The sequence below is a fragment of the Paracoccus denitrificans genome (assembly GCF_900100045.1).
GTDB classification, from domain to species: Bacteria; Pseudomonadota; Alphaproteobacteria; order Rhodobacterales; family Rhodobacteraceae; genus Paracoccus; species Paracoccus denitrificans.
In genome coordinates this window covers 52,904-106,591 of record NZ_FNEA01000018.1, presented here as the reverse complement: position 1 = coordinate 106,591, position 53,688 = coordinate 52,904, and the positions used below count along the sequence as shown (strand labels likewise).

Below are 53,688 nucleotides of genomic sequence, written 5' to 3'. Positions count from 1 at the left end.
GGGCGGGTGGTGCTGCTGACCAACGCGCCGCGGCCGCAGCAATACGTGGCCGCGCAGCTGGACCGCATGGGTGTGCCGCGCGACGCCTGGGACGCCATCGTCAGCTCGGGCGATGCGGCGCAGGACGCGATGTTCGCGGGCGCCGTCGGCCGCCGGGTCTGGGCCATCGCCCAGCCCAAGGACGAGGGCTTCTTCACCGATATCCCCGAGGAGTGGCGCGACGCCCCGCCGATCACCCGCGTGCCGCTGGACGAGGCCGAGGGTATCGTCTGCTGCGGGTTGTTCGACGACCTGACCGAAGTGCCCGAGGACTATCGCGGCCGGCTGATGCTGGCGCGCGAACGCGGGCTCACGCTGCTTTGCGCCAATCCCGACGTGGTGGTGGACATGGGCGAGAAGCGGCTTTACTGCGCCGGCGCCCTGGCCGAGCTTTACGAGGATCTGGGCGGCACCTCGCTTTATTTCGGCAAGCCGCATCCGCCGATCTACGACCTCGCGCGCCGCCGGCTGGGGCTGGACGACAATGCCCGCATCCTGGCCATCGGCGACGGCATCGCCACCGACATAGCCGGCGCGGCGGGCGAGGGGCTGGATGCGCTGTTCATCACCGGCGGCCTTGCCTTCGACCAGTTCGGCCCGGATGTGGAAAACCCCGATCCGGCGCGGCTTGCCGAATGGCTGGCGCTGCGCGCCCAGGATCCGGCCTATAGCATCGGCCGGCTGCGCTGAACGGTTCGGTAACAATCAGTCTCCCCAGCTGGTGATGGCGTTATTTTGTTGCGCGCCCGTGGTTTTGCTGCTATGCAGCATGAAGCCACTCACCGGGAGCATTGAATGATGCTGGACAACCTGCCGCGCGGCACGATCGTCATCGAGGATCTCGAGGTCGGGATGATGCGCTACCTCCAGAAGGTAGTCACCGACGAGGATATCGAGATGTTCGCCAAGGTCTCGACCGACCGCAATCCAGTGCATCTGGACGAGACCTATGCGCAGGACACCATCTTCGAGGGCCGCATCGCCCACGGCATGCTGACCGCCGGGCTGATCTCGGCGGTGATCGGCGAGCAGCTGCCGGGCCATGGCACGGTCTATCTGGGCCAGACGCTGAAATTCATGGCCCCGGTCCGGCCCGGCGACATGGTGCGCGCCGAGGTCACGGTCGAGGCGATCGACCATGCAAAGCGCCGCGTGACCCTTGCAACCCGCTGCCTCGTCGGCGATACGGTCGTCCTGAAAGGTGAGGCCGTCGTTCTGGCGCCAAGCCGTAAATTCGACTGACAGGGCCGGCCTTCGGCCCATCGGGGGCCCGATTGCGCATCCATCACGACTGGAAAGCTCTGCCGCTCGATGCCCGCGGGGCCACCGTCGCCATGGGCAATTTCGACGGCATCCATCTTGGCCATCGTTCGGTGATCGACGCGGCGCGCGCCGCCTGCGACGCGCCCCTGGGCGTCATCACCTTCGAGCCGCATCCGCGCGAATTCTTCGCACCCGACGCGCCCCCCTTCCGGCTGATGAACGTGGAGTCGCGGGCGAACCGGCTGGCCCGGCTAGGGGTGGATCATCTTTACGAACTGCCCTTCGACGCCGTGCTGGCGGGGCTTGCGCCCGAATCCTTTGCGCGCGAGGTGCTGGTCGAGGGCCTGGGCGTGCGCCATGTCACCGTGGGCACCGATTTCTGCTTTGGTCGCAAGCGTTCGGGCGATGCGCAGACGCTGGCCCGGCTGGGGCGCGAGATGGGCTTCGGCGTCACCGTCGCGCCGCTCATCGGCGACGGCGCGGTGCAATACAGCTCGACCGCCATCCGCAAGGCGCTGGCCGAGGGCCGCACCCGCGATGCCGAGCGGATGCTGGGCCATTGGCACCGCATCGACGGCGAGGTGCTGCATGGCGACAAGCGCGGCCGCGACCTGGGCTATCCGACCGCGAACATGGGGGTGGACGGGTTGCACCTGCCGGCGCTTGGCATCTATGCCGTGCTGGTCGACGTGCTGACCGGGCCGGACCGCGGCAGCTACAAGGGCGTGGCCAGCCTTGGCGTGCGCCCGATGTTCGGCGAGAACCGGCCCAACCTGGAAGTGCATATCTTCGATTTCGCGGCCGATCTTTACGGCCAGCACCTGTCGGTCGCGCTGGTCGAATACCTGCGCCCCGAGGCGAAGTTCGACAGCCTCGAGGCACTCGTCTCGCAGATGGACCGCGACAGTGCCCGGGCGCGCGAGATCCTGGCGACCCGCTGATGCGCGAGCGATTCTGGGAACTGCCGCTGGCACGGCTCGACAAGGAGGAATGGGAGGCGCTTTGCGACGGCTGCGGCAAATGTTGCCTCAACAAAATCGAATACGAGGATACCGGCGAGCTGGCCTTTACCCGTGTCGCCTGCCGGTTGCTGGACGGCCAGACCTGCCAATGCTCCAGCTATCATAACCGCCACGATTTCGTCCCCGATTGCGTCGTCCTGACCCCGAAAAAGCTCAAGGAGATCGCCTGGTGGCTGCCCTCGACCTGCGCCTACAGGTTGCGCGCCGAGGGCAAGCCGCTCTACGACTGGCACTATCTGATCTCGGGGGATCGCGAATCGGTGCATCGCGCCGGCGCCTCGGTGCGCGGCTGGACCGTCAGCGAGCTTTCCGTGACCGAGGACGACTGGGACGAGCATATCATCGAGGATCTTTCATGAATTTTGCCTCGGACAATGCGGGCGGCGTGCATCCCCGCATCATGGCGGCGCTGGCGGCCGCGAACGAGGGTCATGTGACCTCTTACGGCGGGGACGCCATCACCCGCGCCGCGCAGGACCGGCTGCGTGAGCTGTTCGACGCCCCCGAGGCGGCGGTGCATTTCGTGGCCTCGGGCACGGCGGCCAATGCGCTGTCGCTGTCGCTGTTGTCGCCCGGCTGGGGCAAGGTCTTCTGCCATGCCGATGCGCATGTGCAGACCAGCGAAACCGGGGCGCCGGAATTCTTTACCGGCGGGGCCAAGCTGGTGCCGATCCCGGGTGCCGGCGGCAAGATCACGCCCGAGGCGCTGGCCGAGGCCCTGCTGGCCAATGGCCGCGATTCGGTCCATGCCGGGCGCAATGCCGCGCTGACGCTGACCAATGCCACCGAATGGGGCACGGTCTACAGTCCCGACGAGGTGGAGCCCCTTGCCGCCATCGCCTGCGATGCGGGGCTGGGCCTGCATATGGACGGCGCGCGCTTTGCCAATGCGCTGGCCGGCCTGGACGTGGCGCCCGCCGATCTGACCTGGCGTGCCGGCGTCGACATCCTGTCTCTGGGCGGCACCAAGAACGGCTGCATGGGCGTCGAGGCGGTGCTGATCTTCGATCCCGCGCGCTCCGAGGAGTTCGAGTTTCGCCGCAAGCGTGCCGGGGCGCTGGTCTCGAAGCATCGCTATCTCTCGGCGCAGATCCTGGCCTGGCTGGAGGGCGATCTGTGGCTGCAACTGGCCCGCCACGCCAATGCCATGGCGCATGAACTGGCGCTGGGTCTGGCGCGGCTGCCCGGCGTGCGCATCGACCAGCGCGTCGAATCGAATGCGGTCTTCGCCACCATCCCGTCCGAGTTGCATCGCCGCGCCTGCGAGGCGGGGATCGGCCATCACCTCTGGCCCCATACCCAGGACGCGGCAGAGGACGAGCCGGTCTCGATCCGGCTGGTCTGCGGCTGGGACACGCGGATCGAGGACGTGACCGGCGCCTTGCAGGCGCTGGCCTAGCGCAGCGCCGCCCTGAGCAGCGCCAGCGCGTGCTCGACGGTGGCGGCGCGGACCTCGGCCCGGCCGCGCGGGCCGAACTCCACCGTCTCGGTCCTGACGCCAAGGGCATTGGCGATGCCGAAGCAGACGCGGCCCTCGGGCTTCCTCTCGGACCCGCCCGGCCCGGCGATGCCGGTCACGGCGACGGCGATGCCCGCCTGCGAACGGGCCAGCGCGCCGGCCGCCATCTCGGCCGCGATTTCCTCGCTGACGGCGCCATGGGCCTCCAGCGTCTCGGGGCGGATGCCCAGCATCTCGACCTTGGCGGCGTTGGAATAGGTGACGAAACCCCGGTCCACCGCATCCGACGAGCCCGGCACATCGGTCAGCCGCCCGACGATCAGCCCGCCGGTGCAGCTTTCGGCGGTGGCGATCATCACCCCGCGCCTGCGGGCGAGTTCCAGGATCTCGGCGGGATCGGTCACGGCAGCATCGGCTCCAGCACGGCATGGTAAAGCCCCGCCAGGATGACCGAGGTAATGCCGGCGAACAACCCGGCCCAGAGGTCGTCCAGCATCACCCCCGTGGCGCCGCCGCGCCGGTCGGCCCGGCCGACCAGCCAGGGTTTCCAGATGTCGAACAGCCGGAACAGCAGGAAGGGCGCGACGAAACCCGGCCAGGCGGCAAGGATCGACACGCCCTTCTGCGCCAGCGGAATGACGGTGAAGCACATGGCCAGCCATTGCCCGGCGACCTCGTCGATGACGATCCAGGACGGATCCTTGTCGGCGCTGCCTTCCAGCACCCGCGGCACCGCCCAGAAGCCCAGCAGCGTCGCCAGCACGAAACCGGCCGGCACCAGCATCGGGTGCAGCCACTCATAGGCCGCTACCCCCAGCGCCACGGCGGCGGCCGAGCCCCAGGTGCCGGGCGCAGGCCGCAGATGGCCGGTGCCGAAGAAGCCCGCGATCAGCTTGTCCATGATTACCCCTTGCTACCCCTTGACCAATGTGGCGGTGGCGATGGAGGCGATGCCTTCCTCGCGCCCGGTAAAGCCCAACCGTTCCGATGTGGTGGCCTTGACGCTGACCCGGTCGGGCTCGACGCCGATGATCTCGGACAGCCGCAGCGCCATGGCGCCGGCATGGGGGCCGACCTTGGGCCGCTCGCAGATCAGCGTCACGTCGGCATTCGAGATCTCATAGCCCATCTGCCGGGCCAGCATCGCGGCATGGCGCAGGAAGATATGGCTTTCCGCGCCCTTCCATTGCGGGTCCGAGGGCGGGAAGTGCCGGCCGATATCGCCCTGCGCCAGCGCGCCGTAGATCGCGTCGGTCAGGGCATGCATGCCGACATCGGCGTCGGAATGGCCCAAGAGTGCCTTGTCATGCGGGATCTTCACCCCGCAAAGCCAGACATGGTCGCCCGTGGTGAAGGCATGCACGTCGAAACCGTTGCCAAGCCGGATGTCCATCGCGTCCCCCAGGATACGCTCGGCCCGGGCGAAGTCGCCGGGCCAGGTCAGTTTCAGATTGTCCTCGTCGCCCGGCGTCACCGTGACCGGCAGGCCGGCGCGGATCGCCAGTTCCACGTCGTCCGCCGCGCCCTCGGGATGGGCGCGATGCGCGGCAAGGATGGCGTCCAGCGCGAAACCCTGCGGGGTCTGGGCGCGAAACAGCCCCTCGCGGCTGGCGGTGGCGGTGACGCACCCGTCCTGGGCCCGCCACAGCGCGTCGGTGACGGGCAGGGCGGGGGCGGCGGCCGGGGCGCCGGATTGCAGCGCCTCGATGACGCCCCCGATCACGCGGCGCGAGACCAGCGGCCGGGCGCCGTCATGGATCAGCACATGGGTCACGCCGCTGCCCTCGAGGCTTTCCAGCGCCGCGCGCACGCTGTCGCTGCGCGTGGCGCCGCCCGCGACCAGCACCACGGGGCCGGAAAGCTCGGCCACGCCGCGCGCCATGTCCTCGGGCGCCAGCGTCACCACGACGCGGGGAAAGCCGGCAAAGGCGGCGATGCTGCGCTCCAGCACGCTTTGCCCGGCAAGGGGGCGCCATTGCTTGGGCGGGCCGTCGCCGGCGCGGGTGCCGCGGCCGGCGGCGGTGATGATGGCGGCATATGTGGCGGGTATCGTCATGGCCGCCAGATTTAGGTCAGCCGCCGCCCCGAGGCAATCGCCGCCGGGCAGGCGTTTCGTCGCGGCCAAAAGACGCAGCCGGCAGTAGCCCATGGCGCGTCTTCTGCGTATAAGGACGCCGAGCCTGCCATTCTGCCAAGGATCCCTGCCATGACCGACCCCGCCATCGCCGACCTTTCCAAGGATGCCGCCGCCCGTGCCGCCGTGGCGCTGGTCGAACCGGGGATGCGGCTGGGCCTGGGCACTGGCTCGACCGCCGCGATCTTCGTGCGCCGCCTCGCACAGCGGGTCAGCGAGGAGGGGTTCGCGCTGCGTTGCGCCGCGACCTCGAAGGCGACGGCCGAGCTTGCGACCTCGCTGGGGCTGGGGGTCGAGGAACTGGACGAGATCGGCTGGCTGGACCTGACCATCGACGGCGCCGACGAGGTTGACCCGGACCTGAACCTGATCAAGGGCGGCGGTGCGGCGCATCTGCGCGAAAAGATCGTCGCCACGGCCTCGGAGCGCATGGTGGTCATCGCCGACCAGGGCAAGGTCGTGGACCGGCTGGGCCAGTTCCACCTGCCGGTCGAGGTGATTCCCTTCGGCTGGCAGGCGACGCGCAAGCTGATCCAGCGCGCGCTGGACCGGCTGGACCTGACCCAGCGCCCGATCCTGCTGCGCAAGCGCGGCGATGCGCCGCTGCGCACCGACGAGGGCAACCTGATCCTGGACCTCGCGCTCGAGGCCATCCCGGATGCCGAGGCGCTGGCGGCCGAGCTGTCTTCGATCGCCGGGGTGGTTGAACATGGGCTGTTCCTGAATATCTGCGAACTTGCGATCATCGGCTGCCCGGACGGCTCGGTGGTCGAGTTGCGGCGCGAGGACATGGCATGAAATTCGACTACGACCTTTTCGTCATCGGCGGCGGCTCGGGCGGGGTGCGCGCGGCGCGGATCGCGGCCAGCGAATACGGCGCCCGCGTCGGCCTGGCCGAGGAAAGCCGGATGGGCGGCACCTGCGTCATCCGCGGCTGCGTGCCCAAGAAGCTGATGATCTTTGCCTCGCAGGCCGGGGCGGCGGCCGCCGAATCGCGCGGCTACGGCTGGCAGGGGGCCGGCGAGGGCCGCTTCGACTGGGCCGAGTTCCACGGCAAACTGGGGCGCGAACTCGACCGGTTGGAGGGTGCCTATACCTCGGGTCTGGTCAATGCCGGGGTCGAGGTCCACATGCAGCGCGCCCGGCTGCACGACGCCCATACGGTCGAGCTGGCGGACGGCCAGCGCCTGACGGCCAAGCATATCCTGATCGCCATCGGCGGGCGGCCGCAGCGGCCCGACATTCCGGGCAAGGAACTGGGGCTGATCTCGGACGACCTGTTCACGCTGGAGAAACTGCCCGGTCGGGTGCTGGTGGTGGGCGGCGGCTTCATCGCCTGCGAATTCGCCACCATCCTGCAGGGGCTGGGCAGCGCCACGGTGCTGGCCTATCGCGGCGACGCGGTGCTGCGCGGCTTCGACGGCGAGATGCGCCGCCATGTCACCGAGCAGTTGCGCGCCATCGGCGTCGACGTGCGGCTGGGCACCAATCCGGCGCGGCTGGACCGCGAGGGTGCGGGGGTCCGCGTCACCTTCGAGGACGACAGCAGCGAGATCTTCGACGCGGTGATGTTCGCCACCGGGCGCGTGCCCTATACCAAGGGGCTGGGGCTCGAGGATGCCGGCGTCAAGCTGGGCCGCAAGGGCGAGATCGTGGTGGACGAATGGTCGCAAAGCTCGGTCCCCTCGATCTTTGCCGTGGGCGACGTGACCGACCGGGTGAACCTGACGCCGGTCGCGATCCGCGAGGGGCACAGCTTCGCCGACACCGTCTTCGGCGCCCGGCCGCGCAAGGTCGATCATCGGCTGGTGGCCAGCGCCGTCTATACCCGCCCGCATGAACTGGCCACCATCGGCCTGACCGAGGAAGAGGCCGATGCCTGCGGTCCCGCCGATGTCTATGTCGCCAGCTTCCGGCCCATGCGCTCGCTTTTCGCCGGCTCGGATGCGCGGGCGGTGATGAAGCTGATCGTGGATGCGCAGACCGACAAGGTGCTGGGTTGCCACATCTTCGGCCCCGAGGCGGGCGAGATGATCCAGATGATCGCCGTGCCCATGGGCATGGGCGCGACCAAGGCCGATTTCGACGCCGCCATCGCCGTGCACCCGACGCTGGCCGAGGAGCTTGTGACCATGCGCAAGCCTTCGCGCCGGGTGGGGGCGGCAAATCTGGACAAACCCGTCGCATCGGCTTGATTTTCCGGCCGAAGGCACCAGTTTCAACCACACAGACGTAAAGCGAGGCACGAGATTTATGGCAGGACAAGGCCCCTGGGGCGGCGGCGGAGATGATGACAAGGGCGGCAGGCAGCCACCGCAGGGCGGCGGCCAGCGCCCCTGGGGCAGCCCGGGGGGCGGCAAGGACGACAAGCCGCAGGGGCCGCGCCGCGGCGACCAGATCCCCGAGATCGAGGAACTGGTGCGCAAGGGCCAGGACCGGCTGCGCGTGCTGATGGGCGGCAAGGGGCCGGGCGGCGGCAACCGCGGCGGCGGCCCGCGCCGGCCGCAGGGTCCGCAATTCCAGATGAGCCGCGGCACCTGGGGCATCGCCATCCTCGCCGTGGTGGCGGTCTGGGCCTTTTCCAGCTTCTATACCGTCAAGCCCGAGGAACGCGCGGTCGAGCTTTTGTTCGGCAAGCCCGTGGGCACGGGCGAGCCGGGCCTGAACTTCGCGCCCTGGCCCGTCGTCACCGCCGAGGTGGTGCAGGTCTCGGGCGAGCGGACAACGGAAATCGGCACCGGCCGCGCCGGGCCGATGGATTCGGGGCTGATGCTGACCCGCGACCAGAACATCGTCGACATGGCTTATCAGGTGGTCTGGAACATCTCGGACCCCGAGAAATTCCTGTTCAACCTGGCCGATCCCGACGACACGATCCGCGCCGTCTCGGAATCCGCCATGCGCGACATCGTGGCGCGCTCCGAACTGGCGCCGATCCTGAACCGCGATCGCGGCGCCATCGCCGACGACCTGAAGCTGGCGGTGCAGAACACGCTGAACGATTACGAGGCGGGGATCAACGTGCTGCGCGTCAACCTCGACCGCGCCGACCCGCCGCGTGAGGTGATCGACAGCTTCCGCGAGGTGCAGGCCGCCCAGCAGGAACGCGACCGGCTGGAGAAAGAGGCCGACGCCTATGCGAACCGCGTGCTGGCCAGCGCCCGGGGCGAGGCCGCCGCCGTGATCGAACGCGCCGAAGCCTATCGCGCCGAGGCCGTGAACACCGCCGAGGGCGAGGCCGCGCGCTTCAACTCGGTCTATGACGAATATGTCAAGGCGCCGGAGGTGACACGCCGCCGGATGTATCTGGAAACCATGGAAAAGGTTCTGGGCGGGGTGAACAAGGTCATCCTCGACGGCGAGGCCGGGCAGGGCGTCGTGCCCTATCTGCCGCTGGATCAGCTGCGCAGCGGGGCTGCGGGCGCTCGCAACACCGAGGGGGGGAACCAGTGATGAACCGTGTAATCTCGCTTCTGGCGCTGCCCTTCCTGGTCGTGGTGGCGGTCCTGGTGGTCTCGGCGCTCTATATCGTCGACGTGCGTGAAAAGGCCCTTGTCCTGCGCTTCGGCGAGGTGGTCGAGGTGCGCGAGGAACCGGGCCTTGGCATCAAGGTGCCCTTCCTCGACAATGTGGTGAAATACGATGCCCGCATTCTCGGCCTGCCGACCCCGCCGATGGAGGTTACGCCGCTGGACGACCGCCGGCTGGTGGTCGACGCCTTTGCGCGCTGGCAGATCACCGATGTGGTGCAGTTCCGTCGCGCGGTGGGCTCGGGCGGCATCGAGTTCGCGCAGCGCCGGCTGGAGCCGATCGTGACCAACGCGATCCGGCAGGTGCTGGGCTCGGTGCCCTCGACCACGGTGCTGTCGGACGACCGGACGCCGCTGATGAACCGCATCCGCGACCTGTCGCGCGACGATGCCCGCGACCTGGGCATTCGCGTCATCGACGTGCGCCTGACCCGCACCGACCTGCCCGAGCAGAACCTGACCGCGACCTATGCGAGGATGCGGGCCGAGCGCGAGCGCGAGGCTGCCGACGAGATCGCCCGCGGCGGCGAGGCCGCGCAGCGTGTCCGTGCTGCCGCCGACCGCACCGTGGTCGAGCTGACCTCCGAGGCGCGCAAGCGGGCCGAGGTGGTGCGCGGCGAAGCCGATGCCCGCCGCAACGCCATCTATGCCGGTGCCTTCGGCCGCGATCCCGAGTTCTTTGCCTTCACCCGCTCGATGACCTCCTACGAGCGGGCGCTGCGGGGCGAGAACAGCTCGCTGGTGATCCAGCCGCAGGGCGAGTTCTTCGACTACCTGCGCAACGACGGGGCCGACCGGGCCAATCCGGTGCCGGTGCCCCAGCCGGCTTCGGACGCCACGCCTTCGGACGACGAGTCCGAGACCCAAGGCGCGCTTGAGCCCGGCGAGGCAGTGGCCCCGGCCGAGACCACGCGCGAGGGCGAGCCGCTGGGCGCCGGTGCCGGCGTGACGCTGACGCCGCTGCCCGAATCCCTGGCCGCGCCGCCGCAGGAAGAGCCTGTGGTGCCCCCGGCGCCGCTTCCGGCGGACTGATCCGGGCGCGGGCCCGGGACGGGAAACCGGCCGGAACAGGAAAGCGCAACAGGAAAGGCGGGACGCATCTGCGCCCCGCCTTTTTTCATGTCTCGGCACTTCACGTTCCGGTGTTGGTCACGCGCCGGTCATTCCAGCCCGATCAGCTTGCTGTCCTGCCGCTGCTCCTCTTCGGAGAGTTCGCGCTGCCATTCCCGCCAGATCGAGACCAGCAGCGCCATCAGCACCGGCCCGACGAACAGCCCGACGATGCCCATGGTCTTGACCCCGCCGATCAGGCCGAAAAAGGTCGGCAGGAAAGGCAGCTTGACCGGGCCGCCGACCAGGACCGGGCGGATGGTCTTGTCCACGACGAACAGCTCGCAAGTGCCCCAGACGAACAGCGCCGCCCCCGCGACGGGCGAGCCGCTGGCCACCAGATAGATCGAAACCAGCGTGAAGCTGAGCGGCGCTCCGCCCGGGATCAGCGCCATGAAGCCGGTGATGACCCCGAAGGTCACCGGCGAGGGCACGCCCGCCAGCCAATAGGCGATGCCCAGGATCACCCCTTCGCCGATGGCGATCAGCGTCATGCCGGTCACGGTCGAGCTGATCGTCGCGGGCACCACGCGCGACAGCCTGCTCCAGCGGTCGGGCAGGATGCGGCGTCCGACCTGGTCGATCTGCGCCACGATCTTGTCGCCGTCGCGATAAAGCACGAACAGCGTGATCAGCATGAACAGCAGCGTCAGCGCCAGGTGGAAGGCCAGCGTTCCCGCCGTCACCGCGCCGCGATAGATCGCCCCGATATTCGAGCCGCTGACCAGTTGCACGATCTCGCTGATGCCGCCGGGGCGGCCGATATAGGTCTGCCAGTTCTCGTCCAGCCAGTCGCCGATCTGCGGCAGGTCGACCATCCAGCCCGGTGTCGCGGCACCCGAGCTGTTGACCAGGATCGCCCAGTTGATCCAGTCGCGCAACTCGCGGAAGGCATAGATCAGCGCCATGGCGATGGGGATCAGCAGGAAGCAGACCAGCACCAGCACCAGTGCCGCCGCCGCCCAGGTGCGGCCCAGGTTCAGCTGATGGGCCGCACGCTCGCGCAGCGGCCAGCTGGCCAGCGCGATCACCATGGCGGCCAGCACGGGCACCAGGAAGCCGTGGAAGAAATAGATCGAGGCCGCCACGATGGCCAGCAGCAGCCAGCGTGCGGCCGAGATATTGGTCAGCAAGGGGGGGCGATGCACGCGCAGCCCGACCTGTTTGGGGCTTTGCCGCGGTGCGGCGGGATCGTTCAGCTCTGTCGCGGTCGTGGGTTTCGGCATTTCGCCTGTCGTCATGGTCCCGATCCTGGCTGGGGGCGGGTCGCGCCCTCCCTGCGGCAACGAGATAACATCTCGCCCCCGGCTGCAAGCCGGAATGCCGCGCCATGGCCGGTTGCCTGCGGATTTCGCGGCTCACGATCTTGTGGGAAGCGCGTGACAGGCGCCGCCGCCCGCGCTAGTCTGGCGCCACCAAGGGGAGCCCCGGCAAGGGGCTGAGAAACCGCTGGCCTCGATCGTCCCGGCGACGGGCGGCGCGGTGACCCTTTGAACCTGACCCGGATCATGCCGGCGGAGGAATGGGACAGATGCACCTGCCTTTTGCCGGCCTCACCGCGAGGCCGCCCGCACCGACGGTCTCGCCCCAAGCCATGAGGGCATGATGACCGAAACCTTCTTCGAGACCCTGCGCGGCGAATGCGCGACCGATTGGTCCGCCGCCGTGAACCATCGCTTCGTGCGAGAGCTTTGCGACGGCAGCATCGCGGATGCGGCGATGGCGCGCTATCTGGTGCAGGACCACCGCTTTCTCGATGCCTTCCTGACGCTTTTGGGTGCGGCCATCGCCTCGGCCGACCGTTTCGAATCGCGGCTGCGTTTCGGGCGCTTCGCCGGCATGGTCTCGGGCGAGGAGAACGACTATTTCCTGCGCGCCTTTGCCGCGCTTGGCGTCAGCGCGGCGGATCGCGCCGCCATTCCCGACAGCGCCCCTACCGCGGGCTTTCAGGCGCTGATGCGCGAGGCGGCGGCGACGCGCGCCTATCCGGCCGTTCTGGCGGTGCTGAACGTGGCCGAGGGGCTTTACCTCGACTGGGCCATGCGCGCGTCCCGGCCGCTGCCGGAGAACTTCGTCCATGCCGAATGGATCACGCTGCACGACAATCCCTTCTTCCGCGATTTCGTGGGCTTCCTGCGGGACGAGTTCGACCGCGTCGGGCCCGAGGCGGCGGATCAGGCGCGGGACTTCTTCAGCCGTGCCGTCCGGCTTGAGCGGGAATTTTTCGATGATGCCTACGCGGGCTAGCGATCAATCCTCGATGATTTCCACATCGGGCGGGCTGCCGGGCGGTCCGCTTTCCCGATAATCCAGTACGATGCGCAAAAGCCCGGCCGGAGCCAGCCGCTCGGATGTGTGGCGCATCTCGGCCAGGCTCCACCAGCGGAATTCGCGGATGGTGGCGGCCTCGGGGGCGTTCTGGATCGCCGGCGTGAAATCCGGGGTCTCGATCAGGAAATAATCCTCGGACTGCCGCCAGCGCTGCTGGTGCAGCGTCATCGCCACGCGTCGCCTCCAGACCAGCGGGCCGATGGCGGGCAGGGCGAAGCCCAGTTCCTCGGCCAGTTCGCGGCGCAGGGTCTGTTCGGGCGTCTCGCCGGGCTCCGCGCCGCCGCCGGGGGTGATCCACCAGTCGCCGCCGCCGTAATCGACCCGCATCAGCAGCACCCGGTCGTCCGGGGTCAGCAGGATGGCGCGCATGGCCTGTCTGTCGATGATCCGCATGCTCGGCCGCCATGAAAAAGGCCCCGGCCGCGCGGGTCGCGCTCCGGGGCCCCAGATTGGTCAGGACGAGGGTTTACTCGTCGTCATTGTCCGGCACGTCGGCGATGTCTTCCAGCGACATGTCGCCATCGTCATCGTCGTCGTCCAGCAGATCGTCGTCCAGATCGCCGGTGTCGGCGTCATCGTCCAGATCGTCGTCATCGACCAGAGCGGTCCGGTCTTCCTCGCGCGAGGCGGCCTTTTCCGAAATCAGCGAGCGCGAGCGGCCGTTGGTCAGGCTTTCCACCGTGAATTCTGCACCGCAGGCCGGGCAGGTCATCGGGTCGTTCGTCAGGTCGTAAAAGCGCGTCGCGCAATGGGGGCAAAGGCGTTTCGTGCCCCATTCCTCTTTGGGCATGGTGTTCTCTTTCTGCCGCGTTCAGCTAAATCCGCTGTCCCCTGCCACAGCCGGGGCAGGCTGTCAAAGCCTTTTCCCCCTTGCAGGCCGGTAGCGGTGCGGGGGAAACATGGGCAGAGGGGCGGCCCTTCGCAAGATGCGGGAAAATATGGACAGGATTCTGGTCGGAGGCGACATTCCGGTGACGCTGCGGCGCTCGGCCCGCGCGCGTCGCATGACCCTGCGCGTGGCGCGCGCGGGCGGCGAGGTGGTGCTGACCCTGCCCAGCCGCGCCAGCCTGTCCGATGGTCGCGCCTTTGCCGAGTCGCGGGCCGAATGGCTGCGCCAGACCCGGGCCGGGATGCCGCCGCTGCGCCTGGTGGATCATGGCGCCCTGCTGCCCGTCGAGGGCCGCCAGCGGCGGATCCTGCCCCATGGCGGGCGCCGGGTGGAACTGGCGGACGAGGCGCTGCTGGTGCCGCAGGGCCGTCCCCCCGGCGTGCTGGTCGAGACCTGGCTGAAGCATCTGGCGCAGGCACGGCTGATTTCGGCCTGCGGCCGCCATGCCGAGGCGCTGGGGCGGGGCTTTCGCGCGCTCGCGCTGCGCGATACCCGCTCGCGCTGGGGCAGCTGCACCCATGACGGGCGGCTGATGTTTTCGTGGCGGTTGGCCATGGCGCCGCCCGAGGTGTTGGACTATGTCGCCGCGCATGAGGTGGCGCATCTGCTGCATATGGATCACTCCGCCGCCTTCTGGGCCGCGACCGGCCGGTTGAGGCCCGATTATGCGCGCCATCGCGACTGGCTGCGCCAGCATGGGCATGAACTGCTGGCCTGGCGCTTCCGCTCCTGACCGGGGCGGCTTGACGGCGGCCGGATTTGTGATCACAGATGGCGCATGACTGTTACGCGTTCCTCGGAAAGTTCGGCCCATGAGCGGCTTTATCGCAACCTGCGCCAGCGCATCATGCTGGGCGAACTGCCGCCGGGGCTGCCCCTGACCCTGCGCGGCATCGCCGCCGAGCATCGCGTCTCGATGACCCCCGCGCGCGAGGCGGTGCGCCGTCTGGTGGCCGAAGGGGCGCTGTCGCTCTCCTCCTCGGGGCGGATCGCCACGCCGGAACTGTCGGTCGAGCGGATCGAGGAACTGGCCGCCCTGCGCGGGCTCATCGAGCCGGAACTGGCCGCTCGCGCCTTGCCGCGCGCCCACCAGGCGCTGATCGAGCGCATGGCCGTCATCAACGCCGCCATCGGCGAGGCGGCCGAGCGTCACGACGCCGTGGGCTACATCCGCACCAATCTGGAGTTCCACCGCCTGCTTTACCTGCGTGCCCAGGCCCCGGCGATGCTGGCCATCGTCGAGACGGTCTGGCTGCAGCTTGGCCCGACCATGCGGGCGCTGTACGGGCGGATGAAGCGCAACGAACCGCCGCGCCATCACCGCATGATCCTGGCCTCGCTGCGGGCCGGGGATGAGCCGGGGCTGCGGCTGGCGGTCCGCGCCGATGTGACGCATGGGCTGCGCCATCTCGGCAGCGCCTGAGGCCCCCGCGCCGACAGCCGGTCTTTCCGTTTTGCAAATACCCGAAAACCCGGCGATGCGGCGGGGCGCCGCCCGTGCCGGCTCAGACCTCTTCGATGCGCAGCTCGACCGGCTCGCCGGCGATGACGCCGGTGCGGGGCAGGGCCTCGATGGCGTGGTCTATGGCCTCGGGCGTAGTCTTGTGGGTGACGATCAGCACCGGCGCCACGCCCTCGCTGCGCGAATGGCCGTATTGGCGCATGCGGTCGATCGAGATGCCGGAATCACCCAGAACGGTCGCCACCTTGGCCAGCGCGCCCGGCTTGTCGGTCAGTTGTAGGCGGATGTAATAGGCCGCCGGAACCGCCGTGCGGGCCGGCTGCGGCGAGGCCAGGGCCGTCGCCGGCTGGCCAAAGCTGGGCATGCGCACGCCGCGCGCGATCTCGACCACGTCGGACATCACCGCGCTGGCGGTCGGGCCTTCGCCGGCACCCGGACCGCGCAGCACGATCTGGCCGACCGAGTCGCCCTCGATCACCACCATGTTGGTGCCGCCCTGCAATTGCCCCAAGGGGCTGTCGGCGGGCACGAGGCAGGGCGACATGCGCTGCTCCAGCCCGCGCCCGGTCATCTGCGCCACGCCCAGAAGCTTGATGCGATAGCCCATGTCGGCGGCGCGGCGGATGTCGTCGATGCTGACGCGCTCGATGCCCTCGATCTCGACCGCGTCGAAACTGGGCCGCGTGCCGAAGGCGATGGCCGCCAGGATCGCCAGCTTGTGGCTGGCATCGATGCCGCCCACGTCCAGCGTCGGGTCGGCCTCCAGGTAGCCAAGCTGGCGGGCCTCCTCGAACACCGTCTCATAGGGCAGGCCGGCACTTTCCATGCGGGTCAGGATATAGTTGCAGGTACCGTTCATCACGCCCATGACGCGGCGGATCTCGTTGCCGGCCAGCGACTCGGTCATGGCCTTGATCACCGGGATGCCGCCCGCCACGGCGGCCTCGAAGCGGATGACCCGGCCATTGGCCTCGGCCAGTTCCGCCAGCTCCTGGCCGTGGATCGCCAGCAGCGCCTTGTTGGCGGTCACCACGTCCTTGCCGGCACGCAGGGCGGCGGTCACCGCCTCGCGGGCGATGCCCTCGTCGCCGCCGATCAGCTCGACGAAGACATCCACGTCCTCGCGCAGCGCGAGCGCACGGGCGTCCTCTTCCCAGCCATAGCCGGACAGGTCCACGTCGCGGTTCTTCATCCGGTCGCGGGCGCTGACGGCGGTGATGGCGATCGGCCTTCCGGCGCGCAGGGCCAGCAGGGCGGCGTGTTTCTGGATGATCTTGACGGTGCCGGTGCCGACCGTCCCGAGGCCAGCGATGCCGAGACGAAGCGGAGAGGCGTTTTGCCCCTGTTTCTGGGCGGACATATGAAACTCTTATCTATGGACCAGGCGGTGTTAGCGGATGGCGCGGCACGTTGCAACGCGCATGGGCTCAGGCCTCGTCGTCGCCCGCCCAATAGCCCTGCACCCCGGTCGCCCGCATCACCCGCAGGACCCGCGTGCCGATCTCGACCGTGTCCGCGCGGACGGCGTCCAGGTCGGCGATGCCCAGCGGCTGGCGCTGCACCTCGCCCTTGGTGTTGACGAAGGCGGGGTGCCAGCGCGCCTTGTCCTCGGTCGGCCGCCAGGAGGCATGGCAAAGCAGGTTGCGCTGCAGGCGGATCTCGGCCAGCCGGTCCGTGATGCGGTTGCGGTCGCGCAGCCCGGGATAGCGGCGCATGGCGGCGTCGAGCTGTTCGATCAGCGTGCCCATGGAGTCGTCGGCGATCGAGACCATGCGGGTCAGCCAGCTTTGCAGCTCTTCCTCGGTCAGGTCGTCGGCCAGCCGCGCGCGGTCCAGCGCATAGATGGTGCGCTTGATGATTTCCTCGAGCCAGCCGAAACTCGCCACGCATTGTCCCAGCGCCGCGGCGAAATCGGCCGGCAAGGTGTAATGCGTCTCGGGCGGCGCGCCTATCCTTGCCATGCTGTCCCGCGGTTGCGGCTCTTGCTCATCCTGTTCCCCGTGTTTTCGGCCTCGTGTTTTCGGCCCCGGTGTTTCCGGGCGCGAGTTTTCCACAGCGCCCGGCGCCAGGCAAGCCGGGGTCAGAGGATCTTTTGCAGCAGCGCCAGGTCCAGCCAGCGGCCGAACTTGCGCCCCGCCTGCGGCAACAGCCCGACCGGCACGTAGCCAATGGCGCGGTGAAAGGCGATGCCGGCCTCGTTCTCGGCCGAGACGGCGGCAATCATGCTGTGCGAGCCGGCGGTGCGGGCATGGTCCTCCAGCGCCGCCATCAGCGCCCGGCCGACCCCGCGCCTGCGCGCGGCGGGCGACAGGATGACGGTATGCTCCATGCAATGGGCATAGCCGTTGCCGCCGCGGAACTGGTCGTAGCTCGCCAGTCCCAGCACCGTGCTCGCCTCTTCGGCGACCAGGAACGCCCGCCCGGCGGCCCGGCGGTCGGCGATCATCCGCGCCAGCCCCTCTGCCGTCCTCTCCTCGCTGGAAAAGGTGATCGTGGTCTCGCGGATCAGCGGGTTCCAGAACGCCAGCATCGCCGGAATATCCCCCTCGGCAACAGGACGCAGCATCATTGCCGGGCCTCCCTCCCCGCGCCGCCCGTCGGGCAGGGGCCGCGCGCTTCTTCGTTCTCCAAATACTCGTGCGGCCGCGATGCCAGGCACCGCGGCCGCAGCCTTGTCACGCCGCCCGCGCCGCGCGGATCAGCGACAGGATGTCGCGCGCGGCCGAGGGGATGTTGGTCCCCGGCCCGAAGATCGCCTTTACCCCGGCCTTCTTGAGGAAATCGTAATCCTGCTGCGGGATCACGCCGCCGCAGATCACGATGATGTCGCCCGCGCCCTGCTCCTTGAGCGCGGCGATCAGCTTGGGCGCCAGCGTCTTGTGGCCGGCCGCCTGCGACGAGATCCCCACGACATGCACGTCGTTGTCGATGGCGTCCTGTGCGGCTTCCTCGGGGGTCTGGAACAGCGGGCCGACATCGACGTCGAAGCCGATATCGGCGAAGGCGGTGGCGATCACCTTGGCGCCGCGGTCATGGCCGTCCTGGCCCATCTTGACCACCAGCATGCGCGGGCGGCGGCCCTCTTCTTCGGCGAAGGTCTCGACGTCGCGCTGGATCTGCGCGAAATCGTCGTCGCCCTCATAGGCCGCGCCATAGACGCCGGCCAGGGTCTTGACCTCGGCGCGGTGGCGGCCGAATTCCTTTTCCATCGCCATGCTGATCTCTCCTACAGAAGCGCGCGCCCGCGCGGCTTCGACCGCGGCTTCCAGCAGGTTGCCGCCTTCCTTCGCCCGGCGCGACAGTTCGGCCAGCGCCGCCTGGCATGTCGCCTCGTTCCGCGTCGTGCGGATTCGGTTCAGCCGCGCGATCTGGGCGTCGCGCACCTTCATGTTGTCGATGTCGAGGATGTCGATCGGGTCCTCTTTCGCCAGGCGATACTTGTTCACGCCGACGATGACCTCTTCGCCGCGGTCGATCTGGGCCTGGCGGCGCGCGGCGGTCTCCTCGATGCGCAGCTTGGGCATGCCCGAGGCCACGGCCTTGGTCATGCCGCCCATGGCCTCGACCTCCTCGATCAGCGCCCAGGCCTTTTCGGCCAGTTGGGCGGTCAGGCTTTCGACGTAATAGCTGCCGGCCAGCGGGTCGACGACATGGGTGATGCCGGTTTCCTCTTGCAGGATCAGCTGGGTGTTCCTTGCGATCCGCGCGCTGAACTCGGTGGGCAGGGCGATGGCCTCGTCCAGCGCGTTGGTGTGCAGCGACTGCGTGCCGCCAAGCGCCGCCGCCATCGCCTCGTAGGCCGTGCGGACCACGTTGTTGTAGGGATCCTGCTCCTGCAGGCTGACGCCCGAGGTCTGGCAATGGGTGCGCAGCATCAGCGAGCCGGGCTTCTTCGGCTCGAACTCCTTCATGATGCGCGTCCACAGCAGCCGCGCCGCGCGCAGCTTGGCCGCCTCCATGAAGAAATTCATGCCGATGGCGAAGAAGAAGGACAGCCGCCCCGCGAACTGGTCCACGTCCATCCCGGCCTTCAGCGCGGCGCGCACATATTCGCGCCCGTCGGCCAGCGTATAGGCCAGCTCCTGCACCAGGTTCGCGCCCGCCTCCTGCATGTGATAGCCGGAGATCGAGATCGAGTTGAACTTGGGCATCTCGTTCGAGGTGTATTCGATGATGTCCGCGATGATCCGCATCGAGGGCTCGGGCGGATAGATATAGGTGTTGCGGACCATGAACTCCTTGAGGATGTCGTTCTGGATCGTGCCCGACAGGACGGCGCGGGAATGGCCCTGTTCCTCGCCGGTGACGATGAAGTTCGCCAGCACCGGGATCACCGCGCCGTTCATGGTCATGGACACGGAAACCTTGTCCAGCGGGATGCCGTCGAACAGGATCTTCATGTCCTCGACGCTGTCGATGGCGACGCCGGCCTTGCCCACGTCGCCCTCGACGCGCGGATGGTCGCTGTCATAGCCGCGATGCGTCGCCAGGTCGAAGGCGACCGAGACGCCCTGCTGCCCGGCCGCCAGCGCCTTGCGATAGAAGGCGTTCGATTCCTCGGCGGTGGAAAAGCCCGCATATTGCCGGATGGTCCAGGGCCGGCCGGCATACATGGTGGCGCGCGGGCCGCGGGTGAAGGGCTCGATGCCGGGCAGGCTGCCCAGATGCGGCAGGTCCTTCACGTCCGTCTCGGTATAAAGCGGCTTGACCTCGATCCCTTCCAGCGTGTGCCAGGTCAGGCTGTCGGGATCGGCGCCTTTCAACTCCTTGCTGGCGAGCCTGCGCCATTCCTCGAGGGCGGCTTTCGTGCTTTCGGTCATCTTGCATCCTTTCCCACGGCCCCTCGGCTCTTATATGAATGAGTAGATGAGGGGATGATGAAACTGAAACGGTTGATTTTTCTGGCTATGGTGCCGCTGGTGGCGGCGATGGGGTCCAGGCCCGAGGGCGAGGCGGACGGCCATCGCCCGTATGTGCGCGGCGAAGTGCCCGCCGCGCGCAGCGAAAGCGATGCCTCCGCGCGCCCTGACAGGCCCGCGAACGAACTGACCGTTCTGCCCGCGGCCGAGGCCGATCCGGCGGAATTCATGTGGCAGGCGCGGCCGGTGGTGATCTTTGCCAATACCGCGGCCGATCCGGCCTTTGTCGAGCAACTGGCGGCCCTGCGGCGCGACCCGGCGCCGCTGATCCTGCGCGACGTGGTGGTGATCACCGATACCGACCCGGCGGCGGCAAGCATCTGGCGCCGGCAATTGCGACCCGAGGGGTTCTCGCTGGTGCTGATGGACAAGGATGGCCAGGTCAAGCAACGCAAGCCCGTGCCCTGGTCGGTGCGCGAGATCACGCGGGCGATCGACAAGTTTCCCTTGCGCTTGCAGGAAATCGGGCGCGCCGGGCTGCCATAGGAAGTTGCGAAAATCGCAACTCCTTCATTGCGACAAGGGGCTTGACGCCTTATCTTGGGGCCAGGGCAGATGGGCTGCCTGCTGCAAAGGAGCTGTGCCATGGCGAAATCGTCCCTGACGCGCGTGACCGACGAGGCCGCTCCGTCCCGGCCGCGCAAGCCGGACCCGGCCATCGAGCAGGTGATCGAGCGGCTGCGCCGCACCCGCAGCGCGAATGAAATCACCAGTGTCATCGGCCTGAAACCCATCAAAGGCCGCTCCGGTCCGAAGATCGCTTATTGAGGCGATCGCGAAGCCCGGCCAATTCGCCGGGCAGGGTGGCGGCGATCAGCCGGCCCGCATCCTCGCGCTGCTTGCGCAGCATGGCCTGGATCTCGGCCTCGCCGCCGCGCAGGCTGGCGGTCAGCACCTCCAGAACGTCCAGCCCGGCCTCGCGCGCTTCCTGGTTCAGCAGAATGTAATCCAGCATCATGTCGGCGGCGCCCTCGGGACGGCTGCGGGCCATGCGGCGAATGGATTCGGCCATGGAATCCATGACCGCGATCAGCCGGTAATAGATGACCACCGGGTCGATCACCGCCCCCGGCAGCAGGTGGATGTCCGGCAGCACGGCGCGAAAGATGCGGTCGTTGCCGCTATGGGCGATGACCAGGCCGGCATTGCCCTCTTCGATCTGCGAAAGCAGCGTGTCAAAGCGCCCGTCCTGCACCTGGCGCTCCAGCGCGACGACATGGGCGCGCACCTCGGCCAGAAGCGCGCGCTGCATGTCGTCGACCCGCTCGGTCCGCAGCTTGGCATCGCGGCGGCGGTTCTGGAAGGCGACGACCCACCAGCCCGTGGCGATGAACAGCCCGGCGATGAACGCCTGCTGTGCCTGGGGGCTGAGATAGTCGTCCAGAATCGGCATGGGTTCCCACCTTGCAGCCGGGCGCCTGCAAGCGCCCGGCGGTTGCCTGTCACTCGAACTCGATGATCACGTCATCGACCTTGAGGCTTTCGCCGGGCGCGGCGTTGACGGATTTCACCACGGCCTTCTTCTCGGCGCGCAGGATGTTTTCCATCTTCATCGCCTCGACCGTGGCCAGCGCCTGGCCCTCCTGCACCTCGTCCCCGGCCTCGACATTGATCCTGACCACCAGTCCCGGCATCGGGCAGAGCAGGAATTTCGAGGTGTCGGGCGGCAGCTTCTCGGGCATCAGCCGTGCCAGTTCAGCCGCGCGCGGGCGGCGGACATAGGTTTTCAGGTCCGCGCCGCGCACCCGCAGCCGGAAGCCCGAGGGCAGGCGGTCCACCTTCATCACCAGCGGCGCGCCATCGACCGAAAGCCGGGCAAGCGACTGCCCCGGCAGCCAGTCGCTTTCGACGCGCAGCTTCCTGCCGTCGATCTCGACCGTCGAGCCCTGCTTGTCGGCGGTGATGCGCACCGGGATCTCCTTGCCGGCGACGAAGACCACCCAATGCTCGCCGACATGGCGTTCGTGATTGTCCAGCCGGCCCGAGATGCGGGTGCGCCGGATTTCCGCGACGCGGTGCATGGCCGCGGCCGAGGCGGCGACGCGGGTGATCTCGGCATCGGGCAGCGTCGCGCCCAGGAAGCCGTCGGGATATTCCTGCGCGATGAAGGCGGTGGAAATATCGCCCGAGACGAATTTCGGATGGTCCATCACCGCCGAAAGGAAGGGCAAGTTGTGGCCGATGCCCTCGACCTCGAACTCGTCCAGCGCCAGCCGCATCTGCTCGATGGCCTCGGCGCGGGTCGGTGCCCAGGTGCAGAGCTTGGCGATCATCGGGTCGTAATACATGCTGATCTCGCCGCCCTCGTAGACGCCGGTATCGTTGCGCACCCCGGTCGCGGCCGCGGGCGGATGGTCGCCGGGATGGGCGGGCACCCAGGTATCGGCGGCCTGCATCGGGCCGGCGGCGGTCTCGGCCGGCGGGCGATAGCGGGTCAGCCGGCCGATCGAGGGCAGGAAGTTGCGATACGGATCCTCGGCATAAAGCCGGCTTTCGATGGCCCAGCCGTTGATCTTCAGGTCCGCTTGCGCGAAGGGCAGCTTCTCGCCGGCCGCGACGCGGATCATCTGCTCGACCAGGTCGATGCCGGTAATCAGCTCCGTCACCGGATGCTCGACCTGCAGGCGGGTGTTCATTTCCAGGAAATAGAAGTTCTTCTGGCCGTCGACGATGAACTCGACCGTGCCGGCCGATGCGTAGCCCACCGCCTTGGCCAGCGCCACAGCCTGCTCGCCCATCGCCTTGCGGGTCGCCTCGTCCAGGAAGGGCGAGGGCGCCTCTTCGATCACCTTCTGGTTGCGACGCTGGATCGAGCATTCCCGCTCATGCACATAGACGCAATTGCCGTGCTTGTCGGCCAGCACCTGGATCTCGATATGCCGGGGCTGGGTCACGAATTTCTCGATGAAGATGCGGTCGTCGCCGAAGCTGTTCGCCGCCTCGTTCTTGGACGACTCGAAGCCTTCGCGCGCCTCCTGATCGTTCCAGGCGATGCGCATGCCCTTGCCGCCGCCGCCGGCCGATGCCTTGATCATCACCGGATAGCCGATCTGGCCCGAGATCTTTACCGCCTCGTCCGCATCGGCGATCAGGCCCATATAGCCGGGAACCGTGCTGACCCCTGCCTCTTGCGCCAGTTTCTTCGAGGTGATCTTGTCGCCCATCGCCTCGATCGCGGGCGAGGGCGGGCCGATGAAGACGACGCCTTCCTTCTCCAGCGCCTCGGCGAATTTCATGTTCTCGGACAAGAAGCCGTAGCCGGGATGCACCGCCTCGGCCCCGGTCTGCCGGATCGCCTCCATGATCTTGTCGATCACGATATAGGACTGATTGGCCGGGGGCGGGCCGATATGGATGGCCTCGTCCGCCATCTTGACATGCAGCGCGTTGCGGTCGGCGTCGGAATAGACGGCGACGGTCTGGATGCCCATCTTCTTGGCGGTCTTGATGACCCGACAGGCGATCTCGCCCCGGTTGGCGATCAGGATTTTCTTGAACATGTTTCTTTCCCTTGGGGCAGATCCCGAACGTGAAAAAGCCGCCCCGGCAGGTTGCCGGGACGGCTGGAAAAAGGCTGGATCGGCGCGCCGAGGCGGGCCGTCAGCGTGGCGAAGGCGTTATTGGCACAGACGCACGTCGTCGCAGAGCGCGCCGGCGACAGCGCCGATCGCCGCGCCCTTGGCGACGTTGTGGCCGCCCACATGGGCAGCGGTCGCGCCGACACCGGCGCCGATGAGGCCGCGATCCATGTCGGTCGGATTGATGCCTTGGGTGCAGCCGGCCAGGCCGAAAAGGCCGAGGCCAAGCGCGAGGACGAGTTTCTTGGACATCTCGTTTGCTCCGGGATGCGGGCGGCGGCGCGGGCGGTCAGCCCTGCGCCATCGGCCCTGTTGAAATCAGTAGCGGCGCTGGCAGACGCCGGCGTCGTCGCACAGCGCACCGCCGGCCGCGCCGATGAGGGCGCCGGTTGCAACGTCACCGTCGATGATCTTTGCCACGGCCGCACCGGCCAACGCGCCGCCAGCCGCGCGCTGCGCGTCGGGGGACAGGGTCGAGCCGCCGCCATAGCCCTGTTCGCAGGCAGCAAGGCCGGCGACCAGCAGGACCGCGCCGGAAAGACGGAGGATGACGGATTTTTGCATAGCTTTTTGCCTGTATTATGGGCCCGCTTCCGGGCCGTTGGTGATAGAGGTGCGCACAATATTGCACGCACTATCCCCGGAAGAAACTGACAACGGTGTGAAAAGGCAACGCTACGCGGCAATCCGCCCATCCCCAGGCCGGCCATCAGAGCTCGTCCTCGCCGTCCCGATCCTCGTCATCCCACTCCTCGTCGTCCCAGTCGAATTCCGGGGCGTCCTCGGCGAAAAGCTCGGGAAAACTGGCCTCGGCGCGCTTCATGTCGACGCGCAGAAACTGGTCGTAATCGGTGGGGTCCAGCTTGCCGACGGCGATCACCTCGCGGCCGAGCAGCCAGGACAGACGCCCGGCGTCGAGATTGCCGCGCTGAAAGGGTTCCTCGCCGAAATGCGCGATCAAGGCTGCCAGAAAGGCGGTGTCGGCGCGGCGGTCGGCCGGCTTGCGGTCGCGGAAACGCTCGCGCCGGGTCAAGGGCGTTGCACCCTTCTTGTTGGCGCGGCGGATGGTGAACTGGAAATCGGTGCCGGGAAGGCGGCCGGGAAAGCCGCGATGCTTCAGCATGTCTTGCCCCCTCTTGGAATTGCGTTGGCGCGCGGGGGGCAGGCGGAACGCGGATCACGCGGGCCGCCTTGCAGCCCGCGCGCGGCCAATGGCTCAGTTGGCGCCGTATTTGCCTTGGAAGACCGGCTCGGGCTGGACCGGAATCGGGGCGACATCGGGCTCTTTCTTGGCGCAGGCCGCTGCGAGGCCGACCAGGACGAGGGCGAGTGCAAGCTTTTTCGACATGTCGTCATGCTCCTGTAATGCGGGACGGCGAGGTCCCGACTGCTCGGTTGAGATTCGGCCGCTTCGTGCGACCGCGGCGCCATGATAGCCAGCACGGGGCAGGGCCGACAGGCGCCCGGCAGGCAGGCGGGCGCGGGTGCGGGCGGCTGTGGCAGGCTTGCATCAGAGGGCAGGGGGAAATGCATCACCACGGCTCCCATTCGCAGGTGTCGCGGTCGGGCGGCAGGCGGAACGCCTCGAATATCTGCACCGCCTCGGGATCGAAGGCGCCGAAGGGCACCTCGCGGTCGGCCAGGCTGATGATGATCTGGCTGGGCCGCGGTGCCGGAGCGGCGATGCGGGGCAGGGCCCAGTTCTCGCATAGCCAGACGATGTCGTCATGCACGGGGTCCTGCGCCAGCACGTCGGGCGCAGCGGGCAGGACCGGGGTGCCGACCAGCGCGTCGGCCGCTTCCTCCTCGGTTTCGGGGGGAATGTCCGCCTCGGCCAGATCCTCCAGCGTCGCGGGGTCGATCAGGCCGTCATCCGGCTCGGCGCCCAGGGTCTCGCCGGTTTCGGTGTCGATCTCGATCGGTTCGCGCGCCTCGTTTTCCACGAAATCCGAGGCCGGGCCGCTGGTCGCCGGCACGCGCTGCGCCAGGTCGGGCATGACGAAGCGAAAGCGATAGGTCAGGCCGAACCCGCCGGCATCGTCGTGGCGCGTCTCTTGCCAGCGCACCACGGCGCCCGAGGGCAGGACGATGTCGGCCTGGGCGCCTTGCGCCAGCGCAGGGCCGGCCATCCCGGCCAGAACGGCCGAGGGCACCAGCGCAAGGCCGATCACCGCAATTCCCGACATGCGTCCTCCCTCCGGTTTCCCGCCGTTACAGCGGGATGTTGTCGTGCTTCTTCCAGGGGTTCGACAGCTTCTTGCCGCGCAGTGAGGCAAAGGCCCTTGCGACGCGGCGGCGGGTCGAATGCGGCTGGATCACCTCGTCGATGAAGCCTTTCTCGGCGGCGACGAAGGGGTTGGCAAAGCGGTCCTCGTAATCCTTGGTGCGGCCGGCGATCTTCTCGGCATCGCCGAGTTCGCTGCGATACAGGATCTCGACCGCGCCCTTGGCGCCCATCACGGCGATCTCGGCGGTGGGCCAGGCATAGTTGAAATCGCCGCGCAGGTGCTTGGAGGCCATGACGTCATAGGCGCCGCCGTAAGCCTTGCGGGTGATGACGGTCACCTTCGGCACCGTCGCCTCGCCATAGGCGAAGAGCAGCTTCGCGCCATGCTTGATGACGCCGCCATATTCCTGCCCGGTGCCCGGCAGGAAGCCCGGCACGTCGACGAAGGTCAGGATCGGGATCTCGAAGGCGTCGCAGAAGCGCACGAAACGCGCGGCCTTGCGCGAGCTGTCGATGTCGAGGCAGCCGGCCAGCACCATGGGCTGGTTGGCGACGACGCCCACGGTCTGGCCCTCGATGCGGATGAAGCCGGTGATGATATTGGCGGCGAAATCCTTCTGGATCTCGTAGAAATCGCCCTCGTCCCCGACCTTCAGGATCAGTTCCTTCATGTCGTAGGGCTGGTTCGGGTTGTCGGGGATCAGCGTGTCGAGGCTGGGCTCGACGCGGTTCGGATCGTCGAAGAACGGCCGGGTCGGCGCCTTCTCGCGGTTGTTGAGCGGCAAGAGGTCGACCAGCCGGCGGATCTCGGACATGGCCTCGACGTCGTTTTCGAAGGCGCCGTCGGCGACCGAGCTTTTCTTGGTATGGGTCGAGGCGCCGCCCAGTTGCTCGGCCGTCACCACTTCGTTCGTCACCGTCTTGACCACGTCCGGGCCGGTCACGAACATGTAGGAGGTGTCCTTGACCATGAAGATGAAGTCGGTCATCGCCGGCGAATAGACCGCGCCGCCGGCGCAGGGGCCCATGATGACCGAGATCTGCGGCACCACGCCCGAGGCCATGATGTTGCGCTGGAACACGTCGGCATAGCCGGCAAGGCTGGCGACGCCCTCCTGGATGCGCGCGCCGCCCGAATCGTTCAGCCCGATCACCGGGGCGCCATTCTGGACCGCCATGTCCATGATCTTGCAGATCTTCTGCGCATGGGTTTCCGACAGCGAGCCGCCGAAGACGGTGAAGTCCTGGCTGAACACATAGACCATGCGGCCGTTGATCGTGCCCCAGCCGGTGACCACGCCGTCGCCGTAGGGGCGGTCCTCCTGCATGCCGAAATCGGTCGAGCGGTGGCGGACGAACATGTCGAATTCCTCGAAGGAACCCTCGTCCAGCAACAGCTCGAGCCGCTCGCGCGCGGTCAGCTTGCCGCGGGCGTGCTGGGCGTCGATGCGTCGCTGTCCGCCGCCCAGCCGCGCATCGCGGCGGCGCGATTCCAGTTCGCCGAGGATGTCCTTCATGAGCCGTCTCCCTTTGGGTTTGCAGCAAACTATAGGCTTGCTGCGGGTGCGGGAAGCGGAAAGGCGAATATTTGCAAAATATGCTAGCATCCCCCGCTGCAAATAGCAAAAATGCTAAAACCCTTGACGCCGCGCATGGCAGGAGCCATGCCGCTGCCATGGGACTCGTCATCGATATTCCGGCCATCGTGGCCAACTGGAAGGCGCTTGCGGCCAGGGCCCCGGGCGCGCGGGCGGCTGCGGTCGTCAAGGCCGATGCTTATGGGCTGGGCGCGGATCGCGTCGCGCCGCCGCTTTACGCGGCGGGCGCGCGGGATTTCTTCGTCGCGCTGGCCTCCGAGGGGCGGGCGATCCGGCCGCTTCTGCCCGATGATGCGCGCATCTTCGTGCTGTCCGGCCATATGGAGGGCGCGGATCTGGCCGGGCTGGTTCCGCTGCTGAACAGTCCCGAGCAGTTCTTCCGCGACCGTGCGCTGCGTCCGCGCGGTCCCTTCGGCATCCAGCTTGACAGCGGCATGAACCGGCTGGGCATCGAGCCCGGCGAATGGGCCGCCATCCGGGCCGAGGCGCTGGCCGCGCGCCCGGCGCTGATCATGTCGCATCTGGCTTGCGCAGACGAGCCGGACCACCCGGCCAATGCCCAGCAGCTCGCCGCCTTCCGCGCGATGACCGAGGGCGTGACCGTGCCGCGTTCGCTGGCGGCCACGGGCGGCATCCTGCTGGGGCCGGATTACCATTTCGACCTGGTGCGGCCCGGCATCGGGCTTTACGGCGGCGAGCCCTTTGCCGATGCGCGGCCCGTGGTGACGCTGGCGCTGCCGGTGATCCAGGTGCGCGAGGTGAAGCCCGGAGAATCCGTGGGCTACGGCTATGCCTGGACCGCCGCGCGCCCGTCGCGCGTGGCGACGGTGGCGGCGGGCTATGCCGACGGGCTGGCACGGGCGCTGGCGCGGGACGGCAAGCTGACGCTTTGGGCCGGCGAGCGCGGGGTGCCGGTGATCGGCCGCATCTCGATGGACCTGATCACCGTCGACGTGACCGATCTGCCCGACGTGCCGGCGGCGCTGGAGATCCTGAACGCGCGGCAGGGCGTCGATGACCTGGCGGCGCTGTCGGGCACCATCGGCTATGAGATCCTGACCTCGCTGGGGCGGCGCTACGAGCGGACCTGGCTTTGAACCCGATCCGGCTGACCGGCAGGGCGGCGATCGGCCTGACCCGGATGACCGGGCAGGTGACGATCTTTGCCGCACGCGGTCTGGCCCGGGTCGGGCAACATCCGGCGGAACTGGCGCGGCAGGTCGTGCAGATCGGCTGGCTCTCGCTGCCGGTGGTCGGGCTGACGGCGCTGTTCACCGGCGCGGCGCTGGCCTTGCAGATCCATTCCGGGGGCGAGCGCTTCCAGGCCGGCGACGTGGTGCCCGCCATCGTCGCCATCGGCATGGCGCGCGAGCTTGGCCCGGTGCTGGGCGGGCTGATGGTCGCGGCCCGCGTCGCCAGCGCCATCGCGGCAGAGCTGGGCACCATGCGCGTGACCGAGCAGATCGACGCGCTGGTGACGCTTTCGACCGATCCCGTGGGCTGGCTGGTCTCGCCCCGGCTGTGGGCGGCGCTGCTCTGCGTCCCGATGCTGGTGGGCGTGGGCGACGTGATCGGCATCATGGGCGGCTGGCTGATCGGAGTGAACGCGCTGGGGTTCAACTCGGCCATCTACCTGTCCAATTCCTGGGCCTATCTGGAAAGCTGGGACGTTGTCTCGGGCCTGCTCAAGGGCGCGGTCTTCGGGCTGATCGTGGCGCTGTCGGGCTGCTGGTTCGGCATGACGGCGGCCGGGGGTGCCGCGGGCGTCGGGCGGGCGACGACCAATGCCGTGGTCGCGGCCTCGGTCGGTATCCTGGCCGCCAATTTCGCGCTGACGGGGCTGTTCTTCTGATGCTGGCGGTGCGCGGCCTGTCCAAAGCCTATGGCGCCAAGCGGGTGCTGGACGGCGTGGACCTGGACCTGGCTGAGGGTGAGAGCCTGGTGGTCATCGGCGGCTCGGGCACCGGGAAATCGGTGCTCTTGCGCTGCATCCTGGGGCTGGAGACGCCCGATGCCGGGCAGGTCCTGTGGCGGGGCGAGCCGCTGGCTGGGCAGCAGGCGGCGTTCATGGACGGCTTCGGCATGCTGTTCCAGAATGCGGCGCTGTTCGACAGCCTGCCGGTCTGGCGCAACGTCGCCTTTCGCCTGCTGCGGACCATGCCCAAGACGCAGGCGCGCAGGATCGCCATCGATAAGCTGGCCCGTGTCGGCCTTGGCCCCGAGGTGGCGGATCTCTACCCGGCCGAGCTTTCGGGGGGCATGCGCAAGCGCGCCGGGCTGGCCCGCGCCATCGCCGCCGATCCGAAGGTGATCTTCTTCGACGAGCCGACCACGGGGCTGGACCCGATCCGGGCCGCGGCGATCAACGCCCTGATCCGCGGCATCGTCGACGAGACCGGCGCCACCGCCATCACCATCACCCATGACATGAGCTCGGTGCGCAGCATCGCCGACCGGGTAGCGCTTCTGGATTGCGGACGGCTGCGCTGGCAGGGCAGCGTGGCCGGGCTGGACTCGGCCGAGGACGATTACCTGCGTGATTTCGTCGCAGGGCGCGCCCGCCCCATGGCGCGCGGACCGCAAGCATGATGTCCGTTTTTTCGCCGAATCGGCTGCAAATCCAAAACAGCGGGGCCGCCCCTCTTGTGCGAATCCCGCGCAGTTGCAACCATGAGTTACTGAGAACCCCACCTCGGAGACGAATTTGGGTCTGACCCCTACGCATCCCGCGACCGCGACCCCCGGCGAAACCCTGCTGGAATTCCACGACAACCGGCTGTTGATCGACCTCTGCGGCCCGCATGACCGCCACCTCGCGCGGATCGAGGAGGCGCTGAAGGTGCATATCCTGCGACGCGGCAACCTTCTGTCGGTCGTGGGCCCGGTCGAGGCCCAGGCCGAGGCGGCGCAGGTGCTGCGCGCGCTTTACGCAAGGCTGGAGCAGGGCCGCCCGGTCGAGATGGCCGAGGTCGAGGCCGCGTTGCGCATGGGCAGCGAGACGGTGGCCGAAGGGCCAAGCCCGGCCGAGCAGCTGGAGATGTTCCAGACCGGCCCGATCGAGCTGCGCACCCGCAAGAAGACCGTTGAGCCGCGCACCGATGCGCAAAAGGACTATGTCCGTGCGCTGTTCGCCAACGAAATGGCTTTCGGCATCGGCCCCGCCGGCACCGGCAAGACCTACCTTGCGGTGGCCGTGGGCGTGACCATGCTGATCGGCGGCCATGTGGATCGCATCATCCTGTCGCGCCCCGCCGTCGAGGCGGGCGAGCGGTTGGGCTTCCTGCCCGGCGACATGAAGGAAAAGGTCGATCCCTACATGCAGCCGCTCTATGACGCGCTGAACGATTTCCTGCCCGCGAAGCAGGTGCAGAAGCTGATGGAGGAAAAGCGCATCGAGATCGCGCCCTTGGCCTTCATGCGCGGCCGCACGCTGTCGAACAGCTTCGTGGTGCTGGACGAGGCGCAGAACGCCACCACCATGCAGATGAAGATGTTCCTGACCCGGCTGGGCGAGGGCTCGCGCATGGTGGTCACCGGCGACCGCACCCAGATCGACCTGCCGCGCGGCGTGCATTCCGGCCTGGTCGAGGCGGAAAAGATCCTCAAGGGCATCAAGGGCATCAGCTTCAGCTATTTCACCGCCAAGGACGTGGTGCGCCATTCGCTGGTCGCCCGCATCATCGAAGCCTACGACGCCGAGGCCGAGGCGGCGCTGGCCCGGGGCGAGGTCTTCGACGAGCGCGGCCAGCGCATCCCGCGGCGCGAGCCGCGGCTGGCCGGCGGGGGAATGGCCGGCGGAGGAGTGGCAGGTGGGGGGCCGAGCGATGCCTGACAGTGCCGACGCGCCGGAAGAGGTGCCGGAGTTCGTCGACATCGTGCTGGAGGACGACCGCTGGGAGGATGCCGACCTGCCCGCCATGGCCGAACGCGCCGCCCGCGCGGTGGGCGAATGGCTGGGCTTGGATGCCTTTCAGGTCGTGGTCATGGGCTGCGACGACGCCCGCATCGCCGCGCTGAACGCCGAGTTCCGCGGCAAGCCCAAGCCCACCAACGTGCTGAGCTGGCCCGCGGTCGAGTTCGAGGCGCGCGAGCCCGGCGCCCATCCCGAACCGCCGGGGGCCGAGGAACTGGGCGATATCGCCATTTCCTACGACACCTGCCTGCGCGAGGCCGAGGCGCAGGGCAAGCCCTTCGCCGATCACGCCACGCATCTTCTTGTCCATGCCATGCTGCATCTTGCAGGATATGACCATATCGACGACGAGGATGCCGAAACCATGGAGGATGCAGAACGCTCGATCCTGGGCAAGCTGGGCATCCCCGACCCTTATCTGGAACATGAGACATGACCAACGACCGAAGTCCCGACACGCCCGTCTCCACCGAACCCGCCTCATGGGCGGATGGCACGGGCGGGGACGGGCGTGACCTGCCGCAATCGCGCGGCTTTCTGGGGCGCATCCTGGGTGCCTTCGGCGGCGGCGGCGAGCCCGAGCCCGAGGGCGCCGAGGCCCGCGACAAGGGACCGGCCGCCCCGTCGTCGGGCGTTCCCGGGATGGTCAACCTGCGGCGGATGCGCGTCGACGACGTGGCCGTGCCCAAGGCCGAGATCGTCGCCGCGCCGGTGACTGCCACCCTGCCGGAACTGGTCGAGATGTTCCGCGAGCACGGCTTTTCCCGCATCCCGGTGTTTCGTGGCACGCTGGACAGCCCGCTGGGGCTGATCCACCTGAAGGATCTGGCGCTGAAATACGGCTTCGGCGTCAAGGCTCCGGTCAAGTTCGCGCTGCGCCCGATGCTGCGGCCGCTGCTTTACGTGCCGCCCTCGATGCCCATCGGCGTGCTCTTGCAGCAGATGCAGCAAAAGCGCATCCACATGGCGCTGGTGATCGACGAATATGGCGGCGTGGACGGGCTCGTCACCATCGAGGACCTGATCGAGCAGGTCATCGGCGAGATCGAGGACGAGCATGACGAGATCGAGGGCGGGCTCGTCATCCAGGAAAAGCCCGGCCAATGGCTGATCCAGGCCCGCGCCGCGCTGGAGGATGTCGAGGCCCAGACCGGCCTGCGCCTTGCCACCGACGAGGAAGAGGAAGAGATCGACACGCTGGGCGGCCTGATCTTCATGCTGACCGGCCGGGTGCCGGTGCGCGGCGAGGTGATCCCGCATGAAAGCGGCGCCGAGTTCGAGATCGTCGACGCCGATCCGCGCCGGGTCAAGCGCGTGCGGCTCCGGCTGCCGCAACAGGAGGCGCCGCCGGAGAGCGAGGGCTGAGGCGTGTCACAGCCCGGCAAAGGCCGGGGCATGGGCGATGCGGCTGCCTGCGGGCAGCTCAGGCCCCAGCGCCATGAGATGCGGCCCGGCATAGGGCGAATCCAGATCGGCTGGCGCGAAGCCGAAGCGGCCGTAATAGGCCGGATCGCCCAGAACCACGATGGTATGGTCGTCGAACGCCGCCAGGGCGGCGCGGGTCAGCGCCTCGCCGATGCCGCGCGATTGCACGGCGGGATGCACCGCCAGCGGCGCCAGCGCCAGCGCCGGCCCCTCGGCCTTGAGCGGCGACAGCGCGACATGGCCGATCACCGTGCCCTCGGCCTCGGCCACCAGCGACAGCGCCAGGTCGTCATCGGCACGCAGTGCCTCGACCAGCCGCGCCTCGGCCGGCCCGTCGAAGGCGCATGCCAGCAGCTCCGAGACGGCGGCGCGGTCATGCGCCATCTCGGCCCTGAGGCGCGGCATCGGCTCGCTGCGGGTGAAGTCGCGCTGGATGCCATGGCTTTCGCGGCCCCAGCGGCTGTCCTTCAGCCGGTCGCGATGCGCCTGGAAGGCCGCCTCGTCAGCGTAAAGCTCGTTCAGTTCCCAGACCAGCGGATCCTCGGCCTGGGCGAGGTCGAAGCGCAGGTTGCCGGGTTCGGCCCGGCTCAGTTCGGCATGTTCGGTCAGAAGGTCCAGCGCCAGCAGCATCTGCGCCGCGTCCTTGCAGATCAGCCGTCCGCTCAACGAAACCAGCGGTCTCTCAAGGGGGATCTCCTCGCCGCCCAGAACGAGCGGGGGTGCGTGGTTGTGGTTCTGTCCGCAGGCGCAACTCATGGCAGGATCCTTGTTGTGAACGGTTGCCGCAATGACGGGCCGGCGGGAACCGGCAGCGTTCCCGGGGCCGAAACCATTAGCGGCGATAACCATATCGGGCGGCATTAGACCGGCCTTGTCAATTTGCAAAGCCGCGCCTTGCGCCGTATGCGGTCCCCGAAACGAAAAGGGCAGCCCCGCGGCTGCCCTTCGGGGTCATTCCCACTCGATCGTGCCCGGCGGCTTCGAGGTGATGTCATAGGTGCAGCGGTTGATGCCCTTGACCTCGTTGATGATCCGCGTCGCGGTCTCGCCCAGGAACTCGTGGCTGAAGGGATAGTAATCCGCCGTCATGCCATCGACCGAGGTCACGGCGCGCAACGCGCAGGCATAATCGTAGGTGCGCCCGTCGCCCATCACGCCCACGGTGCGCACCGGCAGGATGGCGACGAAGGCCTGCCAGATCTCGTCATAAAGCCCGTGCTTGCGGATCTGGTCGATGAAGACCGCATCGGCCTTGCGCAGGATCTCCAGCTTGTCGCGGGTGATCTCGCCCGGGCAGCGGATGGCAAGGCCGGGGCCGGGAAAGGGATGGCGGCCGATGAATTTCTCGGGCAGGCCAAGCTCGCGGCCCAGGGCGCGGACCTCGTCCTTGAAAAGCTCGCGCAGCGGTTCGACCAGCTTCAGCCCCATCTTCTCGGGCAGGCCGCCGACATTGTGGTGGCTCTTGATCGTGACCGAGGGGCCGCCCGAGAAGCTGACCGATTCGATCACGTCCGGGTAAAGCGTACCCTGGGCCAGGAATTCCGCGCCCTCGATTTCGCTCGCGTATTTCTGGAACACGTCGATGAAGAGCTTGCCGATGGTCTTGCGCTTGACCTCGGGGTCGCTGACGCCCTCCAGCGCCGACAGGAACAACTCGCTCTCGTCGGCATGGATCAGCGGGATGTTGTAGTTGTCGCGGAACATGGTCACGACTTCCTCGGCCTCGTTCAGCCGCAAAAGCCCGTGATCGACGAAGACGCAGGTCAACTGGTCGCCGATCGCCTCGTGGATCAGCACGGCGGCGACCGAACTGTCGACGCCGCCCGACAGCCCGCAGATCACCCGCTTGCTTCCGACCTGCTCGCGAATCTTGCGGATCGCCTCCTGGCGATAGGATGCCATGGTCCAGTCGCCGGCAAAGCCCGCCATGCGGACGAAATTCTCCAGCATCCGGCGGCCGTTCGGGGTGTGATGGACCTCGGGATGGAATTGCACGGCAAAGAACTTGCGTGCCTCGTCCGCGATCATGGCGAAGGGGGCATTGGGCGAGGTGCCGATCACCTCGAAGCCCGGCGCAAGCCGGGTGACGCGGTCGCCATGGCTCATCCAGACTTCCTCGCGGCCGGTATCGAACAGGCCGGCGAAGATGCCATCGCCCTTGTGCCCATCGGCGGGTGCGATGAAGGCGCGGCCGTATTCGGCGTGATGGCCCGATTCGACGCGGCCGCCCAACTGCTCCATCATCACCTGCTGGCCATAGCAGATGCCGAAGACCGGCACCTGCATGTCGAAGAGGCTCTGCGGCGCGCGCGGCGAATCCGCCTGGGTGACCGAGGCGGGACCGCCCGACAGGATCACGGCCTGCGGGGCGAAGTCTTTCAGGAAGGCGTCGTCGACCGCGTTGAACGGGTGGATTTCGCAATAGACGTTCAACTCGCGCAGGCGGCGCGCAATCAACTGCGTGACCTGGGAGCCGAAATCGATGATGAGAAGGCGCTGATGCTGGGTCATGGCAAGGCTTTAGGCTGCGGCATGGCGGTGCGCAAGAGGCAGGCGGCGACCTGGATTGCGGCGTTGCATGGGTATTTGGAAAACGGAAAGCGGCAGGGGCCGTGCGCTCGGGTCGGGAAACTGCGCGCAACCTGCGGCTTTCCGTTTCTCAAATACCCATCCGGCCGTGCCGCCAGGCAGGTCAGCGCCAGAGAATCCCCAGGGCCTCGGCCGGGTCCGGTTCCGACCAGATCTCGGCGCCGAGGGCGATGAAATCGGCGACGGGCGCCAGTTGGCCGATCAGCGCCGGGGTCAGGGCACCCTCGGCGATGACGGGAATCTCGATCACCTCGGACCACCATTGGAACAGCTCCAGCGGCGCGATCTCTCCATGGCCGAGCGCGGTGGCGCCGCAGGGGCCGAAGCTGACGTAATCCGCCCCGGCCTCGGCCGCATTCATGCCGTCGTGGCGCGAGGCGCCGCAGAAGGTGCCGACGATGGCGTCCTGGCCCAGTTCCTTGCGGGCGTGGCGCACGCCACGCGCGCCGTTGGTCAGGTGCACGCCGTCGAGCCCGTGGCGCTGAGCCAGCTGGACATGGTCCTCGATCACCACCGCCACGTCGCGGGCATGGGCGATCTCGCGCGCCAGGTCGGCGATGCGGCCCAGCTCGTCCTCGGTGCCGGCGCCGGGGATGCGCAGGCAGGCGACGGGAAAGCGGTCCATGACCTCGGCCAGCATCGGCCCCAGCGTCGAGGCGGCTGCTCCGACCGGCGTGATCAGGTAGAGTTGCGGCGAATTGGGCTGGTCTGTCATGGCGCTGTCATCCTCGTGTTCCGCAAGCAGATAGCGCAGCGCTGCGCGCCTTGCCAGTGGGTGCGCGGAAGGATATGGCCGCGCGCATGGAACCGGCGATCATTCTCATGCGCCCGCAGATGGGCGAAAACATCGGTGCGGCCGCGCGCGCCATGCTGAATTTCGGCCTGACGGACATGCGGCTGGTGGCGCCGCGCGACGGCTGGCCCAATCCCAGGGCCGTGGCCATGGCCTCGGGTGCAGCCGGGCGCGTGCTGGACCGGGCACGGGTCTTTGCGACGCTGGCCGAGGCCATGGCGGACGTGGATTACGCCTATGCCACCACCGCGCGGGGGCGCGAACTGACCAAGCCCGTTCTGACCCCTGCCACGGCCATGGCCGATGCCCGCGACCGGGTGGCGCAGGGCGGCCGGGTCGCTGTGATCTTCGGTCCCGAGCGCGCGGGCCTGGAGAACGAGGACGTGGCGCGGGCCAATGCCATCATCACCGTGCCGGTGAACCCGGATTTCCCCTCGCTGAACCTGGCGCAGGCGGTGCTGCTGACCGGCTATGAATGGGCGCAGGACAGCCTGCCGCCCCAGCCCGCCCCGCATGGCCGCCGCCCGGATGGCGAGGCGCCCGCGACGCGGCTGGAGATCGAGAAGCTCGCCGATCACTGGGAGGAGCGGCTGGCCGAGGCCGGTTTCTTCTTTCCGCCCGAAAAGGCGCCGGCGATGAAGCTGACGCTGCGCAACCTGTGGTCGCGACTGCCGCTGACCCGCGCCGATACGCGCATCTTCCACGGCATGCTGCGGCAACTGATCCGCCGCGGCTGATTGATTTCCGGGTGCGCGCGGGCCAATGTCGCGCCCGATCGAGAAGGAAGCTGACATGGCAAGACGTCCCGTCTTTCAGGAAGTCACCGAGACGACCCCGCCCGGCACGACGCCCTCCGGCGGCATGATCGATGCCGGCCACAAGGGCGCGCGCGGCGCGATCCGCCTTTGGCTGGTCGTGCTGTTCGTCATGGTTGCGGCGATGATCGCGCTTGGCGGTGCGACGCGGCTGACCGGCTCGGGCCTGTCGATCACCGAATGGAAGCCGGTGACCGGGGCGATCCCGCCGATGGATGCCGCCACCTGGCAGGCCGAGTTCGACAAATACCGGCAGATCCCGCAGTTCGAGCTGGTCAATTCCGATATGGACCTGGCGAGCTTCAAGCGGATCTACTGGTGGGAATGGTCGCATCGGCTGCTGGGGCGGCTGGTGGGGCTGGTCTGGGCGGCGGGCTTCGTCTTCTTCCTGGCGACCAGGCGCATTCCCACCGGCTGGACGCCGCGGCTGCTGTTGCTGGGCGCGCTGGGGGGCGCGCAGGGCGCGATCGGCTGGTGGATGGTGCATTCGGGACTGTCGGGCGAGATGGTGCGCGTGGCCTCCTATCGGCTGGCGACGCATCTGGGGCTGGCCTTTGCCATTCTTGGCCTGATCGCCTGGTATGTGCTGGCGCTGTCGCGGTCCGAGGCGGCGCTTTTGCGCGCCCGCCGGGCCGGCGAGGCCAAGCTTTTCTCGATGACCACCGGGCTGATGCACCTGGCCTTCGTCCAGATCCTGCTGGGGGCGCTGGTCGCGGGGATCGATGCGGGGCGCATGTATACCGGCTGGCCGACCATGGGCGGCGAATGGATCCCGGCCGAGATCTGGGACGCGACGCTGGGCTGGCGCAACTTCTTCGAAAACCCGGCGCTGGTGCAGTTCATCCACCGCATGACGGGCTATCTGCTGGCGGTCTTTGCGGTGGTGGTGTTCCTGCGCGCCCGCCGTTCGCCGCATCCGGTGACGCGCGGCGCCTATGTCGCGATGCTGGTCGCGCTGGCCGTGCAGGTGGCGCTTGGCATCATGAACGTGCTGCATGCCTCGCCGCTGCCTTTGGCACTGGCGCATCAGATCGGAGCCGTGGCACTGTTCACTCTGATCCTGCGCGCGCGGCACCATGCGCGCTATCCTTATGAAACTTCGGTCCGGGGAACTGTCCGATGAGCGCTTTCGACGATCTTCTCGCCTTCCAGCGCCAGACCGAGGCGCTGTCCTCGGTCGCCGAACGGCTGGCCTGGGACCAGGAAACCGTGATGCCGCGGGGCGCGGTCGAGCAGCGCGCCGAGGAAATGGCGGCGATGGAATCGGTGCTGCACGAGCGCCGCACCGATCCGCGCCTGGGTGAATGGCTGGACCAGGCCGAGCCCGAGGACGACGAGGATGCCCGCGTCATCGAACTGATCGCGCGCGACTATCGCCGCGCCTCGCGCATTCCGTCGCGGCTGGCCACGGAACTGGCGCGGCAGACCTCGCTGGCGCAGGGCATCTGGGCCGATGCGCGCGCCAAGGACGCGCCCGAGGACTTCCTGCCGGCGCTGAACGACATCCTGATGCTGAAGCGCGAGGAGGCGGCGGCGCTGGCCGATGGCGGCGACCTTTACGACGCGCTCCTGGACGATTACGAGCCCGGCACGACCCAGGCCGAGATCGCGACGCTGTTCGACGCCATGCGCCCGCGGCTGGTGGCGCTGCGCGAGGACGTGCTGGGCGCCGCCTTCCAGCCGCAGCCGCTGACCGGCCATTTCCCGCAGGAGACGCAGCTGCGCCTGGCGCGGACCTGCGCCACGGCCTTCGGCTATGACTGGACGCGCGGGCGCATGGATATCGCCGTCCACCCGTTCAGCTCGGGGCGCTGGCAGGACAGCCGCATCACCACGCGGGTGGTCGAGGCCGATCCCTTCAACTGCCTCTATTCGACCATCCACGAGGTCGGGCATTCCAGCTATGAGCTGGGCATCGACAGCGACTATGCCTTCACGCCGCTGGGGCGCGGCGTCTCGATGGGCGCGCATGAAAGCCAGAGCCGGATCTACGAGAACCAGCTGGGCCGCGGCCGCGCCTTTACCGGCTGGCTTTACCGGCGCATGTCGGATGCCTTCGGCGGGCTGTCGGTGCCCGATGCCGATGCCTTCTACGGCACCGTGAACCGCGTCACCCCCGGCTTCATCCGCACCGAGGCGGACGAGGTGCAATACAACCTGCATATCATGCTGCGCTTCGACCTGGAGCGCGACCTGATCGCTGGGCGGCTGGATGTCGAAGATCTGGTCGAGGCCTGGAACGCCCGCTTCCTGCGCGATTTCGGCGTTGCGGTGGACCGGCCGGCCAATGGCGTCCTGCAGGACGTGCATTGGGCGGTGGGGCTGTTCGGCTATTTCCCGACCTATGCGCTGGGGAACGTCTATGCCGGCTGCCTGCATGCCGCGCTGCGCGCCGCGGTGCCGGACCTGGACGAGGCTTTGGCACGCGGCGAGGCGGATCCGGCGGTCGAATGGCTGCGCGAGAACATGCAGCGCCATGGCGGGCTTTACCCGCAGCGCGACCTGATCGAGCGGGCGACCGGGGCCGATATCGGCGAGGGGCCGCTTCTGGACTATCTGGAAGAGAAATTCTCGGCCATCTACCGGCTTTGAGGCCGGATTCGAGTATTTGGGGAACGAAGAAGCCGGGCGCCGGGCGTTATGGCGGCCGGCCTTTCCAAGCCGGGCGTTTTCCTGTATCAGGCGTCGATCCCAAGGACAGCACGGCATGAGTGACCAAGCCAGCAAACCCGCCCCGGCGGTGAAGAAGCTCTTCATCAAGACCTATGGCTGCCAGATGAACGTCTATGACAGCCAGCGCATGGCCGAGGCCATGGGCGCCGAGGGCTATGTCCTGACCGAGAACCAGTCGGACGCCGACATGGTGCTGCTGAACACCTGCCATATCCGGGAAAAAGCGGCCGAGAAGCTTTATTCCGACCTGGGGCGGCTGAAGCCCCTGAAGGCGGAAAGGCCGGACCTGAAGATCGGCGTCGCCGGCTGCGTGGCCCAGGCCGAGGGCGAGGAGATCCAGCGCCGCATGCCCATCGTCGACCTGGTGGTGGGGCCGCAGGCCTATCACCGGCTGCCGGCCATGGCGCGCGCGGGCAGGGGCGTCGATACCGAATTCCCGGCCGAGGACAAGTTCGAGCATCTGCCGAAGCCCGCCGCCACCAGGCGCGCCCCGGCGGCTTTCCTGACCGTGCAGGAGGGGTGCGACAAGTTCTGCGCCTTTTGCGTCGTGCCCTATACGCGGGGGGCCGAGGTGTCGCGCCCGGTCTCGCGCATCCTGGCCGAGGCGCGCGATCTGGTCGCGCGCGGCGTGCGCGAGATCACGCTTTTGGGCCAGAATGTCAACGGCTGGCATGGCGAGGGGCCGGAGGGGTCCGAATGGGGTTTCGGCCGGCTGATCCGGGCGATCGCGGAAATCGACGGGCTGGACCGCATCCGCTATACCACCAGCCATCCGAACGACATGGCCGACGACCTGATCGCGGCGCATCGCGATGAGCCGAAGCTGATGCCCTATCTGCACCTGCCGGTGCAATCGGGTTCCGACCGCATCCTCAAGGCGATGAACCGCCGCCACACGGTCGACCAATACCTGCGGCTGATCGAGCGTATCCGCGAGGCGCGGCCCGACATCATGCTGACCAGCGATTTCATCGTCGGCTTCCCCGGCGAGACCGACCAGGACCACCAGGGCACGCTGGAGCTGGTGCGGGCGGTGAATTTCGGCACCGCCTTCAGCTTCAAGTATTCGCCGCGTCCCGGCACCCCGGCCTATGAGCGGCCGGAGATCGAGGGTGCCGTGGCCGATGCGCGCCTGCAGGAATTGCAGGCGTTGCTGACCAGCCAGCAGAAGGCGGCGCAGGAGGGCATGGTCGGGCGCGAGCTGGGCGTGCTGTTCGAGAAGCCCGGCCGCAATCCGGGGCAGATGGTCGGCAAGTCGGACTATCTGCACGCGGTCTTTGTCGAGGCGCCGGCCGCCAAGGTCGGCGATCTGGTGCGCGTGCGCATCACCCATAGCGCGCCGAACTCGCTGGCCGGGGTGTTGGCGGCCTGAGCCGCCAGTGACGCTGCCGCCAGCGACAATGGTCAGACCGTGTCGAGGTAAAGCTCGACGGTTTCCTCGTCGGAAAGTTCGGCCATGTAGTGCAGTTCCTGCCGCTTGGTCATGACGAAATTCTCGATCAGATGCGCGGGGAAGATGCGCTTGATCTGGGGCGAGGTCTCGAAGGCGTCGATGGCTGCGCCCCAGCTGCCTGGAAGCTGTTCCAGCCCCAGCTCATAGGCATTGCCCTGGATCGGCGGCGGCGGCTCGGCCTTGTCCTCGATGCCGTTCAGCGCCGCGCCCAGCACCGCGGCGACCGTCAGATAGGGGTTCACGTCGCCGCCGGCCACGCGATGCTCGATCCGGCGCGCTTTCGGGCCGGAGGAGGGGATGCGAATGGCCGAGGTGCGGTTCTCATAGGCCCAGCCGATGCCGGTCGGCGCATGGGCGTTCGGCACCAGCCGGTCATAGCTGTTCTCATGCGGCGCAAACAGCAGGGTCGAGCCGGGCATGGCGGCAAGGCAGCCGGCCACGGCATGGCGCAGCGCTTCGGACCCTTCCTCGCCGCCATTGTCGAAGACGTTGCGGCCCTGTTCGTCCAGCACCGAGAAATGCATGTGCATCCCCGAGCCGTTCCATGCCTCGTAGGGCTTGGCCATGAACGAGCCGGCAAAGCCGTAGCGCCGGGCGAGTCCCTTGACCAGTAGCTTGAACAGCCAGGCGTCGTCGGCGGCCTTCAGCGGATCGGCCTGGTGCATCAGGTTGATCTCGAATTGGCCGGGCGCGGCTTCCGAGATGGCGGTATCGGCGGGAATGTCCATCGCCTCGCAGGCGTCATAGAGCGCGGTGAAGAAGCGGTCGAAGGCGTCGAGCGCGCGCAGGGACAGCGTTTCCGCCCCCGTGCGGCGCTTGCCCGAGCGCGGGCTGGGCGGCACGCGCAGCTGCCCGCCCGAATCGTCGATCAGGAAGAATTCCAGTTCGGTCGCCACCACCGGGGTCAGGCCCGCGGCCTTGTAGCGTTCGACCACCCGGGCCAGCGCTTGGCGCGGATCGCCCTCATAGGGGCGGCCGTCCAGGTGGAACATCCAGATCGGCAAGAGGCCGGTCGGTGCCTCCAGCCAGGGCATGGGCATGAAGCCGCGTTCGGTCGGCAGAAGCAGCCCGTCGGGGTCGCCGGCCTGAAAGACCAGCGGGCTGTCCTCGATATCCTCGCCCCAGATGTCCATGTTCAGCACCGAGAACGGGAATTTCGTGCCCTCGGTCAGGATCTTGTCGGCGAAACGTGCCGGAACCCGCTTGCCGCGCGCCACGCCGTTGAGGTCGGCGGCAGCGATGCGGATGGTCTTGACGTCGGGATGCTCGTGCAGCCAGTCCATGGATCACCTGATGAGATTGGGCCTGTAACGGATCTTTTTCGCCGCGCCGGGAAGGTGGCGGTTCAGCCGGCGGTTCACCATGCCGAACAGCGCGATCAGGCAGATCGTCAGCAGCACGAAATAGCCCGCCACGATCGGATAGGCGATGAAGGGGTTGAAGGTCTTGTCGGCGAAATAATTGGCGTAATAGAGCGCGTCGCCCCGCTGCTGATAGGCCGGGAAGCCGGAAAAGAACACCAGCGTGGTGGCGTGGAACAGGAAGATCGCCTCGTTGGTATAGGCGGGCCAGGCCAGCCGCATCGCGGTCGGCCAGACCACGCGACGATAGCGCGTCCAGCCGGCCATGCCATAGGCGTCGGCTGCCTCGAGCTCGCCCTTGGGCAGGTTGCGCAGCGCGCCGTAGAAGATTTCGGCCGAATAGGCGGCGGTGTTCAGCACCAGCACCAGAAGCGCGCCGGCCCAGGCCCGGGTCATCCAGCTGGTCTGCACGGTGATGCCGAGGATGTCGATGCCGGCACGCGGCAATTGCACCAGCAGCTCATAGGCCAGGAAGAACTGGATGAAGAGCGGGCTGCCGCGAAACAGGAAGATGAACCATTCCGCAGGCTTGCGGGCCCAGCGATTGCCGCTGGCCTTGGCCACGGCCAGCAGATTGGCCAGGAAAAAGCCGAGAAACACCGCCAGCGCCGCGAAATAGACGTTCCAGAGCAGGCCCGAGCCGATCAGCGTAACCTGCTCGCACAAGGTGAATTCGCTGCGCGGCAGCAGCCGCTCACCGATGCCCAGGGCGCGCAGCCCGTAATCCTGGATGGTTTGCAGGCACTGGCTCATGTCGCGGTCTTTCGCATCGCCTCTCCGGCGGCGGTGGCCTGACCGGCCGAGAGCCGGGCCCGGATGCGGTCGAAGAACCGTTCCGAGCCCCAGGTCATCAGCAGGTAGAAGACCAGGATGGCCAGGAAATAGTAAAGCCGCCAGTCGGGATGCGGATAGGCATAGGCGCGGGTCTTGGCGCTGCCGAGTTCGCGCGCCCAATAGACGATGTCCTCGACCCCCAGCACGAACAGCAGCGGCGTGGCCTTGATCAGGATCATCCACAGATTGGCGAGGCCGGGCAGGGCATAGGTCCACATCTGCGGGATCAGGACACGCCGGCTCACCTGGCGCGGGCTCATGCCGTAGGCCTCGGCGGTTTCCAGCTGCGCCCGAGGCACCGCGTTCATGGCGCCGTAAAGCACATTGGCCGCGAAGGCGCCGAAGACCACGGCAAAGGCGATCACCGCCAGGAAGATGCCATAGGCCTGATGCACCCATTCCGGCGAGGTCGAAAGCGGCAGCTTGGCGGCCGCGCAGACGATGAACTCATTGCCCTGCCGCACGGGCACGGACGGGTCGCAATAGACGCGCGAGCGCAGCCACTCGAAGCCCTGGTCCAGGGCGATGGGCACGAAAAGAAAGAAGATGATGTCGGGCACGCCGCGCACCATCGAGGTGTAGATGCGGCCGAACCATCGCACCCCGGCGATGCGCGAGCGCGAGGCCATGGCCCCGCCGAAGCCGAACAGCAGCGCCACCGGCGCGGTGATGGCCAGAAGCAGCATCACCGTGCCGAAGCTGGCATAGAACAGCATGTGGTTGCCGGTCGTCAGATAGCATGACAACCAGGCGAGGCCCTGCAGGGCAGAGGGGTCGGTGCAATAGGAAAACATCATGCTGCCGGTTTGGCCGCCGCAGCAATTGCCGCGACGGCATCAGTCGGATCACTCGTAGGTCTGTGCGTCCTCGCCGAAATGCTTCTTGATCAGCTCGTTCAGGCTGCCGTCCTGTTTCATCGTGCCGATGGCCGCGTTCAGCTTTTCGCGCAGCTCGTTGTCAGACTGGCGCACGCCGATGCCGATGCCCTCGTCCAGCCGGACCTGTTCGCCGACGAAGATCAGGTCCTCGCTATCCTCGACGAAGGGGCGCATGACCTCGTGATCGCCGAAGGCCGCGTCGGCCTCGCCGTTGCGGACGGCGGCGAAGACCTGGTCGATATTGGGATATTCCAGCATCGTGGCCTGCGTATCGGCGACATGGGACGCCTGGACCGTCCCGGTCTGGACCGCGACGATACCCGTTTCAAGGTTGGCGCCCTCGTCGAGCGCGACGTAGGAGGAGGGCGCGGGCGGCAGATAATCCTCGCTGAAGGCGATGACCTGCTTGCGTTCCTCGTTGATGCTCATCGCCGCCATGATCGCGTCATAGTTCGACGAAACCAGGTTGGGGATGATCGAATCCCAGTCGTTCTTGACCCAGGTGCATTGCAGTTCGGCCCGCTTGCACAGCTCATTGCCCAGATCGACCTCGAAGCCGGCCACCTGGCCCTGGTCGTTGATGAGGTTGTAGGGAGGATAAGCGCCCTCGGTGGCGATACGCACCGTCTGCGCCATGCCCATGCCCGCGGTCAGCGCGAAGGCTGCGGCGGCAAGCGTCAGTTTCTTCATGTCCTTGCTCTCCTGTCGGTTCTTTCATTCTGCCATGGTTGCGCTCAGGAACTGGCGCAGCCGTTCGGATCGCGGCGCACCGAAAAGCTGCGCCGGCGGTCCCTCTTCCTCGATCCGGCCCTGATGCAGGAAGACGACGTGGTCGCTGACATCGGCCGCCAGCCGCATGTCATGGGTGACCAGCAGCATGGTGCGATGCTCGGCGGCCAGGTCCTTGATGACGCGCACCACCTCTTGCTGCAATTCGGGGTCCAGCGCGCTGGTCGGCTCGTCCAGAAGCAGTGCGCGCGGCTCCATGCAAAGCGCGCGGGCGATGGCGGCGCGCTGCTGCTGGCCGCCCGACAACTGCGCGGGCCAGGCGTCGGCCTTGTCGCCGATGCCGACCTTGGCCAGCAATTCGCGCGCCCGCGCCTCGACCTGTGCCGGGTTGCGCTTCAGGACATGGACCGGCGCTTCCATGACGTTTTGCAGGATGGTCATGTGCGACCACAGGTTGAACTGCTGGAACACCATCGAGAGGTTCGTGCGCAGCCGCGTCACCTGGGCCCGGTCGGCGGGCACGCGGGCCAGCCCGGTGCCGCGCCATTTCACCGCCTCGCCCTCGAACAGGATCTCGCCCTGCTGGCTGTCCTCGAGCAGGTTGCAGCAGCGCAGCAGCGTGGACTTGCCCGACCCGGACGAGCCGATCAGGCTGATGACATGGCCGCGCGGCGCGGTCAGGCTGACGCCCCGGATGACCTGAAGCGGGCCATAGGCCTTGTGCAGATCCCGAATTTCTATCACCGGCACGCCGGTCGGATCGGGGGCCGCAGGGTTGGCGGAGATGGTCGGTTCTGTCTGGCTCATGCGGATATGAGGCGATATTTGCCGGGCGATTGCAACGCTTTCGTCGCGGGTTTTGCCGGCTGGGCGGGGGCGGGGATCGCCCGGATGGCGGGCGGCGCGGCCGGGTTCGGGCGGGGTTGCGCGTTCACTTGCCGGACAGTCCCAGATCGTCCAGCGCCCTTTGCCGCGCCAGCGCCGAATCGCGGTCGTTCACGCCCAGAAGCCCGGCCACCAGCCGCACCAGCGATTCCTCGTCGGCATTGCGGTCGCCGTCGGCATAGGCGACTTCCCACAGGGCGGCGACGATGTCCTGCCGGTCCTGCAGGTCCACGCGCTCCTTGATGGTGCGGGTGAAGCGGACGGTGTCGGGTGCCTCGGCCTCGATCATCTCGGCCGCCGCGCGCCGCTCGGCCGCCTCGGCGGCGGCAAGCCCGCGGCGCCGGGCCAGCACCTGGTCGATGCGCTGCTGCTCGGCCTTGCCGTAATGGTCGTCGGCACGCGCCAGCCGCACCAGCAGCGAGGCGACGGCGACCTCGGCATCCTGCCCGCTGAGATGCGGGGATGCGGGGCGGTCGGCGAAAAGTCGGCTCAGAAGGTTGCGAAACATGCCGGGATATTAGGGTATTTTCGCGCCACAACAATATCCCGCGCGAAATTTGTCAGGCAGATTCCCAGCCCTCGACGATGGCCAGATCGGCGATCGAGCAGGGCTGCCGCAAGGCCAGTGCCGCCTGATATTCCGGGCTGCGATAGCAGGCGAGGGCGGTCTCCAGGTCGGCGAACTCGATCACCACGCTGCGGGGCCGGATCTGGCCCTCGACCACCTGCTGGGCGCCGCCGCGCACCAGGAAACGCGCGCCGTATTTGGCGAAGGCGGCGGCATTGGCCTGGCGATAGGCGTCGTATGCGGCGGGGTCGTCGACCGTGACATGGCCGATCCAATAGGCTTTGGGCATCGCGTGGCTCCTTGCGGCTGATCCGCGCCGATCATGCCGCGCGGGGCTGCCGCCGCAAGCCCGATCCCGCCTCAGTAACGTTGCGGCACATAAAGCTCGGGCGGCAGCACCTCGCGCTCGTAATCGGGGTTGAAGACCCGGTCGGGCAGGGTGATCTCGTCATGCGGGACCGGCCCGTAGGGGACCTGCGTCAGCAGATGCGCCATGCAGTTCAGCCGCGCCCGCTTCTTGTCGTTGCCGGGCACGATATACCAGGGCGCCTCGGGGATGTTGGTGCGCTCGAACATCTCTTCCTTGGCCTTGGTGTAGTCCTCCCAGCGGACGCGGGCTTGCAGGTCCATGGGCGACAGCTTCCACTGCTTCAGCGGGTCGTGGATGCGCATCAAGAAGCGCATCTGCTGTTCCTCGTCGGTGATCGAGAACCAGTATTTCACCAGCCGGATGCCCGAGCGCACCAGCATGCGTTCGAATTCCGGCACGTCGTCGAAGAATTGCCGGACCTGGTCCTCGGTCGCGAAGCCCATGACGCGCTCGACTCCGGCGCGGTTGTACCAGCTGCGGTCGAACAGCACGATCTCGCCGCCCGCAGGCAGGTGCGGGACGTAGCGCTGGAAATACCATTGCGTCTTTTCGCGGTCCGAGGGTGCGGGCAGGGCGACGACGCGGGCGACGCGCGGGTTCAGCCGCTGGGTGATGCGCTTGATCGCACCGCCCTTGCCGGCGCTGTCGCGGCCCTCGAAGATGACCACGACCTTTTCCTTGTGATGGGCCACCCAGTCCTGAAGCTTGATCAACTCGGCCTGAAGCCGCAGCAGCTCGCGGAAATAATCGGCGCGCGGCATCTGGTCGGGATGGGTCTGGCGATAGATGCGGGCGATCTCCTGGGACAGGATCGCATCCTCCAGCTCGATCTCGAAATCCTCGTCGAGCGTGTCCTGAAGCTCGGCTTCAAGCCAATCCTTGGGTGTCTGGTCCTGCATGGGTATCTCCTGCTGCGCTTGCCTGCGATCTAGCCTTGCAATGTGACAATCCCGTGTCGCCTCCTAGAACAACCCGGCGCAGTCGCGGATGATGCCGAAGGCGAAGCCGCCGCCGCTGGCATCCGCGACCGTGCCGCACCAGCGGCCCTCGCTGGAAAACAGGCTCTTGCTGCCCTTTGGCCGATAGGCGACGCGCTTGCCGGTCACGGTGAACAGGTTCAGCGTCCCCGCGCCGTTCGGGGCGTAATAGCCGACCACGGTGCCGTCCGCGGTGAAGATCACCCGCTTTTCGTTGGCCGGGTTGCGCGGCGAATTGGCATAGCGCGAGGCGCTGTTGGCCGGGCTGGCGGCCGAATTGGCCGCCGCATGCGGCGAGTTCGAGGTCTTGGCCGGCGCATTGCGCGGCGCGCCGGGCCCCAGGTCGAAGGGCAGGCGCGTCTGGTCGAGGATGAACAGCGGCGCATCCGCAAGCGCCGGTGCGGCGCAAAGCATCAGGACCGGAAGCGAGGCAAGGCGCATGTCGGAACCCTTCGTCTGGTCCCGACACTATGGCGCGTCGCGGTGCCTCAGACCAGCCGCTCGTTGTCCATCGCGGCGCGGATGAAGCCGGCAAACAGCGGCGCCGGCTGGAAGGGCTTGGATTTCAGCTCGGGGTGGGACTGCACGCCGATGAACCAGGGGTGGTCGCGGTATTCCACGACTTCCGGCAGCCGCCCGTCCGGCGACATGCCCGAAAAGCTGAGCCCGGCCGCCTCCAGCTGATCGCGGTATTTCGCATCCACCTCGTAGCGGTGGCGGTGGCGATCCTCGATCTCCAGCGCGCCGTCATAGATCTCCGAGATCTTCGAGCCCGGTACCAGAACGGCGGTATAGGCGCCCAGCCGCATGGTGCCGCCCTTGTCGTCCGTCAGCTTGCGCTGCACGGTATAATTGCCCTGCACCCATTCCTTGAGGTGATAGACGACCGGGGTGAAGCGGGTCTTGCCGGCCTCGTGGTCGAACTCCTCGGAGCCGGCGTCCGGCATGCCTGCCAGGTTGCGCGCCCCCTCGATCACCGCCATCTGCATGCCCAGGCAGATGCCCAGATAGGGCACCTTCTTTTCGCGCGCATATTTCGCGGCGGCGATCATGCCCTCGGTGCCGCGCTCGCCAAAGCCGCCGGGCACGATGATGCCGTTGTAGCCGTCCAGAAGATGCGCGCCCTCACCCTCCAGCTTCTCGCTGTCCACCCAATCGGCCCGCACGCGCACGCGATTGGCCATGCCGCCATGGGTCAGTGCCTCGGCGATGGATTTGTAGGCGTCCTCCAGCTGGGTGTATTTTCCGACCACGGCGATGCGGACCTGGCCCTCGGCATTCTCCAGCCGGTCCATCACGTCCTCCCAGCGGGTCAGGTCCGGGCGCGGCGCCGGGCTGATCTGGAAGGCGTCCAGCACCGCCTGGTCGAGACCGGCGCGGTGATAGGCCAGTGGCGCCTCGTAGATCGTTTTCAGGTCATAGGCCGGGATCACCGCATCGGGGCGGACATTGCAGAACAGTGCGATCTTGGCGCGCTCTTTTTCCGGGATGGGGTGTTCGCTGCGGCAGACCAGGACATCGGGCGCGATGCCGATCGAGCGCAGCTCCTTGACCGAATGCTGCGTCGGCTTGGTCTTGAGCTCGCCCGAGGCGGCAAGCCAGGGCAGCAGCGTCAGGTGCACGAAGATGCATTGGCTGCGCGCGCGTTCCTGGGCGAATTGCCGGATCGCCTCGAAGAAGGGCAGGCCCTCGATGTCGCCCACGGTGCCGCCGATCTCGCAGAGCATGAAATCGACCTCGTCCTCGCCCACGGCAAGGAAGTCCTTGATCTCGTTGGTGACGTGCGGGATGACCTGGATGGTCTTGCCCAGATAGGCGCCGCGGCGTTCCTTTTCCAGCACGTTGGAATAGATCCGTCCCGACGAGACCGAGTCGGTCTTGCGCGCCGAAACCCCGGTAAAGCGCTCGTAATGGCCAAGGTCCAGGTCGGTCTCGGCGCCGTCGTCGGTGACGAAGACCTCGCCATGTTCGAAGGGGCTCATCGTGCCTGGATCGACGTTCAGATAGGGGTCGAGCTTGCGCAGCCGGACGGTAAAGCCGCGCGCCTGCAGCAGCGCCCCCAGCGCCGCCGATGCCAGCCCCTTGCCAAGCGAAGAAACCACGCCGCCGGTGATGAAGATGTAACGCGCCATCGAGGGGCCCCCGTGAGTAATCAAACAGAAGATCGCGGCCCGAATCTGGGCAGCATCACGGGACTCGAGTCATATCCGATTCGTCCCGTGGCCGCAACGGACCGCAAGTTGTTGTAAGGGGCGCCTGTCGCGCCCCCAAGCTGTGGTGTCAGTTATTGGCCGGTGCCGGGGTCGTCGCCGGCGCCTCTGCCGGGGCGTCCTGCGCCGGTGCCTCGGCCGGCGGCGGCGTCACCGGCGCGGTCGCGGGGGCACTGCCCTCGGCGGGTGCGGCGGGCGTCTGGGCGGGGGTTTCGCCTGCGGGGGCCGGCGGCGCGACCGGCTGGCCGGCGCCCGGAACCACGGGCTGGCCCGCGCCGGGCGGCGGGGTGTAGTCGCCGATGCCGGGCAGGTCGGTCGCCGGGGCCTGCTCGGTGCCGCCAAGGTTCAGCTGGTCCACGATCGAGCCGCTGGAGGCGTTCTGCGCGGCGATCAGGGTCAGGGTCATCGACGTGATGATGAAGCCGATGGCAAAGATCCAGGTCAGGCGCGACAGCGCGTTCGCTGCCTGGCGGCCGGTCATGACGCCGCCTCCGCCACCGCCCATGCCAAGGCCGCCACCTTCGGACCGTTGCAGCAGCACCACCCCGATCAGAAGCACGGCGAGGATCAGATGCACGGTAAGAACGATGTTTTCCACCACTGGGGCCTTTCATTCAGCGACGCGCCTATCTAGTCACCAAGGCGCGGATTGGCAAGCGGGGTGCGGGCATGGGCGCGCTGATGATCCAGGGGACGGGGTCGAATGTGGGGAAATCCCTGCTGGTGGCGGGGCTTTGCCGGGCTGCAAGGCGGCGCGGGATCGACGTCGCGCCCTTCAAGCCGCAGAACATGTCGAACAATGCCGCCGTGACCCCCGACGGGGGAGAGATCGGTCGGGCGCAGGCGCTGCAGGCGCGGGCGGCGGGGCTGGCGCCTTCGGTCCACATGAACCCGGTGCTGCTGAAGCCCGAGACCGACCGCGCCGCCCAGGTGGTGGTGCAGGGCCGTGCCGCGACGCGGGCGGCGGCGGCGGATTACGGGGCGCTCAAGGCGCGGCTGATGGGAGCGGTACTGGACAGCTTCGCGCGGCTGCGGACGACGCATGAGCTGGTGCTGGTCGAGGGCGCAGGCTCGCCGGCCGAGGTCAACCTGCGCGCCCGCGACATCGCCAACATGGGCTTCGCCCGCGCTGCCGACGTGCCGGTGGTTCTGGCCGGCGACATCGACCGCGGGGGCGTGATCGCGCAGATCGTCGGCACCCAGGCGGTGATCGACCCGGCTGACGCGGCGATGATCCGCGGCTTCGTCATCAACCGCTTTCGCGGCGATCCCTCGCTGTTCGATGCCGGCCGCCGCTTCATCGTCGAACGCACCGGCTGGCCCGACCTGGGGCTGGTGCCGTGGTTCCCCGATGCCGTGCGGCTGCCGGCCGAGGATGCGGTAGATCTGCGCCGTGCCTCGGGGGGCGGAGGCCTGCACATCGCCTGCCCGATGCTGTCGCGGATCGCCAATTTCGACGATCTCGACCCGCTCGCGGCCGAGCCGGCGGTGCGGTTGAGCATGGTGCCGCCGGGCCATGCCCTGCCGGGCGATGCCGATCTGGTCATCCTGCCGGGCACGAAATCCACCCGGGGCGACCTGGCCTTTCTGCGCGAACAGGGCTGGGATATCGACCTGGCCGCGCATCTGCGGCGCGGTGGGCGGGTGCTGGGTATCTGCGGCGGCTATCAGATGCTGGGTCGGATGATCCACGATCCCGAGGGCCATGACGGCAGCCCCGGCAGCACGCCCGGCCTGGGCCTGCTGGATATCGAGACCCGCATGGCGCCCGAAAAGCGGCTGACGCGGATCGCGGGGCGCGCGCTCGGCCAGCCCGTCGAGGGCTACGAGATTCACATGGGCCGCAGCGAAGGCCCGGATTGCGCCCGTCCCTTTGCCCATATCCCCGAGCCGGACGGTGCCACCAGCCCCGACGGACGCGTCGCCGGCACCTATCTGCATGGGCTCTTCTCGGGCGATGGCTTTCGCGCCGCCTGGCTTGGGCAGTTCGGCGCTGCCTCGGCGCTGGATTACGGCGCCGGCGTCGATGAGGTGCTCGACCGGCTGGCCGGGCACCTTGAGGCGCATCTGGACATCGACCGGCTTTTCGCGCTGGCGCGCTAGAGGATTTCCGCCAGGATTCGCTCGGCCTCGGTCTGGCAGGGGGTCAGCTTCGCGCGATCCTCGCCCGGGAAAAAGCGCGCGCGCACGGCCGTCGGCATCGGCGCCGGCTCGGCAATGACGACGCGGGGCCCGAGAGAGGCGTTCTCGGCCCGCCAGCTTTGGGCCAGGGCGATCTGGCCGGCCTTGGTCGCGCCATAGCTGCCGAAGAATTTCTGCCCCGCGCGCTTGTCGTCGAAGAACAGCGCCGTGCCCTTGCGGGCGCGCAAGAGCGGCTCGATCAGGTTGATCAGCCCGCGCGTGGCGACGATGTTCAGATCGACCGATTTCTGGAAATCCTTGGCGTCGATATGGCCGGCAGGCGACAGCGGTGCGGCATGGATCGCCGTATGCGCCCAAAGATCCAGCCCGCCCCAGCGTTCCATCACGGCCCGCGCCATCTGCACCATGGCCTCGGGCTGGCCGACATCCATCGGTGCCAGCGTGGCCGAGCCGCCGGCCTTGCGGATGCGGTCGTCCAGTTCTTCCAGCGCGCCGGTGGTGCGGGCGACGGCCAGGATGTGCCAGCCGCGCGCGGCAAGCGTTTCGGCCAAAGCGGCGCCGAGGCCGCGCGAGGCGCCGGTGATCAGCGCGATTTTGTCATGCTCGGTCATGGCCGTCGATTTCGCATCGGCTGCGGCCCTGCGCAAGCCCCTTGAGCAAGGCTGCAAAGGGGTGCGTCACATTGACTTTCCTGTCGCGTAGCGCAGCCTCAGGGCTGCCTTGCAGGATCAGAGGGCGGGGCCGGCTGCCGAAGCGCGCCCTTCATTCCGGTCGTTGCAACTCCGCCAGCGCGGACTGGCACATGCCGAGGCCCAGCCATTGGCAGCCGTTGCAGATCCGGCCCAGATCCCCGGGTTGCAGGCGGGTGGCGGCGCGGGCCTGCGCCTCGGCCCAGGTCATGCGCTGGCCGGGGCGGATGTCCAGTGCCGCGGCATGGCGCCTGTCCAGCCTGCCGATCCGCTCGTCGGCGGTGCAGCCCATGCCGCGCCGCGAGGGGCAGGGGCCGCAGATCGAATCGGCCATGACCGTAAAGACCACCGGCGTCTGCGGATCGGCGCGCAGCCGGCCATGCACGATGGCGTTCATGTTCTCGGTGAAATCCGGCGAGTAGCCGCGCCCCTGCCAACCGATCGAGCAAAGCACGTGATGGGGGCGCAGCAGAACGGCCCCGGAGCTTTTCCGGGGCCGTTCCTGATCCTGGTCGCGAACGCTCAGCGCTGGTCCAGCGGCTTGTAGTCGCGCCGGGGGGCGCCGACGTAAAGCTGGCGCGGCCGGCCGATCTTGTTCTGCGGATCGGCGATCATCTCCTTCCACTGCGAGATCCAGCCGACGGTGCGCGACAGTGCGAAGATCGGCGTGAACATCGAGGTCGGGAAGCCCATCGCCTCGAGGATGATGCCCGAGTAGAAATCGACGTTCGGATAGAGCTTTTTCGAGACGAAATACTCGTCCTCCAGCGCGATCCGCTCCAGTTCCTTGGCGACCTGCAGCGTCGGGTTGTTGTGGACGCCC

The 53,688-nt window shown here is 67.9% G+C and carries 60 protein-coding genes and 1 riboswitch (2 of these 61 only partly in view); of the genes, 25 read left to right on the top strand and 35 right to left on the bottom strand.

The genetic code is table 11. The features are described 5' to 3' along the window. From BLT64_RS16650 to BLT64_RS16630, 5 genes are all read left to right on the top strand, one after another. On the top strand, positions 1–729 hold the 3' portion of the coding sequence (locus BLT64_RS16650; protein ID WP_011749896.1) for a TIGR01459 family HAD-type hydrolase. It extends 141 nt beyond the left edge of the window; the window shows 729 of its 870 coding nt (coding positions 142–870); the start codon falls outside the window, past its left edge; it ends in the stop codon at positions 727–729. 108 nt (positions 730–837) lie between these two features. Continuing rightward, the gene (locus tag BLT64_RS16645; RefSeq protein ID WP_041530599.1) at positions 838–1,281 is read left to right on the top strand and encodes a MaoC family dehydratase; all 444 of its coding nucleotides are present in this window, start codon (positions 838–840) and stop codon (positions 1,279–1,281) included. 32 nt (positions 1,282–1,313) lie between these two features. Next, complete coding sequence (locus tag BLT64_RS16640; RefSeq protein ID WP_011749898.1) at positions 1,314–2,243, top strand: bifunctional riboflavin kinase/FAD synthetase; 930 nt, start codon at positions 1,314–1,316, stop codon at positions 2,241–2,243. Continuing rightward, entirely contained in the window at positions 2,243–2,683 is a 441-nt protein-coding gene (locus BLT64_RS16635; protein ID WP_011749899.1) for a YcgN family cysteine cluster protein, read from the top strand. Before BLT64_RS16640 ends, BLT64_RS16635 begins: the two co-directional genes overlap by 1 nt. Further along, a complete protein-coding gene (locus BLT64_RS16630) occupies positions 2,680–3,723 on the top strand; it encodes a threonine aldolase family protein (RefSeq protein WP_011749900.1) in 1,044 nt (347 codons plus the stop codon). The genes BLT64_RS16635 and BLT64_RS16630 overlap by 4 nt, the downstream gene beginning before the upstream one ends. On the opposite strand, the gene BLT64_RS16625 is transcribed toward BLT64_RS16630, so the two are convergent. From BLT64_RS16625 to BLT64_RS16615, 3 genes are read right to left on the bottom strand one after another with little or no spacing between them, the layout of a single operon-like run. After that, the gene (locus BLT64_RS16625) at positions 3,720–4,187 is read right to left on the bottom strand and encodes a CinA family protein (protein ID WP_041530382.1); all 468 of its coding nucleotides are present in this window, start codon (positions 4,185–4,187) and stop codon (positions 3,720–3,722) included. The genes BLT64_RS16630 and BLT64_RS16625 overlap by 4 nt on opposite strands. Then, positions 4,184–4,684, bottom strand: a complete 501-nt coding sequence (locus tag BLT64_RS16620) for a phosphatidylglycerophosphatase A family protein (protein ID WP_011749902.1) — start codon at positions 4,682–4,684, stop codon at positions 4,184–4,186. Before BLT64_RS16620 ends, BLT64_RS16625 begins: the two co-directional genes overlap by 4 nt. A gap of 12 nt (positions 4,685–4,696) precedes the next feature. Further along, positions 4,697–5,839, bottom strand: coding sequence for a bifunctional 2-C-methyl-D-erythritol 4-phosphate cytidylyltransferase/2-C-methyl-D-erythritol 2,4-cyclodiphosphate synthase (locus BLT64_RS16615; protein ID WP_041530600.1), 1,143 nt, complete (start codon positions 5,837–5,839; stop codon positions 4,697–4,699). A gap of 141 nt (positions 5,840–5,980) precedes the next feature. Here BLT64_RS16615 and rpiA point away from each other — a divergent pair, with 141 nt between their 5' ends. From rpiA to hflC, 4 genes are read left to right on the top strand one after another with little or no spacing between them, the layout of a single operon-like run. Then, the gene (gene rpiA / locus BLT64_RS16610; protein WP_371862669.1) at positions 5,981–6,715 is read left to right on the top strand and encodes a ribose-5-phosphate isomerase RpiA; all 735 of its coding nucleotides are present in this window, start codon (positions 5,981–5,983) and stop codon (positions 6,713–6,715) included. After that, entirely contained in the window at positions 6,712–8,112 is a 1,401-nt protein-coding gene (gene gorA, locus BLT64_RS16605) for a glutathione-disulfide reductase (RefSeq protein WP_011749905.1), read from the top strand. The genes rpiA and gorA overlap by 4 nt, the downstream gene beginning before the upstream one ends. A 58-nt stretch (positions 8,113–8,170) precedes the next feature. Beyond that, a complete protein-coding gene (gene hflK / locus BLT64_RS16600) occupies positions 8,171–9,370 on the top strand; it encodes an FtsH protease activity modulator HflK (protein ID WP_011749906.1) in 1,200 nt (399 codons plus the stop codon). After that, positions 9,370–10,479 (top strand): protease modulator HflC, encoded by a 1,110-nt coding sequence (hflC, locus tag BLT64_RS16595; RefSeq protein WP_011749907.1) that lies wholly within the window; start codon positions 9,370–9,372, stop codon positions 10,477–10,479. The genes hflK and hflC overlap by 1 nt, the downstream gene beginning before the upstream one ends. A 128-nt stretch (positions 10,480–10,607) precedes the next feature. Here the strand turns inward: hflC and BLT64_RS16590 are convergent, their stop codons facing one another. Further along, positions 10,608–11,798: an AI-2E family transporter gene (locus BLT64_RS16590; RefSeq protein ID WP_011749908.1), complete on the bottom strand. Its 1,191-nt coding sequence runs from the start codon at positions 11,796–11,798 to the stop codon at positions 10,608–10,610. A gap of 167 nt (positions 11,799–11,965) precedes the next feature. Beyond that, a riboswitch (TPP riboswitch) is annotated at positions 11,966–12,097 on the top strand. A gap of 65 nt (positions 12,098–12,162) precedes the next feature. Between BLT64_RS16590 and BLT64_RS16585 the strand changes: the two genes are divergently transcribed. Further along, a complete protein-coding gene (locus tag BLT64_RS16585; RefSeq protein ID WP_011749909.1) occupies positions 12,163–12,804 on the top strand; it encodes a TenA family protein in 642 nt (213 codons plus the stop codon). A gap of 3 nt (positions 12,805–12,807) precedes the next feature. Here BLT64_RS16585 and BLT64_RS16580 read toward each other — a convergent pair whose 3' ends face one another. After that, positions 12,808–13,281 carry an NUDIX hydrolase gene (locus tag BLT64_RS16580; RefSeq protein WP_011749910.1) on the bottom strand — a complete coding sequence of 158 codons (474 nt, stop codon included), beginning with the start codon at positions 13,279–13,281 and terminating at the stop codon, positions 12,808–12,810. 73 nt (positions 13,282–13,354) lie between these two features. After that, on the bottom strand, positions 13,355–13,678 hold the full coding sequence (locus BLT64_RS16575; protein ID WP_011749911.1) for a TIGR02300 family protein: 324 nt from the start codon (positions 13,676–13,678) through the stop codon (positions 13,355–13,357). A gap of 148 nt (positions 13,679–13,826) precedes the next feature. Here BLT64_RS16575 and BLT64_RS16570 point away from each other — a divergent pair, with 148 nt between their 5' ends. After that, positions 13,827–14,510 carry a M48 family metallopeptidase gene (locus BLT64_RS16570; RefSeq protein WP_011749912.1) on the top strand — a complete coding sequence of 228 codons (684 nt, stop codon included), beginning with the start codon at positions 13,827–13,829 and terminating at the stop codon, positions 14,508–14,510. A 45-nt stretch (positions 14,511–14,555) separates the two neighbouring features. Continuing rightward, the gene (locus BLT64_RS16565) at positions 14,556–15,200 is read left to right on the top strand and encodes a GntR family transcriptional regulator (protein WP_011749913.1); all 645 of its coding nucleotides are present in this window, start codon (positions 14,556–14,558) and stop codon (positions 15,198–15,200) included. Positions 15,201–15,282: 82 nt separating this feature from the next. On the opposite strand, the gene BLT64_RS16560 is transcribed toward BLT64_RS16565, so the two are convergent. The 4 genes from BLT64_RS16560 to scpA form a co-directional block, all read right to left on the bottom strand. Next, a complete protein-coding gene (locus BLT64_RS16560; protein ID WP_011749914.1) occupies positions 15,283–16,599 on the bottom strand; it encodes a homoserine dehydrogenase in 1,317 nt (438 codons plus the stop codon). A 67-nt stretch (positions 16,600–16,666) separates the two neighbouring features. Continuing rightward, positions 16,667–17,200, bottom strand: coding sequence for a hypothetical protein (locus BLT64_RS16555; RefSeq protein WP_011749915.1), 534 nt, complete (start codon positions 17,198–17,200; stop codon positions 16,667–16,669). A 119-nt stretch (positions 17,201–17,319) separates the two neighbouring features. Continuing rightward, positions 17,320–17,805, bottom strand: coding sequence for a GNAT family N-acetyltransferase (locus BLT64_RS16550; RefSeq protein ID WP_041530601.1), 486 nt, complete (start codon positions 17,803–17,805; stop codon positions 17,320–17,322). Positions 17,806–17,914: 109 nt separating this feature from the next. Continuing rightward, complete coding sequence (scpA, locus tag BLT64_RS16545; protein WP_011749917.1) at positions 17,915–20,059, bottom strand: methylmalonyl-CoA mutase; 2,145 nt, start codon at positions 20,057–20,059, stop codon at positions 17,915–17,917. Positions 20,060–20,113: 54 nt separating this feature from the next. Here scpA and BLT64_RS16540 point away from each other — a divergent pair, with 54 nt between their 5' ends. After that, positions 20,114–20,644 (top strand): DUF4174 domain-containing protein, encoded by a 531-nt coding sequence (locus BLT64_RS16540; protein WP_324765636.1) that lies wholly within the window; start codon positions 20,114–20,116, stop codon positions 20,642–20,644. Between the two features lie 99 nt (positions 20,645–20,743). Then, positions 20,744–20,926, top strand: coding sequence for a hypothetical protein (locus BLT64_RS16535; RefSeq protein ID WP_104493650.1), 183 nt, complete (start codon positions 20,744–20,746; stop codon positions 20,924–20,926). Here the strand turns inward: BLT64_RS16535 and BLT64_RS16530 are convergent. The 8 genes from BLT64_RS16530 to BLT64_RS16500 all read right to left on the bottom strand — a co-directional run bounded on the left by BLT64_RS16530 (position 20,892) and on the right by BLT64_RS16500 (position 27,480). Next, a complete protein-coding gene (locus tag BLT64_RS16530; protein WP_011749919.1) occupies positions 20,892–21,551 on the bottom strand; it encodes a hypothetical protein in 660 nt (219 codons plus the stop codon). The genes BLT64_RS16535 and BLT64_RS16530 overlap by 35 nt on opposite strands. A gap of 49 nt (positions 21,552–21,600) precedes the next feature. Further along, positions 21,601–23,658 (bottom strand): acetyl-CoA carboxylase biotin carboxylase subunit, encoded by a 2,058-nt coding sequence (locus BLT64_RS16525; protein WP_011749920.1) that lies wholly within the window; start codon positions 23,656–23,658, stop codon positions 21,601–21,603. Between the two features lie 117 nt (positions 23,659–23,775). Next, positions 23,776–23,988, bottom strand: coding sequence for a YMGG-like glycine zipper-containing protein (locus tag BLT64_RS16520; protein ID WP_041530384.1), 213 nt, complete (start codon positions 23,986–23,988; stop codon positions 23,776–23,778). Between the two features lie 66 nt (positions 23,989–24,054). Further along, on the bottom strand, positions 24,055–24,300 hold the full coding sequence (locus BLT64_RS16515) for a hypothetical protein (RefSeq protein WP_011749921.1): 246 nt from the start codon (positions 24,298–24,300) through the stop codon (positions 24,055–24,057). 145 nt (positions 24,301–24,445) lie between these two features. Beyond that, entirely contained in the window at positions 24,446–24,859 is a 414-nt protein-coding gene (locus tag BLT64_RS16510; RefSeq protein WP_011749922.1) for a hypothetical protein, read from the bottom strand. A gap of 93 nt (positions 24,860–24,952) precedes the next feature. Continuing rightward, the gene (locus BLT64_RS27645; protein ID WP_260155383.1) at positions 24,953–25,084 is read right to left on the bottom strand and encodes a hypothetical protein; all 132 of its coding nucleotides are present in this window, start codon (positions 25,082–25,084) and stop codon (positions 24,953–24,955) included. Between the two features lie 184 nt (positions 25,085–25,268). Next, positions 25,269–25,922, bottom strand: a complete 654-nt coding sequence (locus BLT64_RS16505; protein WP_011749923.1) for a DUF6497 family protein — start codon at positions 25,920–25,922, stop codon at positions 25,269–25,271. Between the two features lie 25 nt (positions 25,923–25,947). Continuing rightward, a complete protein-coding gene (locus BLT64_RS16500; protein WP_011749924.1) occupies positions 25,948–27,480 on the bottom strand; it encodes an acyl-CoA carboxylase subunit beta in 1,533 nt (510 codons plus the stop codon). A 158-nt stretch (positions 27,481–27,638) separates the two neighbouring features. Here BLT64_RS16500 and alr point away from each other — a divergent pair, with 158 nt between their 5' ends. The 6 genes from alr to BLT64_RS16470 all read left to right on the top strand — a co-directional run bounded on the left by alr (position 27,639) and on the right by BLT64_RS16470 (position 32,839). Next, on the top strand, positions 27,639–28,658 hold the full coding sequence (gene alr / locus BLT64_RS16495) for an alanine racemase (RefSeq protein ID WP_041530385.1): 1,020 nt from the start codon (positions 27,639–27,641) through the stop codon (positions 28,656–28,658). Then, a complete protein-coding gene (locus tag BLT64_RS16490) occupies positions 28,655–29,413 on the top strand; it encodes an MlaE family ABC transporter permease (RefSeq protein WP_011749926.1) in 759 nt (252 codons plus the stop codon). Before alr ends, BLT64_RS16490 begins: the two co-directional genes overlap by 4 nt. After that, positions 29,413–30,150, top strand: coding sequence for an ABC transporter ATP-binding protein (locus tag BLT64_RS16485; RefSeq protein WP_011749927.1), 738 nt, complete (start codon positions 29,413–29,415; stop codon positions 30,148–30,150). The genes BLT64_RS16490 and BLT64_RS16485 overlap by 1 nt, the downstream gene beginning before the upstream one ends. Before the next feature lie 115 nt (positions 30,151–30,265). Next, on the top strand, positions 30,266–31,393 hold the full coding sequence (locus BLT64_RS16480) for a PhoH family protein (RefSeq protein ID WP_011749928.1): 1,128 nt from the start codon (positions 30,266–30,268) through the stop codon (positions 31,391–31,393). After that, positions 31,386–31,910 (top strand): rRNA maturation RNase YbeY, encoded by a 525-nt coding sequence (gene ybeY, locus BLT64_RS16475; RefSeq protein ID WP_011749929.1) that lies wholly within the window; start codon positions 31,386–31,388, stop codon positions 31,908–31,910. Before BLT64_RS16480 ends, ybeY begins: the two co-directional genes overlap by 8 nt. After that, a complete protein-coding gene (locus BLT64_RS16470; RefSeq protein WP_011749930.1) occupies positions 31,907–32,839 on the top strand; it encodes a CBS domain-containing protein in 933 nt (310 codons plus the stop codon). The genes ybeY and BLT64_RS16470 overlap by 4 nt, the downstream gene beginning before the upstream one ends. Positions 32,840–32,845: 6 nt before the next feature. On the opposite strand, the gene BLT64_RS16465 is transcribed toward BLT64_RS16470, so the two are convergent. The 3 genes from BLT64_RS16465 to BLT64_RS16455 form a co-directional block, all read right to left on the bottom strand. Continuing rightward, entirely contained in the window at positions 32,846–33,655 is an 810-nt protein-coding gene (locus BLT64_RS16465; protein WP_011749931.1) for a GNAT family N-acetyltransferase, read from the bottom strand. A gap of 195 nt (positions 33,656–33,850) precedes the next feature. Next, complete coding sequence (gene guaA / locus BLT64_RS16460; RefSeq protein WP_011749932.1) at positions 33,851–35,410, bottom strand: glutamine-hydrolyzing GMP synthase; 1,560 nt, start codon at positions 35,408–35,410, stop codon at positions 33,851–33,853. Positions 35,411–35,591: 181 nt separating this feature from the next. Beyond that, positions 35,592–36,203, bottom strand: a complete 612-nt coding sequence (locus BLT64_RS16455) for a thiamine phosphate synthase (RefSeq protein ID WP_011749933.1) — start codon at positions 36,201–36,203, stop codon at positions 35,592–35,594. Positions 36,204–36,277: 74 nt separating this feature from the next. Between BLT64_RS16455 and BLT64_RS16450 the strand changes: the two genes are divergently transcribed. The 4 genes from BLT64_RS16450 to miaB all read left to right on the top strand — a co-directional run bounded on the left by BLT64_RS16450 (position 36,278) and on the right by miaB (position 41,141). Continuing rightward, a complete protein-coding gene (locus BLT64_RS16450) occupies positions 36,278–37,018 on the top strand; it encodes an RNA methyltransferase (protein WP_011749934.1) in 741 nt (246 codons plus the stop codon). A 55-nt stretch (positions 37,019–37,073) separates the two neighbouring features. Further along, on the top strand, positions 37,074–38,219 hold the full coding sequence (gene ctaA / locus BLT64_RS16445) for a heme A synthase (protein WP_041530605.1): 1,146 nt from the start codon (positions 37,074–37,076) through the stop codon (positions 38,217–38,219). Continuing rightward, the gene (locus BLT64_RS16440; RefSeq protein WP_011749936.1) at positions 38,216–39,688 is read left to right on the top strand and encodes a carboxypeptidase M32; all 1,473 of its coding nucleotides are present in this window, start codon (positions 38,216–38,218) and stop codon (positions 39,686–39,688) included. The genes ctaA and BLT64_RS16440 overlap by 4 nt, the downstream gene beginning before the upstream one ends. 115 nt (positions 39,689–39,803) lie before the next feature. After that, the gene (miaB, locus tag BLT64_RS16435; protein WP_011749937.1) at positions 39,804–41,141 is read left to right on the top strand and encodes a tRNA (N6-isopentenyl adenosine(37)-C2)-methylthiotransferase MiaB; all 1,338 of its coding nucleotides are present in this window, start codon (positions 39,804–39,806) and stop codon (positions 41,139–41,141) included. A gap of 32 nt (positions 41,142–41,173) precedes the next feature. On the opposite strand, the gene BLT64_RS16430 is transcribed toward miaB, so the two are convergent. The 11 genes from BLT64_RS16430 to secG form a co-directional block, all read right to left on the bottom strand. Next, a complete protein-coding gene (locus tag BLT64_RS16430; RefSeq protein ID WP_011749938.1) occupies positions 41,174–42,505 on the bottom strand; it encodes a glutamine synthetase family protein in 1,332 nt (443 codons plus the stop codon). Between the two features lie 3 nt (positions 42,506–42,508). Further along, the gene (locus BLT64_RS16425) at positions 42,509–43,336 is read right to left on the bottom strand and encodes an ABC transporter permease (RefSeq protein WP_011749939.1); all 828 of its coding nucleotides are present in this window, start codon (positions 43,334–43,336) and stop codon (positions 42,509–42,511) included. Next, positions 43,333–44,211 carry an ABC transporter permease gene (locus tag BLT64_RS16420; RefSeq protein ID WP_041530607.1) on the bottom strand — a complete coding sequence of 293 codons (879 nt, stop codon included), beginning with the start codon at positions 44,209–44,211 and terminating at the stop codon, positions 43,333–43,335. Before BLT64_RS16420 ends, BLT64_RS16425 begins: the two co-directional genes overlap by 4 nt. Positions 44,212–44,262: 51 nt before the next feature. After that, positions 44,263–44,985: a transporter substrate-binding domain-containing protein gene (locus BLT64_RS16415; protein ID WP_011749941.1), complete on the bottom strand. Its 723-nt coding sequence runs from the start codon at positions 44,983–44,985 to the stop codon at positions 44,263–44,265. A 24-nt stretch (positions 44,986–45,009) separates the two neighbouring features. Beyond that, entirely contained in the window at positions 45,010–45,831 is an 822-nt protein-coding gene (locus tag BLT64_RS16410) for an ABC transporter ATP-binding protein (RefSeq protein ID WP_011749942.1), read from the bottom strand. A gap of 124 nt (positions 45,832–45,955) precedes the next feature. Next, positions 45,956–46,417: a tellurite resistance TerB family protein gene (locus tag BLT64_RS16405; RefSeq protein WP_011749943.1), complete on the bottom strand. Its 462-nt coding sequence runs from the start codon at positions 46,415–46,417 to the stop codon at positions 45,956–45,958. A gap of 52 nt (positions 46,418–46,469) precedes the next feature. Then, positions 46,470–46,766: a DUF1330 domain-containing protein gene (locus BLT64_RS16400; RefSeq protein WP_011749944.1), complete on the bottom strand. Its 297-nt coding sequence runs from the start codon at positions 46,764–46,766 to the stop codon at positions 46,470–46,472. A 71-nt stretch (positions 46,767–46,837) separates the two neighbouring features. Beyond that, positions 46,838–47,746, bottom strand: coding sequence for a polyphosphate kinase 2 (ppk2, locus tag BLT64_RS16395; RefSeq protein ID WP_011749945.1), 909 nt, complete (start codon positions 47,744–47,746; stop codon positions 46,838–46,840). 63 nt (positions 47,747–47,809) lie between these two features. Beyond that, a complete protein-coding gene (locus tag BLT64_RS16390; RefSeq protein WP_011749946.1) occupies positions 47,810–48,265 on the bottom strand; it encodes a hypothetical protein in 456 nt (151 codons plus the stop codon). 47 nt (positions 48,266–48,312) lie between these two features. Beyond that, positions 48,313–49,956: a CTP synthase gene (gene pyrG / locus BLT64_RS16385; protein ID WP_011749947.1), complete on the bottom strand. Its 1,644-nt coding sequence runs from the start codon at positions 49,954–49,956 to the stop codon at positions 48,313–48,315. Between the two features lie 148 nt (positions 49,957–50,104). Continuing rightward, entirely contained in the window at positions 50,105–50,632 is a 528-nt protein-coding gene (gene secG, locus BLT64_RS16380; protein WP_041530386.1) for a preprotein translocase subunit SecG, read from the bottom strand. A 71-nt stretch (positions 50,633–50,703) separates the two neighbouring features. On the opposite strand from secG, the gene BLT64_RS16375 reads away from it, so the two are divergent. Further along, positions 50,704–52,137: a cobyric acid synthase gene (locus BLT64_RS16375; protein ID WP_011749949.1), complete on the top strand. Its 1,434-nt coding sequence runs from the start codon at positions 50,704–50,706 to the stop codon at positions 52,135–52,137. Here the strand turns inward: BLT64_RS16375 and BLT64_RS16370 are convergent. The 3 genes from BLT64_RS16370 to gltA all read right to left on the bottom strand — a co-directional run. Continuing rightward, entirely contained in the window at positions 52,134–52,787 is a 654-nt protein-coding gene (locus tag BLT64_RS16370; protein WP_041530387.1) for an SDR family NAD(P)-dependent oxidoreductase, read from the bottom strand. The genes BLT64_RS16375 and BLT64_RS16370 overlap by 4 nt on opposite strands. A 151-nt stretch (positions 52,788–52,938) precedes the next feature. Next, positions 52,939–53,319 (bottom strand): DUF1284 domain-containing protein, encoded by a 381-nt coding sequence (locus BLT64_RS16365; protein WP_011749951.1) that lies wholly within the window; start codon positions 53,317–53,319, stop codon positions 52,939–52,941. A gap of 68 nt (positions 53,320–53,387) precedes the next feature. After that, a protein-coding gene (gene gltA / locus BLT64_RS16360; protein ID WP_011749952.1) for a citrate synthase crosses the window boundary here: on the bottom strand, positions 53,388–53,688 show its end. It continues 992 nt past the right edge of the window; the window shows 301 of its 1,293 coding nt (coding positions 993–1,293); the start codon falls outside the window, past its right edge; the stop codon is at positions 53,388–53,390.

What these genes read in the sequence shown, in the direction of transcription:
- BLT64_RS16645 (WP_041530599.1), top strand. Translation starts at nt 838, where the DNA reads ATGCTGGACAACCTGCCGCGCGGCACGATCGTCATCGAGGATCTCGAG.
- BLT64_RS16635 (WP_011749899.1), top strand. Translation starts at nt 2,243, where the DNA reads ATGCGCGAGCGATTCTGGGAACTGCCGCTGGCACGGCTCGACAAGGAG.
- BLT64_RS16630 (WP_011749900.1), top strand. Translation starts at nt 2,680, where the DNA reads ATGAATTTTGCCTCGGACAATGCGGGCGGCGTGCATCCCCGCATCATG.
- BLT64_RS16620 (WP_011749902.1), bottom strand. Translation starts at nt 4,684, where the DNA reads ATGGACAAGCTGATCGCGGGCTTCTTCGGCACCGGCCATCTGCGGCCT.
- BLT64_RS16615 (WP_041530600.1), bottom strand. Translation starts at nt 5,839, where the DNA reads ATGACGATACCCGCCACATATGCCGCCATCATCACCGCCGCCGGCCGC.
- gorA (WP_011749905.1), top strand. Translation starts at nt 6,712, where the DNA reads ATGAAATTCGACTACGACCTTTTCGTCATCGGCGGCGGCTCGGGCGGG.
- hflK (WP_011749906.1), top strand. Translation starts at nt 8,171, where the DNA reads ATGGCAGGACAAGGCCCCTGGGGCGGCGGCGGAGATGATGACAAGGGC.
- hflC (WP_011749907.1), top strand. Translation starts at nt 9,370, where the DNA reads ATGAACCGTGTAATCTCGCTTCTGGCGCTGCCCTTCCTGGTCGTGGTG.
- BLT64_RS16590 (WP_011749908.1), bottom strand. Translation starts at nt 11,798, where the DNA reads ATGACGACAGGCGAAATGCCGAAACCCACGACCGCGACAGAGCTGAAC.
- BLT64_RS16585 (WP_011749909.1), top strand. Translation starts at nt 12,163, where the DNA reads ATGACCGAAACCTTCTTCGAGACCCTGCGCGGCGAATGCGCGACCGAT.
- BLT64_RS16580 (WP_011749910.1), bottom strand. Translation starts at nt 13,281, where the DNA reads ATGCGGATCATCGACAGACAGGCCATGCGCGCCATCCTGCTGACCCCG.
- BLT64_RS16575 (WP_011749911.1), bottom strand. Translation starts at nt 13,678, where the DNA reads ATGCCCAAAGAGGAATGGGGCACGAAACGCCTTTGCCCCCATTGCGCG.
- BLT64_RS16570 (WP_011749912.1), top strand. Translation starts at nt 13,827, where the DNA reads ATGGACAGGATTCTGGTCGGAGGCGACATTCCGGTGACGCTGCGGCGC.
- BLT64_RS16565 (WP_011749913.1), top strand. Translation starts at nt 14,556, where the DNA reads ATGACTGTTACGCGTTCCTCGGAAAGTTCGGCCCATGAGCGGCTTTAT.
- BLT64_RS16560 (WP_011749914.1), bottom strand. Translation starts at nt 16,599, where the DNA reads ATGTCCGCCCAGAAACAGGGGCAAAACGCCTCTCCGCTTCGTCTCGGC.
- BLT64_RS16555 (WP_011749915.1), bottom strand. Translation starts at nt 17,200, where the DNA reads ATGGCAAGGATAGGCGCGCCGCCCGAGACGCATTACACCTTGCCGGCC.
- BLT64_RS16550 (WP_041530601.1), bottom strand. Translation starts at nt 17,805, where the DNA reads ATGCTGCGTCCTGTTGCCGAGGGGGATATTCCGGCGATGCTGGCGTTC.
- scpA (WP_011749917.1), bottom strand. Translation starts at nt 20,059, where the DNA reads ATGACCGAAAGCACGAAAGCCGCCCTCGAGGAATGGCGCAGGCTCGCC.
- BLT64_RS16540 (WP_324765636.1), top strand. Translation starts at nt 20,114, where the DNA reads ATGATGAAACTGAAACGGTTGATTTTTCTGGCTATGGTGCCGCTGGTG.
- BLT64_RS16535 (WP_104493650.1), top strand. Translation starts at nt 20,744, where the DNA reads ATGGCGAAATCGTCCCTGACGCGCGTGACCGACGAGGCCGCTCCGTCC.
- BLT64_RS16530 (WP_011749919.1), bottom strand. Translation starts at nt 21,551, where the DNA reads ATGCCGATTCTGGACGACTATCTCAGCCCCCAGGCACAGCAGGCGTTC.
- BLT64_RS16525 (WP_011749920.1), bottom strand. Translation starts at nt 23,658, where the DNA reads ATGTTCAAGAAAATCCTGATCGCCAACCGGGGCGAGATCGCCTGTCGG.
- BLT64_RS16520 (WP_041530384.1), bottom strand. Translation starts at nt 23,988, where the DNA reads ATGTCCAAGAAACTCGTCCTCGCGCTTGGCCTCGGCCTTTTCGGCCTG.
- BLT64_RS16515 (WP_011749921.1), bottom strand. Translation starts at nt 24,300, where the DNA reads ATGCAAAAATCCGTCATCCTCCGTCTTTCCGGCGCGGTCCTGCTGGTC.
- BLT64_RS16510 (WP_011749922.1), bottom strand. Translation starts at nt 24,859, where the DNA reads ATGCTGAAGCATCGCGGCTTTCCCGGCCGCCTTCCCGGCACCGATTTC.
- BLT64_RS27645 (WP_260155383.1), bottom strand. Translation starts at nt 25,084, where the DNA reads ATGTCGAAAAAGCTTGCACTCGCCCTCGTCCTGGTCGGCCTCGCAGCG.
- BLT64_RS16505 (WP_011749923.1), bottom strand. Translation starts at nt 25,922, where the DNA reads ATGTCGGGAATTGCGGTGATCGGCCTTGCGCTGGTGCCCTCGGCCGTT.
- BLT64_RS16500 (WP_011749924.1), bottom strand. Translation starts at nt 27,480, where the DNA reads ATGAAGGACATCCTCGGCGAACTGGAATCGCGCCGCCGCGATGCGCGG.
- alr (WP_041530385.1), top strand. Translation starts at nt 27,639, where the DNA reads ATGGGACTCGTCATCGATATTCCGGCCATCGTGGCCAACTGGAAGGCG.
- BLT64_RS16485 (WP_011749927.1), top strand. Translation starts at nt 29,413, where the DNA reads ATGCTGGCGGTGCGCGGCCTGTCCAAAGCCTATGGCGCCAAGCGGGTG.
- ybeY (WP_011749929.1), top strand. Translation starts at nt 31,386, where the DNA reads ATGCCTGACAGTGCCGACGCGCCGGAAGAGGTGCCGGAGTTCGTCGAC.
- BLT64_RS16470 (WP_011749930.1), top strand. Translation starts at nt 31,907, where the DNA reads ATGACCAACGACCGAAGTCCCGACACGCCCGTCTCCACCGAACCCGCC.
- BLT64_RS16465 (WP_011749931.1), bottom strand. Translation starts at nt 33,655, where the DNA reads ATGAGTTGCGCCTGCGGACAGAACCACAACCACGCACCCCCGCTCGTT.
- guaA (WP_011749932.1), bottom strand. Translation starts at nt 35,410, where the DNA reads ATGACCCAGCATCAGCGCCTTCTCATCATCGATTTCGGCTCCCAGGTC.
- BLT64_RS16455 (WP_011749933.1), bottom strand. Translation starts at nt 36,203, where the DNA reads ATGACAGACCAGCCCAATTCGCCGCAACTCTACCTGATCACGCCGGTC.
- BLT64_RS16450 (WP_011749934.1), top strand. Translation starts at nt 36,278, where the DNA reads ATGGCCGCGCGCATGGAACCGGCGATCATTCTCATGCGCCCGCAGATG.
- ctaA (WP_041530605.1), top strand. Translation starts at nt 37,074, where the DNA reads ATGGCAAGACGTCCCGTCTTTCAGGAAGTCACCGAGACGACCCCGCCC.
- BLT64_RS16440 (WP_011749936.1), top strand. Translation starts at nt 38,216, where the DNA reads ATGAGCGCTTTCGACGATCTTCTCGCCTTCCAGCGCCAGACCGAGGCG.
- miaB (WP_011749937.1), top strand. Translation starts at nt 39,804, where the DNA reads ATGAGTGACCAAGCCAGCAAACCCGCCCCGGCGGTGAAGAAGCTCTTC.
- BLT64_RS16430 (WP_011749938.1), bottom strand. Translation starts at nt 42,505, where the DNA reads ATGGACTGGCTGCACGAGCATCCCGACGTCAAGACCATCCGCATCGCT.
- BLT64_RS16425 (WP_011749939.1), bottom strand. Translation starts at nt 43,336, where the DNA reads ATGAGCCAGTGCCTGCAAACCATCCAGGATTACGGGCTGCGCGCCCTG.
- BLT64_RS16420 (WP_041530607.1), bottom strand. Translation starts at nt 44,211, where the DNA reads ATGTTTTCCTATTGCACCGACCCCTCTGCCCTGCAGGGCCTCGCCTGG.
- BLT64_RS16415 (WP_011749941.1), bottom strand. Translation starts at nt 44,985, where the DNA reads ATGAAGAAACTGACGCTTGCCGCCGCAGCCTTCGCGCTGACCGCGGGC.
- BLT64_RS16410 (WP_011749942.1), bottom strand. Translation starts at nt 45,831, where the DNA reads ATGAGCCAGACAGAACCGACCATCTCCGCCAACCCTGCGGCCCCCGAT.
- BLT64_RS16405 (WP_011749943.1), bottom strand. Translation starts at nt 46,417, where the DNA reads ATGTTTCGCAACCTTCTGAGCCGACTTTTCGCCGACCGCCCCGCATCC.
- BLT64_RS16400 (WP_011749944.1), bottom strand. Translation starts at nt 46,766, where the DNA reads ATGCCCAAAGCCTATTGGATCGGCCATGTCACGGTCGACGACCCCGCC.
- ppk2 (WP_011749945.1), bottom strand. Translation starts at nt 47,746, where the DNA reads ATGCAGGACCAGACACCCAAGGATTGGCTTGAAGCCGAGCTTCAGGAC.
- BLT64_RS16390 (WP_011749946.1), bottom strand. Translation starts at nt 48,265, where the DNA reads ATGCGCCTTGCCTCGCTTCCGGTCCTGATGCTTTGCGCCGCACCGGCG.
- pyrG (WP_011749947.1), bottom strand. Translation starts at nt 49,956, where the DNA reads ATGGCGCGTTACATCTTCATCACCGGCGGCGTGGTTTCTTCGCTTGGC.
- BLT64_RS16375 (WP_011749949.1), top strand. Translation starts at nt 50,704, where the DNA reads ATGGGCGCGCTGATGATCCAGGGGACGGGGTCGAATGTGGGGAAATCC.
- BLT64_RS16370 (WP_041530387.1), bottom strand. Translation starts at nt 52,787, where the DNA reads ATGACCGAGCATGACAAAATCGCGCTGATCACCGGCGCCTCGCGCGGC.